We start from the raw sequence: 57,671 nt of genomic DNA on the forward strand, positions 1-57,671 counted from the left end.
CAAGCCTTTTTGGTTACTTTTTCGGCGTCTGGAAAAAGTGACTCGCTGTAAGAGCGAAACCAATATCCCAGTTAGACACGAATGCCGGATATGTACTCAACACACCAGTCAAACAAGATCAAACAGCCGTAAACCCTGAGAACCTGGTGTAACTGACACAACCCATTGCCTGATTTTGCGACGACTTCGCCCCTCGTCAGCGGCTACGGACATCCCTTCCGGTAACAACCCGCCGCAAATACCTGCAACTGCGGATAAAACGCCCGAAAATCCTCGCTCAGAGGTTCATACAACGCCTTCAAGTCCTGCATCGCCCCGGCCAGTTCCTCGGGGCGCGACAAGCGCCGGGCTATACCATTGAACACCTGCTCCAGCACGGCAAAATCCCGATACGAACCCAACCAGTCATGGGCCGCCATGTGCGGCGCAATCGTGGCAAGCCGCCGTGGCAGCTGTTGTTCGGCCACCAGCACCCGGTAAAAATCCGAGGTAAAACGCTCCAGCGGCCCTTCAGCATACTGCCCCCAGTCCCGCGCCAGGCAATGGTCAAAAAACACGTCCAGCACAATGCCCGCATACCGCCGGCGAGTATGGGCAAATCGCGACAACGACTGATCAACCAGGGGGTGGTTGTCAGTAAAGACATCAATGCTGCGGTGCAGCGCTATACCGTGTTCAATGTCCGCGCTGTATTGGCCATGCAGCCGCCCTTTGACAAAATCGCCATAAAGACTGCCCAGCATTTCTTCCGGGCGCTGACCGCCAAGGTGCAGATGTGCGAGATAATTCATGGGCGCAGTTTAGCACTGCCACACCAATATCGTTATAACCCGATATATCGATTTGAGCTGATCTAAGATCGAAATCATATTTGTATATCGCGATATAACGATTTAAAGTTCGCCTCATCGCGATATAACGTTGTACCCAATGAGCACTGCAACCATGACGATCGACCTCGACGAAATAATAAAAGCCCTGGCACACCCAGTACGCCGAGAAATTCTCAACGCTCTGAAAAACCCTGATGCCTCGTTCCCTGACCAGGTTCACTCCACCGAACATGGTGTGTGTGCCGGGCAGTTTGATCAGCTCTGCGGCCTGTCGCAGTCCACGGTTTCTGCCCATCTCGCAACGCTGCAGCGAGCGGGCCTGATTACCAGCCAAAAACACGGTCAGTGGCACTTTTTCAAACGTAATGAGGAAACCATCAAGGTCTTCCTCGAAAAAATCAGCCAAGAGCTTTAAAAGGACTTCCATGCCCCTCTCGCTACTCATTCTGGCGCTCAGCGCTTTCGCCATCGGGACCACCGAGTTTGTGATCATGGGCTTGCTGCCTGATGTCGCAACCGACCTTGGTGTATCCATTCCCGGTGCCGGCTGGCTGGTAACCGGCTACGCGCTGGGTGTGGCCATCGGTGCGCCGTTTATGGCGCTGGCCACGGCCAGGTTGCCGCGCAAGGCCGCCCTGGTAGCGTTGATGGTGATATTCATCATCGGCAACCTGCTCTGTGCCCTGGCCAGTGATTACAACGTGCTGATGTTTGCCCGTGTTGTCACTGCCCTGTGCCACGGCGCGTTCTTCGGTATTGGTTCGGTCGTGGCCGCAGGCCTGGTACCTGCCAACAAGCGCGCGTCTGCCGTGGCCCTGATGTTTACCGGCCTGACCCTGGCCAACGTGCTCGGCGTTCCCCTGGGCACTGCTCTGGGCCAGGCAGCAGGATGGCGCTCGACGTTTTTTGCCGTCACCGTGATCGGTGTCGTGGCATTGATCGGCCTGATCCGCTTTCTGCCAGCCAAGCGTGACGAGGAAAAACTCGACATGCGTGCCGAACTGGCCGCGCTCAAAGGCGCAGGCATCTGGCTGTCGCTGAGCATGACTGCGCTGTTTTCCGCGTCGATGTTCACCCTGTTCACTTATGTCGCGCCCCTGCTCGGTGATGTCACCGGCGTTTCGCCAAGCGGCGTGACCTGGACTCTGCTGCTGATCGGCCTTGGCCTGACGGTGGGCAATATCATCGGTGGCAAGCTGGCGGACAAACGCCTGGCCGCAACGCTGATCGGTGTGTTTATCGCGATGGCGGTGATGTCCACCGTACTGACCTGGACCAGCGTCGCGGTGATCCCGACTGAAATCACCCTGTTTTTGTGGGCTGCGGCTTCATTCGCTGCCGTACCGGCGCTGCAAATCAATGTCGTGACCTTCGGCAAGGCTGCCCCGAACCTGGTTTCAACCCTGAATATCGGCGCATTCAACGTCGGCAATGCACTCGGTGCCTGGGTTGGCGGCAGTGTCATCGCCCACGGCTTCGGACTCACCAGCGTTCCACTGGCCGCTGCCGCACTGGCAATACTGGCACTGCTGGTGACGCTGATCACTTTCCGCCAGGGCGGCAATTCCGAACTGGCTACTGCTACGAACTGATCCTTGAGAGGGCTGCATAAATGACGACGATTTTCGATCCGATCAAGTTGGGCGACCTCGAACTGCCCAACCGCATCATCATGGCTCCGCTGACCCGCTGCCGCGCCAGCGAAGGTCGGGTACCTAATGCCCTGATGGCTGAATACTACGTTCAACGCGCCTCTGCCGGCCTGATCCTGAGCGAGGCCACATCGGTCACGCCTATGGGCGTCGGCTACCCTGACACTCCGGGCATCTGGGCCGACGACCAGGTACGCGGCTGGACCAACATCACCCGGGCCGTACACGCCGCCGGTGGCCGGATTGCGCTGCAGTTGTGGCATGTAGGCCGCATCTCGCATCCGATGTACCTGAACGGTGAAACGCCGGTTGCACCCAGCGCCATTGCGGCCAAGGGCCATGTTAGCCTGGTGCGCCCGAAGGTTGATTTCCCGACGCCTCGCGCGCTGGAAACTGCCGAGATCGCCGATATTGTCGAGGCCTACCGCACAGGCGCAGAAAACGCCAAGGCTGCCGGTTTTGATGGCGTCGAGATCCATAGTGCAAATGGCTACCTGCTCGACCAGTTCCTGCAAAGCAGCACCAACAAACGTACCGACCAGTACGGCGGCAGCATAGAGAACCGTGCGCGCCTGTTGCTGGAAGTTACCGACGCCGCCATTGAAGTCTGGGGTGCCGGCCGGGTTGGCGTGCATTTGTCGCCACGGGCCGACCTGCACGACATGGGCGATGAAAACCTGGCCGAAACCTTTGGTTATGTCGCCCGCGAACTGGGCAAGCGCGGTATTGCCTACATCTGTGCGCGCGAGCATGAAGCTGCCGACAGCCTGGGCCCGCAACTCAAGCAAGCCTTCGGTGGCCCGTACATCGTCAATGAGAGCTTCACCAAAGACAGTGCCAATGCCTGGCTGGCAGCAGGCAAGGCCGATGCCGTCGCATTCGGCGTGCCGTTTATCGCCAACCCTGATCTGCCCGCACGCTTGAAGGCCGATGCGCCGCTGAATGAGGCGCACCCGGAAACCTTCTACGTCAATGGCGCAGTGGGCTATATCGACTATCCAGTACTCTAAGTACTGAGCCTGGCACGGCCAGGTGACTGCACCACGCAAAACGCCCGAGACCAATGGCCTTGGGCGTTTTGCTATAACCGTTTAAACATCACCGCCCGGACCTTTTTTGCGGGCAAAAAAAAGGGGCGGTTTGACCCGCCCACATTTTTTCCCTAGTCCCTTTTGTTCCTTCTCATCATCCTGATGAATCGCTTCCCGCGATGTCCGTCTGCGTTCTTCCTTGAGCGCCGTATCGATCCGTCGATACAGTTCAAATACTAGAGTTTTATAGGATTGCTGCAAGCGCGGATGTTATGAGTATTTATTACACAAACTGCCCAACTAAAAATATAAATACATTATATTTCAATGACTTATGAGTTAAGCACTGTTACACAAAGGCGTTTGCCCTTTATTGCCAAGCCCTTGGCTTACGTAAAAAGTAAGTAAAGGCTTACAGCAAGCCACAGGCAATAACCTATCTCGTCCGTGACATTCCATTTCAAAGCCGATTAAATAAACAATTAGTTCAAGTTTGTATAACAACAAGGTCCATATTGTTGTCAAATTCGCACTACCGGGCATCACTCAAAACAAACACCCACAAAAAACCCCGATTAGTTCGGGGTTTTTTGTCAGCCGTTCGCGGATTACTGGAACAGCGACTCGCTCGACAGGCCGTTGCGTTCAAGAATTTCTCGCAAGCGCTTGAGCCCTTCAACCTGGATCTGGCGCACACGCTCACGGGTCAGGCCAATTTCCAGCCCTACATCCTCAAGAGTGCTGCTCTCATGGCCACGCAGCCCGAAACGGCGAATCACCACTTCACGCTGCTTGTCTGTGAGCTCGGACAACCACTGATCGATACTTTGCGACAAGTCATCGTCCTGAAGCAGCTCACAAGGGTCTGTGGGCCTGTCATCCGTCAGGGTATCAAGCAGGGTTTTGTCAGAGTCCGGCCCCAAAGACACGTCTACCGAAGACACGCGTTCATTAAGCCCAAGCATGCGCTTGACCTCGGCGACCGGTTTTTCGAGCAGATTGGCGATTTCTTCAGGAGAGGGTTCGTGATCGAGCTTTTGCGTGAGTTCGCGCGCGGCTCGCAGGTAGACGTTCAGCTCTTTTACAACGTGGATCGGCAAACGGATGGTGCGGGTCTGGTTCATGATCGCCCGTTCAATCGTTTGGCGGATCCACCAGGTGGCGTAGGTCGAGAAGCGAAACCCTCGTTCGGGATCGAATTTCTCGACAGCCCGGATCAGGCCCAGGTTGCCTTCTTCGATCAGGTCAAGCAATGACAAACCACGGTTGACGTAACGTCGGGCAATTTTCACCACCAGCCGCAGGTTGCTTTCTATCATTCGCTTGCGCCCGGCCGGGTCGCCGCTTTGCGACAAACGCGCAAAATGGACTTCTTCTGCCGGAGAGAGTAACGGGGAAAAGCCGATTTCATTGAGGTACAACTGGGTCGCATCAAGGGCCCGCGTGTAGTCAATGTACTTGTGCTGTTTTGTAGCAGCTGCTTTTTTGGACTTGGTTCTAGCTGTAGGGGGCGAATCGTCTTCTTCTGACATCAAGTCGCTATCGATGCTGGAGTCCATAAGGAGCACCTCATCGTCGATGTCAAACCCCGGCGCTTCTTTGTTGAGAGCCATTGCAATAGTCCTTTGTTGAGTTCGACCTCAAGCTCAAGCCTCGCCTTAATCCCTGGCAACGCTGGAGCCTGTTCCTTATCCACATCAGGAACAGGCTGGTAACCGATCAACGGCGAGGAAGGAATTGCAATGGATCTACAGGTTTACCTTGGCGGCGAATCTCAAAGTGAAGTTTCACCCGGTCTGTACCAGTTGACCCCATTTCGGCAATTGTCTGTCCGACCTTGACCTGCTGTCCCTCCCGAACCAAAAGCCTGCGGTTGTGACCGTAGGCACTGACGTAGGTATCACTGTGTTTGATGATGATCAGTTCGCCGTAGCCCCTCAATCCACTGCCAGCGTATACAACCGAACCATCAGACGCAGCTAAAACAGGCTGTCCCAAATCGCCGGCGATATCAATACCTTTATTCAAACTACCGTTTGAAGAGAATTTTCCGATCAAAATGCCATTTGAGGGCCATCCCCACCCCTTGGGAGCAGGGCCTGCCGGCATCGGGGCAACCGCTGCGGGGGCACTTGCAGCCGTGGCGGAACGCTTGATAACCGTGGTTTTGCTGCCCGAAGAGGATGACACAACGGTGGTGGTCGAGCCGCCTGCAGGCTGGGTGCCTGAGCGACCGTCAAAGCGGATGACCTGGCCCGGGACGATGGTGAACGGGGCGGCAATATTGTTGCGTGCAGCCAGGGCCTTCCAGTCCCACCCATAACGAAAGGCAATCGAGAACAAAGTGTCGCCGCGACGCACCGCGTATTGCCCGGTGGTCACGGCCGGGCGCTGGGCCACGCCGTTACGGTCAACGACATTCACGCCATTTTTGGGGGTGCTGGAGCACGCTGCCAACAAAGCCAGTGTGGTACTCAGAAATAGACCGACCACCAGTCTCTGAAAGCTTTTGCTGCTCTTACGCTGCGCAATGACTGTGAGACTCACCCGCCGCTCCCTTTGAAGATGGCTAAATAGTAAAACGCCAGTACTGGCCATGGTTTGCAGCAAGTATAACTGGCTATAGGGCTTTTACAGACTGTAAAGCCGATTGATAAACACAGCGTATAAAACATACACACATACCGGGCAGAGCCCGGGTGATGGGCTTTATGACCCGTACCCTGCCCCAAAATTCACCCGATACGTACAAAGACTCAGGCCAGCGGCCCGTTGAGCAGCGGCACAAAGCGTACATTACCGATCACCCGCCGGGCGAAACCGTGCTCTTCGCGCACGATCAACATCAACTGCTGCATCTCGCCGGCACCCACCGGGATCACCAGGCGCCCGCCAGGGGCCAGTTGGTCGAGCAGTGCCTGCGGCACATCAGTGGCTACAGCGGTGACGATAATGCCGTTGTAAGGCGCCAGCGCAGGCCAGCCCTCCCACCCATCGCCCCAGCGGAACACCACATTGCGCAGGTTGAGCTCAAGCAATCGCTCCTTGGCCCGGTCCTGCAGCACCTTGATGCGCTCGACCGAAAAAATCCGCTCGACCAGCTGCGACAGCACGGCGGTCTGGTACCCCGAACCGGTGCCGATCTCCATGACCTTGTCCAGCGGCCCGTCCTCAAGCAACAGCTCGCTCATGCGCGCCACCATGTAAGGCTGGGAGATGGTCTGGTTATTGCCGATCGGCAGCGCCGTATCTTCGTACGCCCTGTGCGCCAGGGCTTCATCCACAAACAGATGACGTGGCGTGCGGCGAATGACCTCGAGCACGTTCTGGTTAACGATGCCCTCTTCACGCAGGCGCTGAATCAGCCGCTCACGGGTGCGCTCAGAGGTCATGCCAATGCCGCGGTGCATCATGCCATCCTGCTCGCGCGCCATCAGCCCATGCCCTCCAGCCAGTCATTGAGGCTGTTGAAACCATCACCAAAGGTGCGATCCAGTTGCAGCGGCGTGATCGATACATAACCCTGCATCACGGCATGGAAGTCCGTGCCCGGGCCACCGTCTTCGACATCGCCTGCCGCAGCAATCCAGTAACCTGCCTTGCCGCGCGGATCAACCACCCGTACCGGTGCAGCAGCACGGGCACGATGGCCGAGACGGGTGAGTTGAATGCCACGAATCTTCGCCAACGGCAGGTTGGGAATGTTCACATTGAGGACCGTACGCGGCGGCAAGTTCAGCGATGCGTGGGCTTCAAGCAGCTTGCGGGCAAAAAACGCCGCCGTCGGCAGGTTGTCCACCTGGCGGGAGACCAACGAAAAGGCAAAAGAAGGACGATCCAGGAAGCGGCCCTCGAGTGCCGCCGCCACAGTGCCCGAGTACAACACGTCATCACCCAGGTTGGCACCCAGGTTGATGCCCGACACCACCATGTCCGGCTGCTGCTCGAGCAAGCCGTGAATAGCCAGATGCACGCAATCGGTAGGTGTACCGTTGATGCTGATAAAGCCATTGGCCAGGGTATGAGGATGCAGGGGACGGTCCAGCGTCAGCGAACTGCTGGCGCCACTTTTGTCCTGCTCGGGGGCAACTACCACGCACTCGGCGTAGTCGGCCAGCGCACCATAAAGCGCGGCCAGGCCCGGAGCTGTTACCCCGTCATCGTTTGAAATCAGAATACGCATAAGGTGTCCGCTTGATCCAACGTCACCAGATCAACAAGCTCGCGCACCAGAACAGTGGCGAAGCATCCTGGCGGCAGAACAAATTCCAGTTGCAGAATGTCAGGCTGAGGATAATGCCACGTCAACCGGCCAATGGGCAGTCGCAGGATGCGTCGCTCATGGCTCATGCCGGCGCGTACCAGCCAGTCACGCAAGTCGGCTTCACGCTCTGCAATTGACTGCTCCAGCGCGTGGGTGGCGCCAGTGGTCGGTGATTCGCCCTCGCCCCACTGCGGGCCGGTGGGGTGCAGATCGAGAATGGCCAGGCGCGGGTCGCTGCATTCAGCCTCGCCCGCCGGGAAAAAGCTGCGGCTGTCGGTAAAAGCCAGTAAATCGCCAACCTGCGCCCGTTGCCAGCTGCCATCGGCCACCCGTGCGGCCAGCACCTGATTGAACAGATAGCTGCGCGCGGTGGACAGCAGCCGCGAACGAACGTTGCGCTGCTCAGGCAAGGCCTTGCGCGCCGCATAATCACGGGCTTCGCCCAGATTGCCGCCCTGCCAGCCAAAGCGCTGGCTACCGAAATAGTTCGGTACACCCTGCTTGGCGATCAGTTGCAGGCGTTGCTCCAGCGCGTCCTTGTCAGCGTTCAGTTGCGTCAGGCGCAAGGTGAAACCATTGGCCGCATGGGCTCCACGCTGCAATTTGCGCTTGTGTCGCGAGGTCTTGAGAATCTTCAGCGTGTCGTTTTCGGCGCCCGACAGATCAGGGTCTGCCTTGCCCGGCAGTTGCACGCTGAACCACTGGCGGGTCAATGCCTGGCGGTCCTTGAGGCCTGCATAGCTGACGGTGCGCAGTGGCACGCCTGCAGCCTTGGCAAGGCGCCGGGCCGCCTCCTCGGTATTCAGGCCGCGCTTCTCGACCCACAACCACAGGTGCTCACCATCTCCGGACAGCGGTATATCAAGCACTTCGTCGACTTGAAAATCTTCAGCCGTGGCCTTGAGCACAGCCGTGCCCAATGCCTCGCCATAAGCGAGCGGGCCCAGCAGATCGAACTCGTTCATGAGCGAACCAACAAGGCAATGGAATGCACTGCGATGCCTTCTTCACGCCCAACGAAGCCGAGCTTCTCGGTGGTCGTGGCCTTTACGTTTACCTGGTCCAAATCAACCTCTAGATCCGCGGCAATCAGCGCACGCATCGTTTCAATATGCGGCGCCATTTTTGGCGCCTGGGCAATGATGGTGTTGTCGACATTGCCGACTTTCCAGCCCTTGGCATGGATCAGACCGACGACATGACGCAACAGAACGCGACTGTCAGCGCCCTTGAAGGTCGGATCGGTGTCCGGGAAATGCTTGCCGATATCGCCAAGCGCTGCAGCGCCCAGCAAGGCGTCGCTCAGGGCGTGCAAAAGCACATCGCCATCAGAGTGGGCCAACAGCCCGAATTTATGGGAGATCCGCACGCCGCCCAACGTAATGAAATCGCCTTCAGCGAAACAGTGCACATCATAGCCGTGGCCAATACGCATAAAAAAACGCCCCGATTAAGTCAGGGCGTGATTCTACCTACTATTAAGCACTTAGTGCGCTTGCGTGGTGACGCAAGTGGTCGTCAATAAAGCTGGCGATGAAGAAATAGCTATGGTCGTAGCCCGGTTGCAAACGCAAGGTCAGCGGGTAATCGGCTAGCCTGGCGGCCTGTTGCAGCACTTCAGGCTTGAGCTGAACAGCCAGGAAGTCATCGCGATCTCCCTGATCGACCAGCAACGGCAGCCTTTCACTGGCCTCGCCAATCAGCACACTGGCATCCCACTCACGCCAGCGCGCCCGCTCTTCTCCCAGGTAATGGGAGAATGCCTTTTGCCCCCACGGGCAATCCATCGGATTGCTGATGGGCGCAAACGCCGACACCGACTGGTAACGCCCCGGATTTCGCAACGCGCAAACCAACGCCCCGTGCCCACCCATCGAGTGTCCGCTGATGCCACGCTTTTGCGAAGCCGGGAAATGCGCTTCGACCAGAGCCGGCAATTCCTGCACCACATAATCGTGCATCTGATAGTGCTGGGCCCACGGCTGCTGAGTGGCATTCAGATAGAACCCTGCACCCAGGCCGAAATCCCACGCCCCCTGCGGGTCATCGGGCACGCCTTCGCCACGGGGGCTGGTGTCCGGTGCGACGATGATAAGGCCCAATTCGGCAGCCATCTTCATGGCCCCGGCCTTGTGCATGAAGTTTTCGTCGGTACAGGTCAAACCCGACAACCAATACACTACAGGCAGCTTTGCGCCCTGCTCCGCCTGCGGCGGCAAGTACACGGCAAACACCATGTCGCAGCCCAGCACTTCGGACCGGTGCTTGTAACGCTTGTGCCAACCGCCAAAGCTCTTCTGGCAGGAAATGTTCTCAAGAGACATGGGCAACTCCAGACCACAAGACAAACACCCCCCTGTGGGAGCAAGCCCGCTCCCACAGGTATTTTATGGCATTCGACTTGCCGCAGTTATTTAGAAATGGATGACAGTGCGGATGCTTTTGCCTTCATGCATCAGGTCAAAAGCCTTATTGATATCTTCCAGGCCCATGGTGTGGGTGATGAAAGTATCCAGCGGGATCTCGCCGCTTTGTGCCATATCTACATAGCTTGGCAATTCGCTGCGGCCGCGCACGCCACCAAATGCCGAACCGCGCCAGACGCGACCGGTCACCAGCTGGAACGGACGGGTGGAAATTTCCTGCCCCGCACCTGCCACGCCAATAATCACCGACTCGCCCCACCCCTTGTGGCAGCACTCCAGTGCCGCACGCATCAACTGCACATTGCCGATGCACTCAAAGGAAAAATCGACACCGCCATCGGTCATGTCGACTATCACTTCCTGAATCGGGCGATCGAAGTCTTTCGGGTTCACGCAATCAGTAGCACCCAGCTGTCGGGCGATTTCAAACTTGGCCGGGTTGATATCAATGGCTATGATCCGCGCCGCCTTCGCTTTCACCGCACCGATTACCGCAGACAGGCCAATACCGCCCAGACCGAAGATGGCCACGGTGTCGCCCGGCTTGACCTTGGCCGTGTTCAGCACCGCGCCGATCCCGGTCGTCACGCCGCAACCCAGCAGACACACCTTCTCCAGAGGAGCGTCCTTCTGAATTTTTGCGACCGAAATCTCAGGGAGCACGGTGTATTCGGAAAAGGTCGAAGTGCCCATGTAGTGGAAAATCGGCTGACCTTTGTAGGAGAAGCGCGTAGTGCCATCAGGCATCAAGCCCTTGCCCTGGGTGGCACGAATGGCCTGACACAGGTTGGTCTTGCCCGACAGGCAGAATTTGCACTTGCCACATTCAGGGGTGTACAGAGGGATGACATGATCGCCGACCGCAACCGAGGTCACGCCTTCGCCGATGGCTTCAACGATGGCACCGCCTTCATGGCCCAGGATCGACGGGAAGATGCCTTCCGGGTCGGCGCCCGACAAGGTGTAGGCATCGGTATGGCAAACACCCGAGGCCACAACCCGCAGCAGCACTTCGCCAGCCTTGGGCATGGCAACGTCTACTTCCACGATTTCCAGCGGCTTTTTGGCTTCGAACGCAACGGCGGCACGTGACTTGATCATCGATCGTCTCCAGCAAAGTAAAAACAAGACGCAGAGTGTAAATCAGCGCCAGGTGATTAATAATCCAGGCAAAAGCAAAACATTATTGCTATGCAGGGATAATCAACCATGAATGAGAACCGCTGGGAAGGTATAGACGAATTTGTCGCTGTGGCCGAATGCGGCCAATTCACGGCGGCGGCCGAACGTCTTGGCGTCTCTTCATCCCATATCAGCCGCCAGGTAGCGCGACTTGAAGAGCGATTGCAGACCCGCCTGTTTTATCGCAGTACCCGCAAGGTGACGCTGACCGAAGCCGGGCAGACTTTTTTGCAGCATTGCCAGCGCCTGCAAGACGGACGTGAAGAAGCACTGCGTGCCATCGGTGATCTGGCCAGCGAGCCCAAGGGCATGTTGCGCATGACCTGTGCCGTGGCCTATGGCGAACGCTTTATCGTGCCGCTGGTTACGCGCTTTATGGGGCTGTACCCGCAATTGCGGGTGGACATCGAACTGAGCAACCGGCCATTGGACCTGGTGCATGAAAGCCTGGATCTGGCGATCCGCCTGGGGCGCTTGCAGGATTCAAGACTGGTAGCCACGCGCCTGGCTCCCAGGCGCATGTATATGTGCGCCTCGCCCTCCTACCTGGAACGTTACGGGCGCCCCCATAGCCTGTCGGAATTGAGCCGGCACAATTGTCTGATTGGCAGTTCAGATCTATGGCAATTGCAGCAGGACGGCCGCGAATTTTCGCAACGGGTGCAAGGGAACTGGCGATGCAACAGTGGGCAGGCTGTACTGGATGCTGCGTTACAGGGTGTAGGGATTTGTCAGTTGCCGGACTATTACGTGCTGGAGCACTTGAAGACCGGGACGCTGGTGTCGTTGCTCGACACCCACCAGCCCCCCAACACCGCAGTATGGGCGCTGTACCCGCAACAGCGGCACTTGTCGCCCAAGGTCAGAAAGCTGGTTGATTACTTGAAGGAGGGGTTGGCCAAGCGGGAGGAATACCAGGAGAGGGAGCAGTAGTTGTTAACAGTGGGAGCGGGCTTGCTCGTGATGCAGACGACTCGGTCTGTCAGGCAAACTCAGCTGATACCATCGCGAGCAAGCCCGCTCCCACAAGAACCTCCGCAGGTTCTGATCAGCGCTTGGCCCAACGCAAACGCAACCACTCAAGGTCTTCGGGGCGGGTGACCTTGATATTGTCCGAACGCCCTTCGATCAAACGCGGCGCCAGGCCTGCCCACTCCATCGCTGAAGATTCATCGGTGATGGTTGCATCGGCCACCAGGCTGTCAGCCAAAGCACGATGCAACGCCCCCAAGCGGAACATCTGCGGCGTATAGGCCTGCCAGATCAAGCTGCGATCCACGGTTTCAACCGCACGCCCCTGCTTGTCCACCCGCTTGAGCGTGTCCCGCGCTGGAACGGCTAACAAACCACCTACAGGGTCGTCAGCCAATTCACTCAGCAGCTTGTTAAGGTCTTCCCGAGACAGGTTGGGCCTCGCGGCATCATGCACCAACACCCAATCGTCATCTGCCGCGCCCTGCGCATGCAGGTGCAACAACGCGTTGAGTACCGAGTCGGCGCGCTCACGCCCGCCGTCTACCCGTACAACCCGAGGGTCGGCAGCACAAGGCAAGGACGGCCAGAATGGATCATCAAAAGCGACACTGACCACCAGCCCCTTCAGGCCCGGGTGGTCGAGGAAACAGCTGATGCTGTGTTCCAGAATACTGCGTCCGCCCAACTGCAAATATTGTTTGGGACGGTCCGCGGCCATACGGGCACCTACACCCGCGGCAGGAATCACGGCCCAGAAGGCCGGTGACAAATGACTCATTGGGCCAACTGATAGAGGGTTTCACCCTCTTTGATCATGCCCAACTCATGGCGAGCACGTTCTTCAACGGTCTCCATGCCTTTTTTCAGCTCCAGCACTTCCGCATCCAGCACGCGGTTGCGCTCAAGCAGGATTTCGTTTTCAGCACGTTGATCGGCTATTTGCTGGGTCAGGTCAGTAACCTGCGCCAAACTGCCATTACCCACCCACAGGCGATACTGCAGGCCTGCCAGCAGCAAGAGCAAGATTAGAAACAACCAATTGGGACTGCGCATCGAATATCAGGTATCCAGTGAAAAGACAGCCATGCCGACAAACGTAAACAACGAATAATACAAAGCCTGGACGAACCAGGCTTGTATACAGAAGCATCAGATTAGTGTCAAAAGACCCGACTTGGCGAGCTTTCCGACACTACCTGCTGACTTTTTACCATTAAGTACTCAGCCGCGAAACTCGCCACGGCCGTTGTACTTGGCTTTTGCACCCAGTTGCTCTTCGATACGCAGCAATTGGTTGTACTTGGAAACGCGATCGGAACGGCACAGCGAGCCGGTCTTGATCTGGCCAGCGGCGGTACCCACGGCCAGGTCGGCAATGGTGGAATCTTCGGTTTCGCCGGAGCGGTGCGAGATCACAGCCGTGTAACCTGCAGCCTTGGCCATCTGGATGGCTTCCAGGGTTTCGGTCAGGGTGCCGATCTGGTTGAACTTGATCAGGATCGAGTTGGCGATGCTCTTGTCGATGCCTTCTTTCAGGATCTTGGTGTTGGTCACGAACAGGTCGTCGCCTACCAGCTGTACTTTCTCACCGATTTTGTCGGTCAGAATTTTCCAGCCATCCCAGTCAGACTCGTCCAGGCCGTCTTCGATGGAGATGATCGGGTAACGCTGGGTCAGACCCTTGAGGTATTCAGCAAAACCTTCGGAGCTGAACACCTGGCCTTCGCCCGACAGGTTGTACTTGCCGTCTTCGTAGAATTCACTCGCCGCGCAGTCCAGCGCCAGGGTCACGTCGGTGCCCAGGGTGTAACCGGCATTGGCGATGGCTTCGGAAATGACTTTCAGAGCATCTTCGTTGGACGCCAGGTTCGGTGCGAAACCACCTTCGTCGCCCACTGCGGTGTTCAGGCCACGGGCCTTGAGCACTGCTTTGAGGTGATGGAAGATTTCGGTGCCCATGCGCAGCGCGTCAGAAAAGGTCTTGGCGCCAACCGGCTGAACCATGAACTCTTGAATGTCGACGTTGTTATCGGCGTGCTCGCCACCGTTGATGATGTTCATCATCGGAACCGGCATCGAGTAAACACCCGGAGTGCCGTTCAGGTTGGCGATGTGTGCGTACAGCGGCAGGTCCTGGTCCTGGGCAGCAGCTTTGGCAGCAGCCAAAGACACGGCCAGGATGGCGTTGGCGCCCAGGGAGCCTTTGTTCTCAGTACCGTCCAGCGCGATCATCGCGTGGTCCAGCGCCTTTTGGTCAACCGGGTCTTTACCCAGCAGCAAATCACGAATCGGGCCGTTGATGTTGGCAACGGCTTTCAGCACGCCTTTGCCCAGGTAACGGCTTTTGTCGCCATCACGCAGTTCCAGCGCTTCACGGGAACCGGTGGAAGCACCGGACGGCGCGCAAGCGCTGCCGATGATGCCGTTGTCGAGAAGCACGTCCGCTTCCACAGTGGGATTGCCACGGGAGTCGAGAACTTCACGACCTTTGATGTCGACGATCTTTGCCATTGTTGTAAATACTCCAAAGTTGACGAAAACGACGCAGCTGAGGGAAATATTGTTATCGGCGGCAAGGGTCAAATAGCGGGCAGCCTTGCGGGCGATAAGGCTCGGGCCCTGAGGCCCGAGAAATCGTGCGGTACTTTACCGGAGAAACGAGGGTTACGCGGTTTCTATTGTCGGAAAACTTTTAACCAACTCATCCAGCGACTTCAGCTGAGCCAGGAATGGCTCCAGCTTGTCCAGGCGCAAGGCACAAGGGCCGTCGCACTTGGCGTTGTCAGGATCCGGGTGTGCTTCCAGGAACAGACCGGCCAGGCTCTGGCTGATACCAGCCTTGGCCAGGTCGGTTACCTGGGCACGACGACCACCGGCAGAGTCCGAGCGACCGCCAGGCATTTGCAGCGCATGGGTCACGTCGAAAAACACCGGGTATTCGAACTGCTTCATGATGCCGAAGCCCAGCATGTCGACAACAAGGTTGTTGTAGCCAAAGCTGGAGCCACGTTCGCAGAGGATCAACTGATCATTGCCCGCTTCTTCGCATTTGCTCAGGATGTGTTTCATTTCCTGAGGCGCAAGGAACTGGGCTTTTTTGATGTTGATCACGGCGCCGGTCTTGGCCATGGCCACGACCAGGTCAGTTTGACGCGACAGGAAAGCCGGCAACTGGATGATGTCGCAGACCTCGGCGACCACGGCCGCTTGCGCAGGCTCGTGGACGTCGGTAATCAGCGGCACACCGAAGGCGGCCTTGATGTCCTGAAAAATCCGCATGCCTTCTTCGAGGCCTGGGCCACGGTAAGAGCTGACAGATGAACGATTGGCCTTGTCGAAACTGGCCTTGAACACGTAAGGAATACCGAGCTTTTCGGTGACCCGTACGTACTCTTCGCACACCTGCATGGCCATATCACGGCTTTCCAGCACGTTCATGCCACCGAACAAGACCATTGGCTTGTCGTTGGCAATTTCGATATTGCCTACACGGATAATCTTTTGCGCCATTCTGATTACGCCTTCTTCTCGTGTTGCGCCAGTGCAGCTTTGACGAAACCGGTGAACAATGGATGGCCATCACGTGGCGTGGAGGTGAACTCCGGGTGGAACTGGCAAGCGACAAACCAAGGATGATCCGGAGCTTCAACCACTTCTACCAACGCGCCGTCACCGGAACGACCGGTCACTTTCAGGCCTGCTTCGGTCAGTTGCGGCAGCAGGTTATTGTTCACTTCATAGCGATGACGATGACGTTCAACAATCACGTCCTTGGCATAGCAATCGTGAACCAGGGAACCGGCTTGCAGCTGGCAATCCTGCGCGCCCAGACGCATGGTGCCGCCCAGGTCGGAAGTTTCGGTACGGGTTTCGACTGCACCGGTGGCGTCTTCCCACTCGGTGATCAGACCGACAACCGGATGGCCGCTGCTGCGATCGAATTCGGTGGAGTTGGCGTCTTTCCAGCCCAGCACATTACGTGCGAACTCGATAACCGCTACTTGCATGCCCAGGCAGATACCCAGGTATGGCACCTTGTTCTCGCGTGCATATTGAACGGCAGTGATCTTGCCTTCGACGCCGCGCAGACCGAAGCCGCCAGGAACCAGAATGGCATCACAACCTTCAAGCAGCTCGGTGCCTTTGTTTTCGATGTCTTCGGAGTCGATATAGCGCAGGTTGACCTTGGTACGGTTGGAAATACCGGCGTGGCTCATCGCTTCGATCAGCGACTTGTACGCGTCCAGCAGTTCCATGTACTTGCCGACCATCGCGATGGTGACTTCGTGCTCCGGGTTCAGCTTGGCGTCGACGACCTTGTCCCACTCGGACAGGTCGGCGCTGTTGCATTCCAGGCCAAAGCGCTCAACGACGAAATCATCCAGGCCCTGAGCGTGCAGCATGCCCGGGATCTTGTAGATGGTGTCGGCGTCTTCCAGCGAAATGACAGCACGTTCCTCAACGTTGGTGAACAGCGCGATCTTGCGACGCGAAGACACATCAACGTGGTGATCGGAGCGGCAGATCAGTACGTCTGGCTGCAGGCCGATGGAACGCAGCTCTTTAACCGAGTGCTGTGTAGGTTTGGTTTTCGTTTCGCCAGCGGTGGCAATGTACGGAACCAGAGTCAGGTGCATCAGCATGGCGCGCTTGGCGCCCACTTCGATGCGCAGCTGACGGATAGCTTCGAGGAACGGTTGCGACTCAATGTCACCCACAGTGCCGCCAATCTCAACCATCGCTACGTCGGCATCGCCGGCGCCCTTGATGATCCGACGTTTGATTTCGTCGGTGATGTGCGGAATTACCTGAATGGTTGCACCCAGGTAATCACCACGGCGCTCCTTGCGCAGGACGTGTTCGTAAACGCGGCCCGTGGTGAAGTTGTTGTTCTGGGTCATGGTCGTGCGGATAAACCGCTCGTAATGGCCCAAGTCCAGGTCGGTTTCGGCGCCGTCGTGCGTGACGAACACTTCACCGTGCTGGAACGGGCTCATGGTGCCCGGATCAACGTTGATGTAGGGGTCCAGCTTCAGCATGGTGACCTTAAGTCCCCGCGCCTCCAGGATGGCTGCCAATGAAGCCGAGGCAATGCCTTTCCCCAATGAAGAAACAACACCGCCCGTGACGAAGATGTAGCGCGTCATGAAAAACCCTAGAAGTCTGCGTTAAAGCGGTCAGAGCCGCCGGGGAAAGCGAAGGAAGGCCGAAGCCCCCAATCACCAGCATTAGTCACAGTGCACCTTTCGAAAAACTGCTGCGTTGAAACAGACCGATGGAAACCACCGGTTCGATGCAAGCCACACATTTTTTTAAAATCGCCCAGCAAAGACTGCTTGGTAATCGGCAACATCTGCAATTCTGGTGAATCCACAGAAGTTGTATCAAGAAGGGAGCGTAGTCTACCGGAAACCCCCTTTCAGCTCAAACCTTGATCGCTCGAAGTTGGCAGCCACTGCAATTTCCAGCGCCCACAGGGGCTGGAGTCCAGTCCAGGGAGGTTTGCCACGGCCAATAACTGCTCATTGCGGTACAGAAGCGGCAATCTGCCACGGGCAAACAACGGAACACCTCGCTCGTTGAGCAGCCGCTTGAGATCACGATGACCGCGCTGTGCCTGCGCCATCACTTCGCCCCCTAGACGATAGCTCACTTGCAAAGGGCCATCCGGGATATCCCCGACAAAATGCACACGACCATTACCCGGCAGCGCCAGGGCCTGATCAGGACAGGGCCACAACACCGGGGCGATCGGTTGGTGCAACCATTCGCCGGCCAGCCACCAAATACGTCCACCGGCACGATGCAACTCGCCGTCTGCGAGCTTCCACACCGGCTGCGCATCGATGCGGGCATCCCGCAGGGCATCCCACCCCGCCCAATGGTCGGTGTCCGGCAATGACGTGAAGGCTGACAGCCAGTGACGCAAGGCATTGCGCTGACGGGCAGGTGACAGGCCGGCGATGGCGGTCAGTTCCAGGGAGGGCAAGCCAAGCCAGGCAAACTCGCTGGTAGAGCCCGCAGCGTGCAAATCCTGCTGGGCCAGTTCATCCAGCAAACCCTGCGCCTCGGCACAGTGCGCTGCGCTGCGGGCCATGGTGGCAGCCGCCTGGGGCCAGCGCCGAGCGAGGACCGGAAGGACTTCATGGCGCAGGAAGTTGCGGGAAAAGTCTGTCTGGCTATTGGACGGATCTTCAATCCAGCTCAGCCCTTGTGCTCGGGCATATGACTCAAGCTGGGCGCGGGACACGTCCAGCAAAGGCCGGCACAGGTGTCCTGCGCCCAGGCGACGCTGGCGCGGCATGCCCGCCAGGCCGCTGACCCCCGCCCCGCGCAACAGGCGAAACAACAGGGTTTCAGCCTGGTCATCGCGATGCTGCCCGAGCAGCAGCACCTCCCCGGCACCGCTGATCGCCGCAAACGCTTGATAGCGCGCATCCCGCGCTGCACGCTCGACACTTGCGCCCGCCTGCACCTGCACGGCAATCACCTGCAAGGGCACTCCAAGCCCCTTACACAGCGCCTGACAATGGGCTGGCCACGCATCGGCCGCCGCCTGTAGGCCATGATGCACATGGACAGCGGTGATAGGCGGTAATGAGTGGGTTTTACGTAATTGAACGAGAAGGTGCAGCAGAACAGTGGAATCGAGTCCGCCGGAGAGCGCGACGTGCCAGGCCTTGGCGTTGCGCCAGGGGCCGAGAGCTTGCAGAAGTAGAGTTGACATGTCAGCCATTAGAAGCCCCTCACCCTAGCCCTCTCCCGGAGGGAGAGGGGACTGACCGCACGCGGTAGCGAGAACACCACCAATCAGCTCCCTCTCCCTCCGGGAGAGGGTTGGGGTGAGGGCCGGTTTTAATCAGGTATCAGAGACCGTAGCTCATCAAACGATCATAACGACGTTTGAGCAGAGCTTCGTGATCCAGCTTCTTGAGCATGTCGAGCTGGGAAATCAGATCGGCACGAATGCTCGCAGAAGCCGCAGCCGGGTCACGGTGCGCGCCGCCCAATGGCTCGCCAATCACCTTGTCGACGATGCCCAGGCCTTTCAGGCGTTCTGCAGTGATACCCATGGCTTCAGCTGCGTCCGGCGCTTTTTCGGCGGTTTTCCACAGAATCGAGGCGCAACCTTCCGGCGAGATCACCGCGTAGGTCGAGTACTGCAGCATGTTCAACTGGTCGCACACGCCAATGGCCAATGCACCGCCCGAACCGCCTTCGCCGATAACGGTGGCGATGATAGGGGTTTTCAGGCGCGACATGACGCGCAGGTTCCAGGCAATGGCTTCGCTCTGGTTGCGCTCTTCGGCGTCGATACCCGGGTAAGCACCCGGCGTGTCGATAAAGGTCAGGATCGGCATCTTGAAGCGCTCGGCCATTTCCATCAGACGGCAGGCCTTGCGGTAGCCTTCAGGGCGCGGCATACCGAAGTTGCGTCGTACCTTTTCACGCACTTCACGGCCTTTCTGATGACCAATCACCATCACTGGCTGATCGTCCAGACGGGCAATACCGCCAACAATGGCAGCGTCATCGGCAAAGTGGCGGTCGCCATGCAGCTCATCAAACTCGGTGAAGATGTGATCGATGTAGTCCAGCGTGTAGGGACGACGCGGGTGACGGGCCAAACGGGCAATCTGCCAGCTGGTCAGCTTGCCGAAAATATCTTCAGTCAGCGTTTTGCTTTTGTCTTGCAGACGAGAGATTTCATCACTGATATTCAGCGAATTGTCATTACCAACCAAGCGCAACTCTTCGATTTTGGCTTGCAGGTCAGCAATCGGCTGTTCGAAATCAAGAAAATTCGGGTTCATAAGCATCCGTCTTGGGTCGGCGGCAAAGCATGCCAGAGGGTCTGAAACCCAGCAATTGCTGGCGTTTCTAACCGAGCTGGGGCAGCCGGTTGATCTGTATCGCGCCTACCTTAAGGGACAGGCGCTCTCAGGTCGAGATTAAAAATTCAGGTCGAGGTCAGGGCGCAGCTATGGCCCCTGACCGTCAACGGTATTGGAGGAAGACGTTGTCTCGCCCGAACTGGTCACGCAGGGCTTGAATCAAGCTGTCTGCCGGATCGATCCGCCAGGTCTCGCCAAACTGCAACATGGCCTTGGCCTCTTCGCCCGTGTACTCCATGGTGACAGGGCAGGCTCCGCGATGTTTTTTCAGCAACTCGCCCAGATTACGCAACTGATCACCCTTGAGCGCGTCCCGGTTCACTTTCAGGCGCAAGCTCTCGGCCAGACTGGTGCGTGCATCTTCCATGCTCATCACCCGTTTGACCCGCAGGCGCAGGCCACCGGAGAAGTCGTCATTGCTGACTTCACCTTCGACCACCACCATCGCATCAGTCTGCAACAGCGACTGCGCCGAATGAAACGCCTCGGCAAACAACGACGCTTCAATGCGCGCCGAACGGTCATCGAGAGTGATAAAGCCCATCTTGTCGCCTTTTTTGTTCTTCATCACCCGCAACGCGATAATCATCCCGGCAACGGTCTGGGTATCACGGGCTGGCTTGAGATCAATAATGCGCTGGCGGGCAAAGCGGCGGATCTCGCCCTCGTACTCGTCAATCGGATGGCCGGTCAGGTACAGGCCCAGAGTGTCCTTCTCGCCTTTGAGTCGCTCCTTGAGCGTCAGTTCCCTGGCCTTGCGGTGGTGGGCATAGACGTCCGCATCAGCCTCGACAAACAACCCGCCAAACAGGTCGGCGTGCCCGCTGTCATGGGTGCGCGCAGTTTGTTCGGCTGCCTTGATCGCTTCTTCCAGCGCCGACAGCAACACCGCACGGTTCTGGTCGATGTTGGCTTGCCAGGCCTTGGGCTCGTCATGGAAAAACGGCCCCAGGCGGTCAAGGGCACCGCTGCGGATCAGGCCATCAAGAGTACGCTTGTTGATACGTTTGAGGTCAACCCGGGCGCAGAAATCGAACAAATCCTTGAACGGGCCGTCCTGACGCGCCTCGGTAATGGCCTCGACAGGCCCCTCGCCCACCCCCTTGATCGCCCCCAGGCCATAAATGATCCGGCCTTCATCGTTCACCGTGAACTTGAACTCCGAGGCATTCACATCCGGCGCATCGAGACGCAGCTTCATGCTGCGAATCTCTTCGATCAGGATCACCACCTTGTCGGTGTTGTGCATATCCGCCGACAGTACCGCGGCCATAAATGGCGCCGGGTAGTGGGTTTTCAGCCAGGCGGTCTGGTACGACACCAGGCCGTAGGCAGCGGAGTGGGACTTGTTGAAACCGTAACCGGCAAATTTTTCCACCAGGTCGAAAATGTTACCGGCCAGGTCAGCGTCAATATTGTTATTGGCGCAACCTTCAATAAAGCCACCGCGCTGCTTGGCCATTTCTTCGGGTTTTTTCTTGCCCATGGCCCGACGCAGCATGTCAGCGCCGCCGAGGGTATAACCGGCCATGACCTGGGCAATCTGCATCACCTGTTCCTGATACAGAATGATGCCGTAAGTGGGTGCCAATACAGGCTTGAGGCCTTCGTACTGGTAATCGGAGTGCGGGTACGCCAGTTCGGCGCGACCGTGCTTACGGTTGATAAAGTCATCAACCATGCCTGACTGCAGCGGCCCTGGACGGAACAGGGCCACCAGTGCGATCAAGTCTTCCAGGCAGTCGGGCTTGAGCTTTTTGATCAGCTCTTTCATACCGCGCGACTCGAGCTGGAACACCGCGGTGGTTTCGGCCTTTTGCAGCAACTGGTAGGTCGGCTTGTCGTCCAGCGGGATAAAGGCGATATCCAGCGGCGGCTCGTCGACCTTGGCGCGATCGCGGTTGATGGTTTTCAACGCCCAGTCGATCACTGTCAGGGTCCGCAGACCGAGGAAGTCGAACTTCACCAGGCCAGCAGACTCAACGTCATCCTTGTCGAACTGGGTAACCAGACCACCACCCTCTTCGTCGCAGTAAATCGGCGAGAAGTCAGTCAGTTTGGTCGGTGCGATCACCACACCACCGGCGTGCTTGCCGACGTTACGTACAACGCCTTCAAGCTTGCGGGCCATTTCCCAGATTTCGGCCGCTTCTTCATCAACCTTGATAAAGTCGCGCAGGATTTCTTCCTGCTCGAAGGCTTTTTCCAGGGTCATACCGACTTCAAACGGAATCATCTTCGACAGACGATCCGCCAGGCCGTAGGACTTGCCCTGCACCCGCGCCACGTCACGGATTACCGCCTTGGCGGCCATCGAACCGAAAGTGATGATCTGGCTTACCGCGTTGCGTCCGTATTTTTCGGCCACATACTCGATTACCCGGTCGCGACCATCCATGCAGAAGTCGACGTCGAAGTCGGGCATCGATACCCGTTCCGGGTTAAGGAATCGTTCGAACAGGAGGTCGTATTCCAGCGGATCAAGGTCGGTGATCTTCTGTACATAGGCCACCAGCGAGCCGGCACCCGACCCCCGGCCCGGTCCTACCGGTACGCCATTGCTCTTGGCCCACTGAATAAAGTCCATCACGATCAGGAAGTAACCCGGGAACCCCATCTGGATGATGATATCCAGTTCGAAATTCAGCCGGTCGACATACACCTGACGCTTGGTGTCGTAATCCTCGGTGGTGTCTTTGGGCAGCAGAACGCTCAGGCGCTCTTCCAGGCCGTCAAATGACACCTTGCGGAAATATTCATCGATGGTCATGCCATCAGGGATCGGGAAGTTGGGCAAAAAGTGAGTGCCCAGCTTTACTTCGATATTGCAGCGTTTGGCAATTTCAACCGTGTTTGCCAAAGCATCAGGCAAGTCACTGAACAGCTCGGCCATTTCCTCGGCGCTTTTCAGATACTGCTGATCGCTGTAATTCTTGGAGCGACGCGGGTCGTCCAGTGCCCGGCCCTCACCAATGCAGACGCGGGTTTCGTGAGCCTCAAAGTCCTGTTGCCTGATAAAGCGTACATCGTTGGTTGCCACCAGCGGCGCGCCGATCTTGTCTGCCAGAGCCACAGCCGCATGCAGATGCTCTTCGTCATTGGGACGCTTGGTGCGCTGCACTTCGATATAGAAGCGGTCAGGGAACACCGTCATCCATTCTCGGGCCAGGGTCTCGGCTTCTTCAGTGTTGCCACTGATCAGCGCGACACCGATCTCGCCCTCTTTCGCAGCCGACAGCATGATCAGGCCGTCGGCGGCCTCGGCTACCCACTCGCGCTCGATGATGACCTGGCCATTGCGCTGGCCATCGATGTAACCACGGGAGATCAGCTCGGTCAGGTTGCGATAGCCCAACGGGTTCATCGCCAACAGGCTGATACGGCTGAGGGGGTTTTCAGGGTCCTTGTTCGACAGCCACAGGTCTGCACCACTGATCGGCTTGATGCCGCCGCCCATGGCCGCCTTGTAGAACTTGACCAGGGAGCACATGTTGTTCTGATCGGTCACCGCGACAGCGGGCATATTCATGCCGGCCAGAGTTTTGATCAGCGGTTTGATCCGCACCAGGCCATCGACCAGGGAGTATTCAGTGTGCAGGCGCAGGTGAACGAATGAAGCCGGCATGGTGATCCTGTCTATAAGCTTTGAGAAACAACAAGGCCCGGATTGTACCGGGCCTTGGCAAAAACATCAGCCTTATGGCTAAAGGCCTTCAAGGGCCTCGTAAGCACGACGCACCGGACCAAACGAACGGCGATGTATCGGTGTAGGCCCCAGGCGCTCAAGGGCTGCAAGATGAACGGCCGTTGGGTAACCCTTGTGCCCGCCAATGCCATAGCCAGGGTACTGCAGCTCGAATGCAGCCATTTCGCGGTCACGGCTGACCTTGGCCAGAATCGATGCCGCGGCAATTGCCGGTACCTTGCTATCGCCCTTGACCACGGCCTCGGCTGGCATGGCCAGCTTGGGGCAACGATTACCGTCGATCATGGCCAGTTTCGGGGTAATGCTCAGTCCTTCAACAGCGCGCTGCATGGCCAGCATGGTGGCGTGCAGAATGTTCAGCTCGTCGATTTCTTCGACTTCGGCCCGGGCAATGCACCAGCTCAGTGCTTTTTCACGAATTTCGTCGAAGAGCTTTTCGCGACGGGCTTCAGTGAGCTTTTTCGAATCATTGAGCCCGGCGATAGGCCGATTGGGGTCGAGAATCACGGCGGCCGTTACCACAGCACCGCACAAGGGGCCACGACCCACTTCATCGACACCCGCCACGAGGTCTTCGACCAGATTGAAGTCCAAGCCGATTTGCATGGTTACTTTACTCATTTGGATTGTGCAATCAGGTCCAATACCGCTTTGGCGGCCTGATTGGAAGCGTCGAGACGCAAGGTGCGATGAATTTCGTCAAAGCCGCGGGTCTGCTCTTCACCACCCTCAAGCAAAGGCAGCAAGGTGCGGGCCAGTGCCTCAGGCGTGGCTGCATCCTGCAACAGCTCGGGCACCAGCATGCGCTGGGCCAGCAAGTTGGGCAGCGACACATACGGGCTTTTGACCAGACGCTTGAGAATCCAGAACGTGAGACGCGCAAGGCGATAAGCCACCACCATCGGCCGCTTGTACAGCAAGGCTTCAAGGGTGGCCGTGCCGGATGCGATCAGCACCGCATCACAGGCCGCTAGCGCGAGGTGCGACTGGCCGTCGAGCAAGGTCAGCGGCAAGTCGCGCCCCACCAGCAACTGTTCGATCTGCTCACGACGCGCTGCGCTCGCGCAAGGCAACACAAAGCGCACATCAGGGCGAGCTTGGCGGATTATTTGCGCGGCATCGAGAAACAACCCGCCAAGCTTGCCAACTTCGCCACCACGACTACCCGGCATCAAGGCGACCAACGGCCCGTCAGGCAGGCCCAACTCGGCGCGCGCACCGGCCTTGTCGGCCTCAAGAGGAATGGTGTCTGCCAGCGAATGCCCGACAAAACGCACGGGCACACCGTGCTCTTCGTAAAAGCGCGCCTCGAATGGCAGCAACGTCAGCATCAAATCGCAACCTTCGCGGATTTTCAGCACGCGCTTCTGCCGCCACGCCCACACGGACGGGCTCACATAATGCACGGTCTTGATCCCGGCACGACGCAATTGAAGTTCGATATTGAGGGTGAAGTCGGGGGCGTCGATGCCGATAAACACGTCGGGCTTTTCGGCGATCAGGGTCTGAACCAACAGCTTGCGGCGCTTGAGCAATTCACGCAGACGACCCAGCACTTCAACCAGGCCCATCACCGACAGACGTTCCATCGGGAAGTAGGAGCTCATGCCCTCTGCTTCCATCAATGGACCACCCACGCCGATAAATTCGATATCAGAATGCTGGGCCTTGAGTGCCCGCATCAACCCCGAACCCAATATGTCGCCCGAGGCCTCACCCGCTACCAGCGCGATACGCAATCTGGCCATGACTAGCGCGTGATGCCGCGAGTGGAAGAGCGAATGGACTCTACAAACATGGCAACTTCCGGGAACTGCGCAGCAGGCTCTGCCAATTCCGCAAGCGCCTGATCAACAGTCAACCCCTGGCGGTAAACCACCTTGTAGGCACGACGCAAGGCATGGATGGCATCGTCACTGAAGCCGCGACGACGCATGCCTTCGAAGTTCATGCTGCGTGCTTCGGCAGGGCTGCCAAACACGGTTACAAATGCAGGAACGTCCTTGCCAATGGCAGTGCCCATGCCCGAAAAGCTGTGCGCACCGATGTGGCAGAACTGATGGACCAGGGTAAAACCGGACAGGATGGCCCAGTCACCCATGTGCACATGGCCTGCCAACGCAGAGTTATTGACCAGGATGCAATGATTGCCAATAACGCTGTCATGGCCGATATGGGCATAGGCCATTACCAGGTTGTGATCACCCAGCGTGGTTTCAGAGCGGTCCTGAATGGTGCCGCGATGAATGGTGACACCTTCACGAATCACGTTGTGGTCACCGATCACCAGGCGAGTTTCCTCACCCTTGTACTTCAGATCAGGGGTGTCCTCGCCTACCGAAGAAAACTGGTAGATGCGATTGTGCTTACCGATCCTGGTTGGGCCCTTGAGAATCACATGCGGCCCAATCACAGTCCCCTCGCCGATTTCCACACCAGCGCCGATGATCGACCAAGGGCCGACCTCGACGTCGTCGGCCAAAATGGCCGTCGGATCGATGATTGCGCGAGGGTCAATCAAACTCATAGTTTGCGTTCCGCACAAATGATTTCAGCCGAGCATACCGGCTTGCCGTCAACCGTTGCCTGGCACTCGAACTTCCAGATGGAACGCTTGCAGCTCAAGAACTTGGCCTCAAGGATCAGTTGATCACCTGGCAGCACAGGCTGACGAAAGCGTAGCTTGTCGGAACCTACGAAGTAATAAAGTGTACCGTCAGCCGGCTTAAGGTCCATCATCTTGAAACCAAGGATGCCGGCTGCCTGAGCCATGGCCTCGATGATCAACACGCCCGGCATGATCGGGTGGGCCGGAAAGTGACCGTTGAAAAAAGGCTCATTGATGCTGACATTCTTGTAGGCACGAATGCGCTTGTTCTCGACATCCAGATCCACCACTCGGTCCACCAGCAGGAACGGGTAACGGTGGGGCAGATATTCGCGAATCTCGTTGATGTCCATCATTTCGTGGGGAAGCCTGTAATAAAGATTGGGCGCGCGCGACTAAGGCGCGCTCCTCTAGCAAATCAAGGAAGCAAACCAATGGCTCTGCACGCTTGATATGGAAATTGTATTAACCTTTTGAAGAAGCTTTACCGCCGGGGGTCACTTACCGACGTGCTTTTCCAGTTGTTTCAATCGCCGGGCGATATCGTCCAGCTGACGAATACGTGCCGCACTTTTGCGCCACTCGGCGGCCGGCTGCATCGCGGTACCGGAAGAGTAGGCGCCAGGCTCGGTAATCGAGTGGGTCACCATTGTCATGCCAGTCAAGAATACATTGTCACAAATTTCAATGTGCCCCACCAAACCGACACCACCTGCCAGCATGCAGTGCTTGCCGATCTTGGTGCTGCCCGAGATCCCGACACATGCGGCCATGGCCGTATGGTCACCGACCTGAACGTTGTGCGCGATCTGGATCTGGTTATCCAGCTTGACCCCATTACCGATTACGGTATCGGCCAGGGCGCCGCGGTCGATGGCCGTGTTGACACCGATTTCGACATCATCACCAATGGTCACACCACCGATTTGCGCGATTTTTTGCCACACGCCTTTTTCGTTGGCAAAACCAAAGCCTTCACCGCCCAGCACTGCGCCCGACTGAATAACCACGCGCTTGCCGATGCGAACATCGTGATAAAGCGTCACGCGTGGAGCCAGCCAGCCGCCTTCACCGATTTCGCAACGCGCCCCGATAAAGCAATGAGGGCCCACCGTGACACCGGCAGCGATGCGCGCACCGCTTTCGATGACGGCAAACGCACCAATGCTCGCCGCAGGGTCAACCACCGCGTCAGCAGCAATCACTGCCGATGGATGAACGCCGGCAGTGGCTTTGGGCTTGGGATCAAACAGATGGGAAATCCGCGCATAAGCCAGGTAAGGATCCGGCACAACCAGGGCATCACCGGGATACTCTTCGGCGTCAGCAGCCTTGAGCAATACAGCTCCGGCCTGGCAGTCGACAAGGAATTTTCGGTACTGGGGGTTGGCCAGAAAGCTCAACTGAGCTGGGCCAGCCTCTTGTAAAGTGGCTAGCCCAGTGATTTCTTTCTCCGCAGAGCCACGCAAGGTGGCCCCGAGGAACTCGGCCAATTGGCCGAGTTTTATAGTCGCAGTCATAATTACTTCAGCTGATTCATGCGCTCGATAACTTGGCGAGTGATGTCGTACTGAGGTTTAACATCAATCACAGCACCACGCTCGAACACCAGGTCAAAGGCGCCTTTTTTGATGACTTCTTCAACAGCGCTGTCCAGTTTCGGCTTCAGCTGTTTCAGCATTTCACGGTCAGCAACGGCTTTGGCTTCGTTCAGTTCCTTGGACTGGAACTGGAAGTCACGGGCCTTTTGCTTGAATTCAAGCTCCAGACGCTCACGCTCGCCCTGCTGCATCTTGTCGCCGCCTTTTACCAGACGGTCCTGAATACCCTTGGCGCTGCTTTCCAGGCTTTTGAGCTTGGTCAGTTGCGGGCCAAATTTCTTCTCGGCATCTACGGCGTAACGCTTGGCGGCGTCCGATTCAAGCAATGCCATCTGATAGTTCAGCACGGCAATTTTCATGTCGGCGAAAGCCGGGCCAGCCACTAGAACCGAAGCCAGGAGAACCAATTGAGTCAACTTACGCACGATGCACTCCTAAAAAATCCGTTGTCTGTATCTGAAGTCAGGCTTTAGAAAGTCTGGCCGAGGGAGAATTGGAACACTTGAGTGTCGGCATCATCCGGTTTCTTGATCGGCATGGCCAAGCTGAAACTCAGCGGGCCAAGCGCAGTCACCCAGGTCACACCAACACCCACAGAGCTGGCCAGGTTGCTGAAGCCGATATCGCAATCCTTGGTATCGCCCTTGCAGTTGGTGTCGAACACGTTACCCACATCCCAGAACACGGAGGTGCGCAGGGAACGCTGGTCTTTGACGAACGGCATAGGGAACAACACTTCCACACCACCCTGGATCAGCACGTTACCACCGAATGGCAGCGGATCCTGGTCCGGGTCGGCAATGGTGCCTACGTTACCGGTTACACCAGCACCACGGCTTGGGGTGCTGCGTGGGCCCAGAGCGCTGTCCTTGAAGCCACGTACCGAGTTGAAGCCACCCGCGTAGTAGTTTTCATAGAACGGCAGGCCTTCGGTGGAACCATAGCCATCACCATAGCCCAACTCGGTGTGCAGGCGCATGGTGTAGGTGTCGGTCAACGGCTGGAACAGCTGGGCACGGTAGTCCAGCTTGTAGAACTGCAGGTCGCTGCCTGGAATGGTGGTTTCAAACACCAGGCTCTGCGAGCTGCCGCGAGTCGGCAATACGCCTTTGTTCAGGGTCGATTCAGACCAGCCGACCGATGCCTTGAAGTTGAGGTACTTGTCGCCTTCACGGTTTACGAAGTCGAAAATCTCGTCAACGGTGTACTGGCCGGTGCTGATTTCATCCTGCTGCACAGTCAGGCCATAGGTCAGGCGCGATGTGTCGCTGATCGGGTAGCCCATGGTGATACCAGCACCCAGGCTGTCCACCGAGTAGTTTGCTACGTCAACGTCCAGGTCTTTGTAGTCGGTAGTGCGGTAGAAAGCGTTGTAACCCAGGCTCACACCATCAGCTGTCCAGTACGGATCGACATAGCTGAAGTTGTAGCGGCTCTGGTATTCGCTGCGGGTCAGGCCAATGCTGACCTTGTTGCCCGTACCCAGGAAGTTGTTCTGGGTAATCGAACCGCCCAGGATCAAACCTGCGCTCTGGGCAAAACCGACGCTGGCGGTAATGGAACCCGACGCCTGCTCTTCTACTGCATAGTTCACGTCAACCTGATCGTCAGTGCCTGGCACTGCCGGAGTCTCGACGTTGACTTCCTTGAAAAAGCCCAGACGCTCAAGGCGGACCTTGGACTGGTCAATCAGGTAAGTCGATGCCCAGCCACCTTCCATCTGGCGCATTTCGCGACGCAGCACTTCGTCAGCCGACTTGGTGTTGCCGCGGTAGTTGATGCGGTTGACGTAAGCACGCTTGCCCGGATCGACCACAAAGGTGATGGCCACGGTGTGATCTTCAGGGTTTGGCTGAGGTACGCCGTTGACGTTGGCGAAGGTATAGCCCTCGTTACCCAGACGACGGGTGATCAGCTCCGAGGTGGTGGTCATCAGCTTGCGCGAGAACACCTGGCCCGGCTGAACCAGCAGCAGCGACTTGATCTGATCTTCCGGAACCTTGAGGTCACCGCTCAGTTTCACTTCGCCAACATTGTATTTTTCGCCTTCATTCACGTTTACGGTGATGTAGACGCTTTTCTTGTCAGGCGTGATCGATACCTGGGTCGAAGCAATATCCATATTGATATAGCCGCGATCGAGGTAGTAGGAGCGCAGACGCTCAAGGTCACCCGACAGTTTTTCACGTGCGTACTTGTCGTCGTTCTTGAAGAACGACAGCCAGTTCGTGGTCTTGAGTTCAAACAGGTCAACCAGGTCGGACTCAGGGAAAACCGTGTTGCCCACCACGTTGATGTGCTGGATCGCGGCAACCGTGCCCTCGTTGATATTGACCTTCAAGGCAACCCGGTTACGCGGCTCGGGCACCACTTCGGTGTCTACCGTCGCCGAGTAGCGGCCCTGGGCAACATACTGGCGTTGCAGTTCGTTGCGCACGCCTTCAAGGGTGGCGCGCTGGAAGATTTCACCTTCGGCCAGGCCCGACTGTTTAAGACCTTTCATAAGGTCATCAGTGGAGATCGCCTTGTTGCCGTCAATGGTGATGCTGGAGACGGAAGGACGTTCGACAACCGTGATAACAAGCACATTGCCATCACGACCCAGTTGGATGTCCTGAAAGAACCCGGTTTTGAACAACGCACGAGTGGATTCCACCAGACGGCGGTCATCCGCTACTTCACCCACGTTCAGAGGCAACGCGCCAAACACGCTACCGGCGGAAACCCGCTGGAGGCCGTTGACACGGATATCAGAGATAGTGAAGGACTCGGCGTGAACTTCGGCGATCATCAGTACGGCGAGAACCGCAGTTAGCAGCAGACGTTTCATGAAGTCCTTTCTTATTCCAACTGGCAATAAACAAACTGCCGCAAAATGCGGCAGATTCGCAATTCAGCGAAGCGTTTACAGACGGCCCAGATCGTTGATCAAGGCAAGTAACATCACCCCGACCACCAAGCTGATACCGATCTGCATTCCCCAACCCTGCACCCGATCCGACAAGGGGCGACCACGCACCCACTCGATCAGATAAAACAACAAATGTCCCCCATCCAGTACAGGTATGGGCAACAAATTCAGAACCCCGAGGCTGATACTCAGATAAGCCAGGAAATTCAGGAAATCAGCAACACCCGACTGGGCAGAAGCGCCCGCCACTTTAGCAATGGTTATCGGTCCACTCAAGTTTTTTACCGAGAGCTCGCCGAACAACATTTTCTTGAGTGAGTCGAGCGTCAATATGCTCATGGTCCAGGTGCGTTTGGCCCCCTCCCCGATTGCCGCGAGCGGGCCATAGCTGACTTCACGGATCATCGATGGTGGCCAGTCGACACCTTTGACGCCGGCCCCCAGATAACCGGTTGCTGCCTTGCCTTCGCCACGCGCAGCCAGCGTGACCGGAATCTCTACCGGCACACCGTCGCGCTCGACATGCAAAACAATACGGGCTTGCGGATGTACCCGCACCCAGTCCACGACCTGCTGCCAGTCCTTGACCGGCTGATCGTCGATGGCCAGCAGCTTGTCACCGGTTTTAAGCCCGGCAGCCTGGGCAGGGCCTTTAGGGTCGAGTTCTGCCAGAACGGCTGGCAACTCGGGACGCCATGGGCGAATCCCCAACGACTTGATCGGATCCGGCTCATCAGCGCCCTTGAGCCAGTCTTTCAATACCAACTGACGGGACGTTTCAGCCGTCGTACCCGGCTCACGCACCACCACCTGCAACGAACCGCTTTCGCCCAGACGGCGAACCAGCTGCAGGTTGACGTTTGACCAGCCCGTGGTTGGCTCGCCATCAATGGAGACAATTTCCTGACCGGCAGTCAGCCCGGCCTGAGCCGCCAGGCTGCCACCCTCCACAGCACCGATGACCGGCCGCACCTGCTGGCTGCCCATCATTGCCAGCACCCAGAAGAACCCCATGGCCAACATGAAGTTGGCAATTGGCCCGGCCGCAACGATGGCAATGCGCTGGCCTACGGTCTTGCGGTTGAACGATTGATCGCGCTGCTCGGCGGGCACTTCGCCTTCGCGCTCATCGAGCATCTTGACGTAGCCACCCAACGGAATGGCAGCAACTACAAACTCGGTGCCCTGGCGGTCATGCCAGCGAAGCAGAGGCGTACCGAAGCCCACGGAGAAGCGCAGAACCTTGACGCCACAACGGCGCGCCACCCAAAAGTGACCGAATTCATGAAAAGTGACCAGCACACCCAATGCCACCAGGGTGCCAACAATCATATAGAGCGCACTCATCTACTTTCTCCGCGATTCTGTCCGGTTCCGGCTCACATCACTTTCAGCCGTTACGACTCAACCACTGTTCAGCCAGCATCCGGGCTTTGCTATCTGCGGCAAATACCGCTTCCAATTCGTCGACGGCCACAACGGGCTCGCTGTTCAATACGTCTTCGATAATACGCGCGATCTGCGGATAACGGATTCGCCCGTCCAAAAAGGCGGCCACGGCAACTTCGTTTGCCGCATTGAGCATCGCTGGCGCGCTATTGCCCGCCATGGCAGCCTCGCGAGCCAGACGCAAACAAGGGAAGCGTTGCTCGTCAGGGCGCTGGAAGTCCAGCCGCGCCACTGCAAACAGGTCCAACGGCGCAACACCCGAGTCAATCCGCTCAGGCCAGGCCAGGGCATTGGCAATCGGCGTACGCATATCGGGGTTGCCCAACTGGGCCAGCACCGAGCCATCCACATAATCGACCAGCGAGTGAATCACGCTTTGCGGATGGATCACCACCTCGACCTGTTCCGGGCGTGCATCAAACAGCCAGCAGGCCTCGATCAGCTCCAGGCCTTTGTTCATCATGCTGGCCGAATCTACCGAAATCTTGCGCCCCATCGACCAATTGGGATGAGCACAGGCTTGATCCGGCGTGACGTGCTCAAGCTCTGCCAGCGGCGTCTCACGAAATGGACCACCAGAGGCTGTCAGCAAAATCCGACGAACACCGACATTACCCAGGCCACGGGAAAAGTCCCGGGGCAAGCACTGGAAAATCGCGTTGTGTTCGCTGTCGATGGGCAGCAATACCGAACCGCTGCGACGCACGGCCTGCATAAACAGGTCGCCGGTCATCACCAACGCTTCTTTGTTGGCCAGCAGGATCTTCTTGCCGGCATTGACCGCCGCCAGTGTCGGGCGCAGGCCTGCGGCACCGACAATTGCCGCCATCACCGAATCCACTTCGGGAGCCGACGAAACCTGACACAAGCCCTCCTCACCTACCAATACCTCGGTATTGAGCCCGGCTGCGCGCAAATCCGCCTGTAACTGGCTGGCAGCACGCTCATCCGGCACCACGGCAACCTGCGGCCGGTGCTTGATGCACAAGGCCAGCAGTTCGGCGAGACGGCTGTAGCCTGTCAGGGCAAAGGCCTGATAGCGGTCAGGGTGACGCGCAATAACATCCAGGGTGCTCAGGCCAATGGAACCCGTAGCCCCCAGAACAGTAATCTGTTGTGGACGGCTCATGAAGCCGCCATCCACAGCAATACAGCAAATACCGGGATCGCCGCCGTCAGGCTGTCGATACGATCCAGTACACCACCATGGCCCGGCAGCAGGTTACTGCTGTCTTTGACCCCGGCCTGGCGTTTGAACATGCTTTCCGTGAGGTCGCCCACCACCGAAATCAGGACGATCACAGCAGCGCCCAGCAGCGCAACAAACATCTGCGAAGCGCTCCAGTCACGCACTATACCCACGACCGCGGTGATCAGCAGGCTGAGCAACAGACCGCCAAATACACCTTCCCAGCTTTTGCCCGGGCTGACCTTGGGGGCAAGCTTGCGCTTGCCGAATTTGCGCCCGGAAAAATAGGCACCAATATCTGCGCCCCATACCAGAACCATCACCGCCATGATCAGCCAGTTGCCCAGCGGCATCGCCTTGATCAGGACCAGACCTTGCCAGGCCGGCAGCAGGATCAACAGACCGATCACCAGCCTGGCCGCCATACTCGACCAGTGCGCAGCCGATTGCGGAAAGGTCAGCACCAGAAAGGTCGCTGTCGCCCACCACAACACCGCCGCGCCCAGCACCCAGGGCGCCAGATCGGGGAATATATGCAGCCCCAACAGCAGCGCGGCCACTACTACAGCAAACAGCACCCGTGCACCTTGCGCCTCAAAGCCGGCAAGACGCGCCCACTCCCAGGCACCCAGGGTCACGACCAGGCCAATAAACAGCGCAAAGCCGCTGCCCTCGAGCAGGAAAAAGCCACACAAGGCAATTGGCAGCAAGATAAGTGCAGTGATGATTCTTTGTTTAAGCATTAAATCCGGGCTCCAGCCTCAACCTGCTCGCTCGTTTTACCGAAGCGGCGCTGGCGAGAAGCGAAATCAGCCAATGCGTGCTGCATGGCCTCGTGTTTGAAGTCCGGCCAGAACAGGTCGGAGAAGTACAACTCGGAATAGGCCAGCTGCCACAGCAAGAAATTGCTGATGCGGTGCTCGCCACCGGTGCGGATACACAGATCGGGCAATGGTAGATCACCCGTTACCAGACAGGTTTGCAGCAAACCCGGAGTGATATCCTCCGGCTGCAAGTGCCCTGTCTGGACTTGACGCGCCAACTGCTGCGCGGCCTGCGCGATATCCCACTGGCCACCGTAATTGGCGGCAATCTGCAAGACAAAGCGGCCTTCGCCCACTGTCATTGCTTCCGCTTCACGCATCGCCTTTTGCAAGTCGGGATGAAAGCGCGAGCGGTCGCCAATGATCCGCAGGCTGATCTCGTTTTCGTTGAGGCGCTTGGCCTCACGACGCAGCGCCCTGAAAAACAGGTCCATCAAGGCACTGACTTCAGCGGCGGGCCGCTGCCAGTTTTCACTGGAAAACGCGAACAGGGTCAGTACCTCGACCCCGGCCCCGGCACACACTTCAATGACCGCGCGAACTGCATCCACACCCGCTTTATGCCCGGCAACACCTGGCAGAAAGCGTTTTTTTGCCCAGCGATTATTACCGTCCATGATGATCGCGACATGTCGCGGAACAGATGACGGGTCAGCCTGCTTCGTCTTTTCCATAAAACGCCCTGACCCTTATACGGCCATCAGGTCCGCTTCTTTCTGCTTGGTGGCAACTTCGATATCCGCCACGGCCTTGTCGGTCAGCTTCTGGATATCATCAGCAGCACGACGCTCTTCGTCTTCGCTGATTTCCTTTTCCTTGACCAGGTCTTTCAATTGGCTCAAGGCGTCGCGACGGATATTGCGCACGGCAATACGGGCATCTTCAGCTGCATCACGGGCCTGCTTGGCGAAAACCTTGCGGGTTTCTTCAGTCAGGGCCGGCATGGAGATCAGCAGCAGCTCACCCAGGTTGGTCGGGTTCAGGTTCAGACCGGCGCTCTGGATGGCCTTGTCGACTGCGCCCAGCATGTTGCGCTCGAACGCCACAACTTGAAGGGTGCGGGAGTCTTTGACGGTGATGTTGGCGACCTGGCTGATCGGAGTATCCGAGCCATAGTAAGGCACCATCACGCTGCCCAGAATGCTCGGGTGAGCCTTGCCGGTACGGATCTGGCCAAATGCATGGGCCAGGGATTCCAGCGACTTCTGCATACGCGTTTGAGCGTCTTTCTTGATTTCGTTGATCATTGTTGACCTTCCTCGATCAGAGTACCTTCAGCGCCGCCATGGACAATATTAAGCAGGGCGCCGGGCTTGTTCATATTAAATACACGCAATGGCATTTTGTGGTCGCGGCACAGACAGATGGCCGTCAGGTCCATAACACCCAGTTTGCGATCCAGTACTTCATCGTAAGTCAGATGATCGAACTTCTCGGCATGCGGGTCTTTGAATGGATCTGCGGTGTACACGCCGTCAACCTTGGTTGCCTTGAGCACGACATCAGCGTCGATTTCAATGGCACGCAAGCATGCTGCCGAATCCGTCGTGAAGAAAGGATTACCGGTGCCTGCAGCGAAAATCACCACATCCTTGGCATTCAGGTGGCGCATGGCCTTGCGACGATCGTAATGATCGGTCACACCAACCATGGAAATGGCCGACATAACGATGGCGGAGATATTCGCACGTTCCAGCGCATCGCGCATGGCCAGGGCGTTCATCACGGTAGCCAGCATGCCCATATGGTCGCCAGTCACACGATCCATACCGGCGGCGCTCAATGCAGCACCACGGAACAGGTTGCCACCACCAATCACCAGTCCTACCTGAACGCCGATGCCGACCAGTTGGCCCACTTCCAGCGCCATGCGGTCGAGCACCTTGGGATCGATCCCGAACTCTTCAGAGCCCATCAGGGCTTCGCCGCTTAGCTTGAGTAGAATGCGTTTATAGCGAGCTTGATAACCACTGCCCTGCTGAGCCATTGCGAATCTCTCCTGCCGCGTTTTATAGATAATCTGTGCGAGGTCATTTTTCAACCCGCGCTTGTTCTAGCTGTGGCACTGCACAGCAGCACCATCGGAACACGATTTTGCAAACCGGTTCCGCCGAGAAGGAAAAATCCCCTCCCATTTGAAAAGAGGCTGCGCGCGTGAGCGGGCAGCCTCTTCGGGTCGACAGTTTAGAACCGTCTTATTGCTTGCTTGCAGCCACTTGAGCAGCAACTTCAGCAGCGAAGTCGTCAACTGGCTTCTCGATGCCATCACCTACTTTGAAGTAAGTGAAGGAAACGATTTCAGCGCCGGCTTTCTTGGCCAGATCGCCGACCTTGATTTCCGGGTTCTTGACGAACGCTTGCTCAACCAGGCTGGCTTCAGCCAGGAACTTGCTGATACGACCGGCAACCATTTTTTCAACGATTTCGGCTGGCTTGCCTTTGATCTTGTCTTCGTTGAGGCTCATGAACACGGTTTTTTCGCGTTCGATGGCATCAGCGGAAACTTGCGAAGGCAGCAGGAACTCAGGGTTGCTTGCAGCTACGTGCATGGCGATGTCACGAGCCAGCTCAGCGTTGCCGCCTTTCAGAGCTACAACAACACCGATCTTGTTGCCGTGCAGGTAAGCATCAACAACGTCACCTTCGATGCGGGCCAGACGACGGATGTTGACGTTCTCGCCTACTTTACCAACCAGAACCAGACGATCAGCTTCTTGAGCAGCGATCAGCGGAGCTGCGTCGGTCAGTTTGTCAGCGAACGCTTTTTCAACGCTGTCAGCAACGAATTTTTTGAAGTCGTCTTGCAGAGCCAGGAAGTCGGTTTGCGAGTTGACTTCAAGAATTACAGCCGACTTGTTGTCGTCTGCAACTTTAACTGCGATAGCGCCTTCAGCAGCAACGTTACCTGCTTTTTTGGCTGCCTTGATGGCGCCCGAAGCACGCATGTCATCAATGGCTTTTTCGATGTCGCCGCCAGCCTTGGTCAAGGCTTTCTTGCAGTCCATCATGCCTTCGCCAGTACGCTCACGCAGTTCTTTAACCAACGCTGCAGTAATCTCTGCCATTTCAAAATTCCTCTTGGATAGGTTTTCAACCATTCCACCCGACCGAACGGGCGTTCAATTCGTTTGAAGCGCACCCCGAATCAACCGTGCAGGTCGCCATCTGATACAGATACAACAAACAGGGTTACAACAAATGGATTTCGAGGTGGCAAAAAGGGGGCCAAGCCCCCTTTTTGCGTACTGAGTAAACGCTAGGCGTTAATTACTCAGCCTTCAACTACCGCTGCAGCTGGAGCTTCTTCGACGAAAACGTCGGTGCCGCCAGCAACGTGGTTACGGCCTTTGATCACAGCATCAGCCATCGCACCCATGTACAGCTGGATAGCGCGGATTGCGTCATCGTTACCCGGGATGATGTAGTCAACACCTTCTGGGCTGCTGTTGGTATCGACAACGCCGATTACCGGGATACCCAACTTGTTAGCTTCGGTGATCGCGATACGCTCGTGGTCAACGTCGATAACGAACAGAGCGTCTGGCAGACCGCCCATGTCCTTGATACCACCCAGGCTACGATCCAGCTTCTGCAGATCGCGAGTGCGCATCAGCGCCTCTTTCTTGGTCAGCTTGGCGAAAGTACCGTCTTCTGCCTGGATTTCAAGGTCACGCAGACGCTTGATCGAAGCACGAATGGTTTTGAAGTTGGTGAGCATGCCGCCCAACCAGCGGTGATCCACGTACGGCGAACCGCAACGTGCTGCTTCTTCAGCAACGATCTTGCCAGCGGAACGCTTGGTGCCGACGAACAGAATCTTGTTTTTGCCCTGGGCCAGGCGCTCAACGAAAGTCAGAGCTTCGTTGAACATTGGCAGGGTTTTTTCAAGGTTGATGATGTGGATCTTGTTACGCGCGCCAAAGATGTATTTACCCATCTTCGGGTTCCAGTAACGGGTTTGGTGACCGAAGTGCACACCGGCCTTCAGCATATCGCGCATGTTGACTTGGGACATGATAGTTCCTTAATAAGTCGGGTTAGGCCTCCACGTATCCCAACGACCAACCAGCAGCTTCAAAGCTGAAGGCACCCAGGTCATCGTGTCGACACGTGTGTGGGTTTGTGCTCTGCGGGCTATACCCGCAAAGCGGCGCATTTTATACCACAAGATGCATTAAAAACGAAGTGTGAATTCAGACTTTATTGCTAAAGCGTTGCCCTGCAAGGGCTTACGCCTGGCTTGCTCTTGCTTCTTGTCCAACAATACCACTTCCACCAGCAAAATATTCCAAACACCGAGCAAGCCCATAACAGCGTCGGAGCCAGACGGCCGCACAACACAACAAGTCTGACACCTGGGCCAGGGCCGCTTCTGAATTGACCGAACAGGCCGGCCGGTCGGCCGCCTCGGGGCGCAGTGCTTTTGATCTGCCTGCCCTCCCGGGAGGCCGAGAGGAGGTTCTGCGGAGTGGGTCGACCGGCATGGATGCCGGGAGAGCCGCGATGGGCCATGGATGGCCCGTGGCGGCGGGCCCACGGAGCAGAGCCGGAGCGAGGGAACCTGAGCGCAGCGAAGGCCGTACGATGGGGCGAGGACCTTTTGGTTCCTTTTGGGTCCTTCCAAAAGGGACTCGACGTAAGGTCGAAACCATAGTCTCAGTTAGACACAAATGCTGGATATGTACGCGCAATGCCATTTAAAACTACCGAGTACATACCTATTCGGCCTCACGAAGGGCGAAAAAATCAAAAGCGCGGGCTTCGGCCGCTTACCTTATTCGCGCGGGGCCTTGGAATAGAACCAGGATGCTCCTATCTATTAAGAGAAGCGATGGCTACAGGCCCACGACTAACGCCGACCGTCTGTTAGAATCGTACTTTTATGACGGCGTGCCGCGATTCACAGCACGCCCGCAATCCTGATGATGAGCGCCAACGCGCGAAGAGAGCCCGAATGACCGTCACCCTCAAAACCCCAGAGGACATCGCAAAAATGCGTATCGCCGGCAAACTGGCCGCCGAAGTCCTGGAAATGATCGCCGAGTACGTAAAACCCGGCGTCACCACTGAAGAGCTGGATCGCATCTGCCATGACTATATCGTCAATGTGCAAAAGGCCATCCCTGCCCCGCTCAACTATAAAGGCTTTCCCAAGTCGATCTGCACCTCGATCAATCACGTGGTATGCCACGGCATCCCGGGCGACAAGGTATTGAAGGACGGCGACACCCTGAACATCGACGTCACCGTGATCAAGGACGGCTACCACGGCGACACCAGCCGCATGTTCCACGTCGGCAAGGTTCCGGTATGGGCCGAGCGCCTGTCGCAAGTGACCCAGGAATGCATGTACAAGGCTATCGAAATCGTTAAACCGGGCTGCCGCCTGGGCGATATCGGCGAAGTGATCCAGAAGCACGCTGAAAAGAACGGTTTTTCTGTAGTACGCGAGTTCTGCGGCCACGGTATCGGCAAGGTATTCCACGAAGAGCCGCAGATCCTGCACTACGGCCGCGCTGGCACCGGTATGGAGCTCAAGGCCGGCATGACCTTCACCATCGAGCCGATGATCAATCAGGGCAAGGCCGACACCAAGGTGCTGGGCGACGGCTGGACCGCCATCACCAAGGACCGCAAGCTGTCTGCCCAGTGGGAACACACCCTGCTGGTCACCGACACCGGTTACGAAATTTTCACCCTGCGCAGCGATGACACCATCCCCCGCGTTTCGGCCTGAAACTTGCGTGTTTTCACCGTTTAGCCCGTAAAACCCAGCACAGGAATGCCAATCGATGCCGCAGGTGGATCCAGAACTTTTTGACCGCGGCCAGTTCCAGGCCGAGCTGGCATTAAAGGCGAGCCCCATTGCCGCTTTCAAAAAGGCGATCCGCCAGGCTCGGGAGGTACTCGACGAACGCTTCAAAAAGGGGCGTGATATTCGCCGCCTGATCGAAGACCGTGCATGGTTCGTCGACAACATCCTGCAACAGGCGTGGGACCAGTTCAGCTGGAGCGCTGAGGCCGACATCGCGCTGGTCGCCGTCGGCGGCTATGGCCGCGGCGAGTTGCACCCTTATTCCGATATCGATTTGCTGATACTGCTGGACAACGCAGATCACGAAGTTTTCCGTGATTCCATTGAGCGTTTTCTGACACTTCTATGGGACATAGGCCTAGAAGTAGGTCAGAGCGTGCGCTCGGTGGATGAGTGCGCAGAGCAGGCCCGCGCCGACCTGACCATCATCACCAACTTGATGGAAAGCCGCACCGTGGCGGGCCCCGAGCATTTGCGTCAGCGCATGCTGGACGTCACCAGCACCGCCCACATGTGGCCCAGCAAGGAGTTTTTCCTGGCCAAGCGCGCCGAGCAAAAGGCCCGCCACCACAAGTACAACGACACCGAGTACAACCTGGAGCCTAACGTCAAGGGTTCGCCCGGCGGCCTGCGCGATATCCAGACCATTTTGTGGGTAGCCCGCCGCCAGTACGGCACCCTGAATTTGCGCGCCCTTGCCGGCGAAGGCTTTCTGGTAGAAAGCGAGCACGCCCTGCTGGCCTCGTCCCAGGAATTTTTGTGGAAGGTGCGCTACGCCCTGCACATGCTTGCCGGGCGTGCCGAAGACCGTCTGCTGTTCGACCACCAGCGCAGCATCGGCGAACTGCTCGGCTTTGCCGGCGAAGACGCCAAGCAGACCATCGAAAATTTCATGCAGCAGTACTACCGGGTGGTCATGAGCATTGCCCAGCTCAGCGACCTGATCATCCAGCACTTCGAAGAGGTGATCCTCGCCCCCGAGGACGAAGCGCCGCCAACCCCGTTGAACTCGCGCTTCCAGTTGCACGATGGCTATATCGAAGCCACCAGCGACCACGTGTTCAAGCGCACTCCCTTCGCCATGCTGGAAATCTTCCTGCTGATGGCACAGCACCCAGAGATCAAGGGCGTGCGGGCCGACACCATCCGCCTGCTACGCGAACATCGTTACCTGATCGACGAAGATTTCCGCAAAGACATCCGCAACACCAGCCTGTTTATCGAACTGTTCAAGTGCAAGATCGGCATCCACCGCAACCTGCGCCGGATGAACCGTTACGGCATCCTGGGCCGTTACCTGCCCGAGTTTGGTTTTATCGTCGGGCAAATGCAGCATGACCTGTTCCACATTTATACGGTCGATGCCCACACCCTGAACCTGATCAAACACCTGCGTAAGCTGCAATACACCCAGGTATCGGAGAAATTCCCGCTCGCCAGCAAGTTGATGGCCAAGCTGCCCAAGCCCGAGCTGATCTACCTGGCCGGGCTGTACCACGATATCGGCAAGGGCCGCCACGGCGACCATTCCGAAATCGGTGCCGTGGATGCAGAAGCGTTCTGCATCCGTCATCAGTTGCCGCAGTGGGACACGCGCCTGATCGTGTGGCTGGTACAAAACCACCTGGTGATGTCCACCACCGCCCAGCGCAAGGACCTGTCCGACCCGCAGGTCATCCATGATTTTGCCCAGATTGTGGTGGACGAAACCCACCTCGACTATCTCTATGTGCTGACTGTCGCCGATATCAACGCCACCAACCCGACGCTGTGGAACTCCTGGCGCGCCAGCCTGTTGCGCCAGCTCTACACCGAGACCAAGCGTGCCTTGCGTAGAGGCCTGGAAAACCCGGTGGACCGCGAAGAACAGATCCGCCAGACACAAAGTGCGGCGCTGGATATTCTGGTGCGCGGGGGTACCGACCAGGATGACGTGGAACAGCTCTGGTCACAGCTGGGCGACGACTATTTCCTGCGACACTCCTCTGCCGACGTGGCCCTGCATACCGAAGCCATCCTGCAGCAGCCTGCCGATGGCGGCCCGCTGGTGCTGATCAAGGAAACCACCCAGCGCGAGTTCGAGGGCGGCACGCAGATCTTCATCTATGCACCCGACCAGCACGACTTCTTCGCCGTGACAGTGGCCGCCATGGACCAGCTCAACCTGAACATCCATGACGCACGCATTATCACCTCCAGCAGCCAGTTCACCCTCGACACCTATATCGTGCTCGACAACGATGGCGGCTCGATTGGTAACAACCCGGCGCGTATCGAAAAAATCCGCAAGGGGCTGACCGAAGCCCTGCGCAACCCGGACGACTACCCAACCATCATCCAGCGCCGCGTGCCGCGCCAGCTCAAGCACTTTGCCTTTGCGCCCCAGGTCACGATCCATAACGACGCCCAGCGCCCGGTGACCGTGCTGGAGCTCAGCGCCCCCGACCGCCCGGGCCTGCTGGCTCGCATCGGAATGATCTTTCTGGAGTTTGATCTGTCGCTGCAGAACGCCAAGATTGCCACCCTGGGTGAACGCGTCGAAGACGTCTTTTTCATTACCGATGCAAACAACCAGCCGCTGTCCGACCCGCAGCTGTGCATGCGTTTGCAGGAAGCGATCGTCGAGCAACTGACGGTCAATCAGGATTCAACCCCAGAACCGTGGCGCCTGAGCATTTAACCGCCGCCGAGTGAGACCCGCACCCCATGAACAACGCTCTAAACCAGCTGCAGCCTTACCCGTTCGAAAAATTGCGCGCCCTGCTTGGCAGCGTGCAGCCCAACGCCGACAAGCGCCCGATCGCGCTGTCGATTGGCGAACCCAAGCACCGCTCGCCGGACTTCGTGGCCAAGGCACTGGCTGACAACCTCGACCAGATGGCGGTCTACCCGACCACCCTGGGCATCCCGGCGCTGCGCGAAGCTATCGCCGACTGGGCCGAGCGTCGTTTCAACGTGCCAAAAGGCTGGCTTGACCCGGCGCGCAATATCCTGCCGGTCAACGGCACCCGTGAAGCCCTGTTTGCCTTCACCCAGACCGTGGTCAACCGTGGTGACGACGCTCTGGTGGTGAGCCCGAACCCGTTCTACCAGATCTATGAAGGGGCCGCCTTCCTGGCAGGCGCTCAGCCGCACTACCTGCCGTGCCTGGCCGAGCATGGGTTCAACCCGGATTTCGACGCCGTATCCGTCGACACCTGGAAACGCTGCCAGATCCTGTTCCTGTGCTCGCCGGGTAACCCGACCGGTGCGCTGATCCCGCTTGAAACCCTGAAAAAACTGATCGCACTGGCCGACGAACACGACTTCGTGATCGCCGCAGACGAGTGCTACAGCGAGCTGTACTTCGACGAGAAGACACCACCGGTCGGCCTGCTCAGCGCCTGTGTGGCCCTGGGCCGTGAAGACTTCAAGCGTTGCGTGGTGTTCCACAGCCTGTCCAAGCGCTCCAACCTGCCGGGTTTGCGTTCCGGTTTTGTGGCCGGCGATGCCGACATCCTCAAGGCGTTCCTGCTGTACCGCACGTACCATGGCTGCGCCATGCCGGTACAAACCCAGCTGGCAAGCATTGCCGCCTGGAACGACGAAGACCACGTACGTACCAACCGTGACCTGTATCGCGAGAAGTTTGATGCGGTGTTGGAGATTTTAACTCCGGTACTGGATGTGCAGCGCCCGGATGGCGGCTTCTACCTGTGGCCCAGGGTTGAAGGCGACGACGCCGAATTCTGCCGCGACCTGTTTGCCCAAGAGCACGTCACCGTAGTGCCGGGCTCTTATCTGTCCCGCGAAGTAGACGGTTTCAACCCCGGCGCTGGTCGCGTACGCATGGCCCTGGTTGCGCCACTGGCTGAGTGCGTGGAAGCCGCCGGGCGGATCCGCGACTTTATCCAGCGCCGCGGCTAAACCGCCCCTGTGGGAGCGGGCTTGCTCGCGATGCAAGCGATGCGGTCTGCCAGACGAACCGCTGCGATGCCATCGCGAGCAAGCCCGCTCCCACATAAAGCTGGGTTATTTCACCGTTCCCAGGTTGGCCTCGCTCAAGTCCAGGTCCTTGAGGATTTCGCTCAGGGCGTCGTCGCCGATTTCGTGATGGCGGCGCAAGCTGTACAGTTCCAGCCGCTGCGCCCGCAGCGCCTTGAGCCGCAAGCGGCTTTCCAGCTGGTCCATTTGCGAAGCCAGTGCCTGGGCCTCCGCCGAGTCGTTGTACACCTCAAGCTGATGACGGTACTCAGACATGATCCGCGCCTTTAGCTCAGCCGCCAGAGCCGCCTGGGCCGCATCCTGCTGACCATCGGCCTCCACCACCTCTTCTGCTTCCAGCGCGTGAATCGCCGCTTCTGCGGTGCGCCGCCAGGCTTCGCGCACTTCTTTGCGCATGGCATCGTCCGGGCTTTTTGGAATACCGCGCAACAACACCGGCAAGGCAATGCAGGCCGCCACCAGCGATAGCAAGATCACCCCGGCAGCAATAAAGATCAGCAAATCACGCTCAGGAAAATTCAAACCCTCGCTGACCAGCAGCGGTACCGACATCACGCCCGCCAGGGTCACCGCACCGCGTACCCCGCCCACGGTCAGCAGCCAGCAGGAGCGGGCTGTCGGCACCATCGTCAGCTCGCCCTTGCCACGCCAGCGGCGCAACAGGCCGGACAGCCGCCAGATGCTCTGCACCCAGATGAAGCGCAGCGCCAGCAGCACCAGGAAAATCGCCACCACATCCAGGCAGCGATACATCAAGGTCGGCCACAGAGTCGTTTCGTGGCTGACCACCGCCTTGATGATGTCCGGCAATTGCAGGCCCAACAGCAAAAAGATCAACCCGTTGAAGGCAAACTCCAGCAGCGACCACACACTGCGATTAAGCAGGCGGGTGCTGGTCTGACGCGGCAACAGGTCCAGCCAGCTCTGCATCATCCCCGCCGCCACCGCCGACAGGATGCCCGAAGCACCCAAGCGTTCGGCCAGTACATAGGCGGCAAAAGGCAGCAGCAACATAAACACCACATGGGTGGCCGGGTCATCCCAGCCACGGGCGATCATCCACGCGCGCAAACGCCCCACCAGCCAGCTCAGGGCGACGCCAATGGCCAGCCCGCCACAGGCCACCAAGATGAAGGTCAGGCTGGCATTGGCCAGGGAAAACACCCCGGTAATGGCAGCCACCAGGGCGAACTTGAAGGTCACCAGGCCCGTGGCGTCATTCATCAGCGCCTCGCCTTGCAGCATGTGCATCAAGGGTGCGGGCAAGCGATTCTGTGCAATGGCCGATACCGCCACCGCATCAGTGGGTGACAGTACTGCTGCCAGGGCAAATGCCACCGGCAAGGGGATGGTCGGCAACAGCCAATGGATGAAATAACCCGCACCCACCACCGTAAACAAAACCAGCCCTACTGCCAGGGTCAGAATCGGCCCGCGCAGGCGCCAGAACTCACGCTTGGGCATGCGCCAGCCATCCGAGAACAGCAGCGGCGGCAAGAACAGAAACAGGAACAGCTCAGGTTCCAGCGCCACATGCAGGCCCAGTGTCGGCCAGGCCAGTACGGCACCGGCGGCAATCTGCACCAGCGGCAAAGGCAGAGGTATGACACGCCCCAACAGACGCGAAATCCCCACCAGCATCAGCAGGATAAGGACGGTATAGGCGGTTTGCATATCAGCAGAGTTCCCGAACGATCAGTTTTAAACTAAATAAATAGCAACAATTTCCCATTGCGCTCCATAGTAGCGTCTAACCGTAAAAGCCGAGCCTGAACAAAAGTAGCAGTGCGACGACATGTCACAAGTCTGTGCCAAGCTCGCAGCCAATCACGCCCAAGGGCGCTGCGCATGGCATAATCCGCGACTGCTCATTTACCGCATCTCCAAAGGGGGGGCAATTTCCGTGACCGATTCAAGCAAGACGTTGCACCTTTTCGGCATCAAAGCCTGCGACACCATGAAAAAGGCTCGCACCTGGCTCGATGAACATGCAGTGCACTACGATTTCCATGACTACAAAAGCAGCGGCATTGACCGTGAACACCTGACCCGCTGGTGCAATGAGCACGGCTGGGAAGTGGTGCTCAACCGCGCCGGTACAACCTTTCGCAAGCTCGACGACGAACGCAAAGCCGATCTCGACCAAGCCAAAGCCATTGAACTGATGCTCGCCCAACCCTCGATGATCAAGCGCCCGGTGCTCGATCTCGGTGACAAAACCCTGATTGGCTTCAAGCCAGATCTTTATGCGGCGGCCCTTCTGTAAGCGCCCGCCCATTTATTTTTGTAAGAGGTAATTGCATGTCTACTACCCTGTTCAGCGCAGCCTTCGGCGTCGGCACCCAAAACCGCCAAGGCGCATGGCTGGAAGTGTTCTACGCACAACCCCTGGTCAATCCATCGGCCGAGCTGATTGCAGCCATCGCACCGATTCTGGGCTACACCGGTGGCAATCAGGCAATCACCTTTACTACCGCCCAAGCCGCACAGATGGCTGAAGCCGCCAAACCGGTCGACGCCGCCCAGGCTGCCCTGCTGACCCGCCTGGCCGAAAGCCACAAGCCGCTGGTTGCCACCCTGCTGGCCGAAGACGCCACTCTGACCTCGACGCCAGAGGCCTACCTCAAGCTGCACCTGCTGTCCCATCGCCTGGTCAAGCCCCACGGCCTGAGCCTGGCGGGCGTGTTCCCGCTGCTGCCAAACGTGGCATGGACCAGCCAGGGCGCCATCGATCTGGGCGAACTGGCCGAGCGTCAACTCGAAGCGCGCCTGCGTGGCGATCTGCTGGAAGTGTTCTCGGTCGACAAGTTCCCGAAAATGACCGACTACGTGGTTCCGGCCGGTGTGCGCATCGCTGATGCGGCGCGTATTCGCCTGGGCGCCTACGTCGGCGAAGGCACCACCGTGATGCACGAAGGTTTCGTCAACTTCAACGCTGGTACCGAAGGCCCGGGCATGATCGAAGGCCGTGTATCGGCAGGCGTGTTTGTCGGCAAAGGTTCGGACCTGGGCGGCGGTTGCTCGACCATGGGCACGCTGTCGGGTGGTGGCAACATCGTGATCAAGGTCGGCGAAGGCTGCCTGATCGGCGCCAACGCCGGTATCGGCATCCCGCTGGGTGACCGCAACACCGTCGAGTCCGGCCTGTACGTGACCGCAGGTACCAAAGTGGCCCTGCTGGACGAAAACAACCAGTTGGTCAAAGTGGTCAAGGCCCGTGACCTAGCTGGCCAGCCTGACCTGTTGTTCCGCCGCAACTCGGAAACCGGCGCTGTGGAATGCAAAACCCACAAGTCGGCCATCGAGCTGAACGAAGCACTGCACGCTCACAACTAAGCGTCTGTCTGCAACTGACGGGGCCGGCTTCCGGCCTCGTCAACAGAGCCCGAACACCATGCTTTTGCCTTCTCCCTGGCGCGCTGACTTTCCCGCCATCGCCGCCTTGCAACGTCAGGACCAGACGTATCTGGACAGCGCTGCTACCACGCAAAAACCCCAAGCCCTGCTCGACGCACTGACGCATTACTACGCCAACGGCGCAGCCAATGTACACAGGGCCCAACATCTGCCGGGCGCCCACGCGACCCAGGCATTCGAAAACACCCGCCACAAAGTGACGCAATGGCTCAATGCCGGCGAGTGCGGGCAAATCGTGTTCACCCACGGCGCCACGTCAGCGCTGAACCTTCTGGCCTACGGCCTGGAGCACCAATTCAATACGGGCGATGAAATCGTTATCAGCGCCCTGGAACATCACGCCAATCTGCTGCCATGGCAGCAGCTCGCACAGCGTAAAAAGCTGAATCTGGTGATCTTGCCTCTGGATGCCGACGGCGTGATCGACCTCGTGGCCGCCGCACGCCTGATCACCCCGCGCACCCGCCTGTTGGCCGTGAGCCAGCTATCCAACGTCCTTGGTGTGTGGCAGCCCCTGCCCGAACTGTTGGCGCTGGCCAGGGCACAGAATGCACTAACCGTGGTTGACGGCGCCCAGGGTGTTGTCCACGGTCGCCAGGACGTTCAGGCGCTGGGTTGTGACTTCTATGTGTTTTCCGCCCACAAGCTCTATGGCCCCGACGGGCTGGGCGTGCTGTTTGGCCGTCATGAAGCCCTGGCCCGCTTGCAACACTGGCAGTTTGGTGGCGAGATGGTGCAGGACGCCGACTATCAGCACGCCACCTTTCGCCCGGCACCGCTGGGATTTGAGGCTGGTACCCCGCCGATTGCCAGCGTGATCGGACTGGGGGCAACCCTCAACTATCTGGCCAACCTCAACCAGGGCGCAGTCCAGGCCCACGAAACAGCACTGCACCGATTGCTCGTCGAGGGTTTGCAGCAGCGCCAGGGCATTCGTCTGCTGGGCGCCCCGCAACTGGCCCTGGTCAGTTTTGTAGTCGAGGGCGTCCACAACGCCGATCTGGCCCATCTGCTGACCGAACAGGGGATTGCCGTTCGCGCCGGGCATCATTGCGCCATGCCACTGCTTAAAAGCCTTGGTCTGGCTGGTGCCATCCGTGTTTCGCTGGCGCTGTACAATGACTCAGAAGATCTGGAGCGTTTTTTCCTCGCCCTCGATCAGGCGCTGGAGTTGCTGCAATGACCCTGCCCGCCGACGCCCAGGCGGCGCTCGACAGCTTTGAGCATTGCACCGGCTGGGAACAGCGTGCACGCCTGCTGATGCAATGGGGCCAGCGATTGCCGGAACTCAGCGAGGCCGACAAAACCGACGCCAACCGGGTGCATGGCTGTGAAAGCCAGATGTGGCTGGTGGGCAAACAGGTCGATGGCCAATGGCAGTTTGCGGCCAGCAGTGAAGCGCGACTGATTCGCGGGCTGGTGGCGTTGCTGCTGGTGCGGGTGAACGGCTTGACCACGCAAGAGCTGCTGCAGGTCGATTTGCCGGGATGGTTCGAACAATTGGGGCTTAGCCGGCAGTTGTCGCCATCGCGCAGCAATGGGCTCAATGCGGTGCTGGTGCGGATGCGGGAATTGGCAGCCTGACCATTGCCGCCCCCTGGGGGAGCGGGCTTGCTCGCGATGCGGGCGATTCGGTTCATCTGAAACACCGCGCCGGTGCTATCGCGAGCAAGGCCGCTCCCACAGGCCAGGTCCGAGGCGAGCCTTATTCCTGTGGTGCAGGCTTTACCTTCTCCGAGGGCCGGCGCACGCCCGCCACGATCTTGTCCACCGCCTTGGTCGCCGCCACCATGCCGAAGGTGGCCGTCACCATCATCACTGCGCCAAACCCGCCAGCACAGTCCAGCTTCACCCCGTCACCGACAAAACTCTTCTGCAGGCAAATGCTGCCGTCCGGCTTTGGGTAGCGCAGCTGCTCGGTGGAGAACACACACGGCACGCTGTAGTGACGGGTCATGGTGCGCGAAAATCCATAATCGCGGCGCAAGGTCGAGCGCACCTTGGAGGCCAGAGGGTCATTGAAGGTACGGTTCAAGTCACAGACCTGAATCAGCGTCGGGTCAATTTGCCCGCCCGCGCCACCGGTGGTGATGATCTGTATCTTGCGCCGCTTGCACCAGGCAATCAGCGCCGCCTTGGCATTCACACTGTCGATGCAGTCGATCACGCAATCAATATCGGGGGTGATGTAGTCGGCCATGGTTTCGCGCGTCACGAAATCGGCCACCTCATGAACCTTGCAGTCAGGATTGATCTGACGCAGGCGTTCGGCCATCACCTCAACCTTGTCCCGACCAATGGTCGTACTCAAGGCGTGTAACTGGCGGTTGCTGTTGCTGACGCACACGTCATCCAGATCAAACAGCGAAATTTCGCCGACGCCGCAGCGCGCAATCGCTTCCGCTGCCCACGACCCGACGCCGCCTACACCGACGATCGCCACATGCGCCGCCTTCAGTCGTTCAAGGCCTTCCAGCCCATATAACCGGGCTACACCGGCAAAACGTGGATCTTCTGTACTCATGACCAACACCCCAAAAACCGGCGCGCATTATAGGGTTCTTACATTGCATTGAGTATCTTTCCTACAAGCTATGCGACCAAGCCTGCTTTAATAGCCTGCTACGGAAGAAGATAAGAGCTACAACTAATAAAGAAAGAACTTAAGTCGGCTGTAAGTGCCAAACGCCCGACTCAATTCCGTCCGCTATACGATTGGTCAAAGCACAGTGTAGGATGCGCGCCGTTTGGCACCCGCCGACCGATCTTCGTTCCACTCCCTTTGGAACCCGAAATAGTTATGTCATCGCGTAAATTTGGACTCAATCTGGTGGTGGTCCTGGCCATCGCCGCGCTCTTCACAGGCTTCTGGGCGCTGATCAATCGCCCGGTCTCTGCGCCCAACTGGCCCGAGCAAATCTCCGGTTTTTCGTACTCGCCGTTCCAGCAAGGCCAGTACCCACAGAAAGACCAGTACCCGACCGACGACGAAATGCGTCGCGACCTGGAAATCATCAGCAAGCTGACCGACAACATCCGGACTTACTCGGTTGACGGCACCCTGGGCGACATTCCCAAGCTGGCCGAAGAATTCGGCCTGCGCGTGACCATCGGGATCTGGATCAGCCCTGATCTGGAGCGCAACGAGCGGGAAATCCAGAAAGCCATCGAGCTGGCCAACAACTCACGCAGCGTGGTGCGGGTTGTGGTGGGCAACGAAGCCCTGTTCCGCGAAGAAATCACGCCCGAAGACCTGATCGTGCTGCTGGATCGGGTGCGCGCCGCGGTCAAGGTGCCGGTCACCACGTCCGAGCAATGGCATATTTGGGAAAAGTACCCGCAACTGGCCAAGCACGTTGACCTGATCGCCGCGCACATCCTGCCCTACTGGGAATTTATCCCGGTGGACAAGGCCGGCGAATTCGTCCTGGACCGTGCCCGCGACCTGAAAAAAATGTTCCCGAAAAAACCGCTGCTGCTGTCGGAAGTTGGCTGGCCGAGCAATGGCCGCATGCGCGGTGGCGCTGACGCTACCCCGGCCGACCAGGCGATTTATCTGCGTACGTTGGTCAATACCCTCAACCGCCGGGGCTACAACTATTTTGTGATCGAAGCCTTCGACCAGCCGTGGAAGGCCAGCGACGAAGGTTCAGTGGGCGCGTACTGGGGCGTGTACAACGCTGCCCGCCAGCAAAAATTCAATTTTGAGGGGCCGGTGGTGGCGATTCCACAGTGGCGCGTACTGGCCATCGGCTCGGTGGTCATGGGCCTGCTGTCGCTGGCACTGCTGCTGATCGACGGTTCCGCCCTGCGCCAGCGTGGCCGCACCTTCCTGACCTTTACCGCTTTCCTCTGCGGCTCGGTGCTGGTGTGGATCGCCTATGACTACAGCCAGCAATACAGCACCTGGTTCAGCCTGACTGTGGGCTTTCTGCTTGGCTTAGGTGCGCTCGGGGTGTTTATCGTGCTGCTCACCGAGGCCCATGAACTGGCCGAAGCAGTATGGATTCGCAAGCGGCGAAGGGAGTTTTTACCGGTAGAAGCCGACGATGCCTACCGTCCGAAAGTCTCGATCCATGTGCCGTGCTACAACGAGCCGCCGGAGATGGTCAAACAGACCCTCGACGCCCTGGCCAACCTCGACTACCCCGATTTCGAAGTGTTGATCATCGACAACAACACCAAGGACCCGGCAGTCTGGGAGCCGGTGCGCGATTACTGCGCCACCCTCGGCCCGCGCTTCAAGTTCTTCCACGTCGCGCCCCTGGCCGGTTTCAAGGGCGGCGCGCTGAACTACCTGATCCCGCATACCGCGCCGGATGCCGAAGTGATTGCCGTGATCGACTCTGATTACTGCGTGGACCGCAACTGGCTCAAGCATATGGTGCCGCACTTTGCCGACCCGAAAATCGCCATCGTGCAATCGCCACAGGACTACCGCGACCAGAACGAAAGCACCTTCAAAAAGCTCTGCTACTCCGAATACAAGGGCTTTTTCCATATCGGCATGGTCACCCGTAACGACCGCGATGCGATCATTCAGCACGGCACCATGACCATGACCCGCCGTTCAGTGCTCGAAGAACTGGGCTGGGCAGACTGGTGCATCTGTGAAGACGCCGAGCTGGGCCTGCGGGTATTTGAAAAAGGGTATTCCGCCGCGTATTCCCACAACAGCTATGGCAAGGGCCTGATGCCCGATACCTTTATCGACTTCAAGAAACAGCGATTCCGCTGGGCCTACGGTGCGATTCAGATTATCAAGCGTCACACCTCCAGCCTGTTGCTGGGCAAAGACACGGAGCTGACCCGTGGCCAGCGCTATCACTTCCTCGCAGGCTGGTTGCCATGGGTGGCCGACGGCATGAATATTTTCTTCACTGTCGGTGCCCTGTTGTGGTCGGCGGCGATGATCATCGTGCCAACGCGGGTCGACCCGCCACTGTTGATTTTCGCCATTCCGCCACTGGCGCTATTTGTGTTCAAGGTGGGCAAGATCATTTTCCTGTACCGCCGTGCAGTGGGGGTCAACCTCAAGGACGCCTTCGCCGCGGCACTGGCCGGGCTGGCGTTGTCCCACACCATCGCCAAAGCCGTGCTGTACGGGTTCTTCACCACCAGCATCCCGTTCTTCCGGACGCCTAAAAACGCCGATAACCACGGCTTTTGGGTAGCGATCTCGGAAGCCCGCGAAGAGGTGTTCATCATGCTGCTGCTCTGGGGCGCGGCTGTGGGGATTTTCTTCGTACAAGGCCTGCCGAGCAACGACATGCGTTTCTGGGTGGTGATGCTGCTGGTGCAATCGTTGCCGTATCTGGCAGCGCTGATCATGGCCTTTATGTCTTCGTTGCCTAAACCGGTCGAAGAAGCACAAGAGCAACCCGCTGCATAAATCGACTGCAACCACTAAACGGCGGCCTCTGGCCGCCGTTTTGCTTTAAGATAACCGCCCTTTTGTGCCTTGTGTCCCGCTTCGGAGTCCCTACCATGACGGCCCACGCCGACCTTTCGCCGACCCTGCAACTCGCCTGCGATCTGATCCGTCGCCCTTCCGTGACGCCGATCGACGCTGACTGCCAGAAGCTGATGATGCAGCGCCTGGGCGATGCCGGCTTCATGCTTGAGCCGATGCGCATCGAAGACGTCGACAACTTCTGGGCCACCCACGGCAAACACGAAGGCCCGGTGCTGTGCTTCGCCGGCCACACTGACGTGGTACCGACCGGCCCGGTACAGGCCTGGCAGAACGACCCGTTCGACGCGCTGATCGATGAGCACGGCATGCTCTGCGGCCGTGGCGCGGCCGACATGAAAGGCAGCCTGGCAGCCATGCTGGTGGCCGCTGAACGCTTTGTCTGCGACTACCCGGACCACAAGGGCAAGGTCGCATTTTTGATCACCAGTGACGAAGAAGGCCCGGCCCATCACGGCACCAAGGCCGTGATCGAACGTTTCGCCGCACGTAACGAGCGTCTGGACTGGTGCATCGTCGGCGAGCCGTCGAGCACTTCCCTGGTGGGTGATGTGGTCAAGAACGGCCGTCGCGGTTCTCTGGGGGCCAAGCTCACCGTTCGCGGCGTTCAAGGCCATGTGGCCTACCCGCATCTGGCCAAGAACCCGATTCATCTGGCCGTGCCTGCGCTGACCGAGCTGGCCGCCGAGCATTGGGACAACGGCAATGCCTTTTTCCCGCCAACCAGCTTCCAGATTTCCAACCTCAACTCAGGCACAGGCGCGACCAACGTCATCCCGGGTGATCTGGTTGCAGTGTTCAACTTCCGCTTCTCCACCGAGTCCACCGTTGAGGGCCTGCAAAAGCGCGTCGCGGACATCCTGGACAAGCACGGCCTGGACTGGCACATCGACTGGGCGCTGTCCGGCCTGCCGTTCCTGACCGAGCCGGGGGCGCTGCTGGATGCCGTGTCGTCGAGCATCAAGCAGGTGACCGGTCGCGAAACCAAGGCTTCCACCAGCGGTGGCACATCCGACGGTCGCTTTATCGCGACCCTGGGCACCCAGGTGGTAGAGCTGGGGCCGGTCAACGCGACCATTCACCAGGTCAACGAACGGGTGCTGGCCAGCGATCTCGACGTGTTGACCGAAATCTACTATCAGACCCTGATCAAGTTGCTCGCCTGATGCTCGCCTGCCCGATCTGCTCCGAGCCGCTCAACGCGGCAGACAATGGTGTGGTGTGCCCTGCCGGCCATCGCTTTGACCGTGCCCGCCAGGGCTACCTGAACCTGCTGCCGGTGCAACACAAGAACAGCCGTGACCCAGGCGACAACCAGGCTATGGTTGAAGCCCGCCGCGACTTTCTAAACGCCGGGCATTACGCCCCTGTGGCCAAACGCCTGGCCGAACTGGCCGCCGAACGCGCGCCGCAGCGCTGGCTCGACATCGGCTGTGGCGAGGGTTACTACACCGCGCAAATCGCCGACGCGCTGCCCAACGCCGATGGCTACGCGCTGGATATCTCCCGCGAAGCGGTCAAGCGTGCCTGTAAACGCAGCCCGCAACTGACCTGGTTGATCGCCAGCATGGCCCGCGTGCCACTGGCTGACGCCAGCTGCCAGTTCCTGGCCAGTGTGTTCAGCCCGCTGGACTGGCTCGAAGCCAAGCGCCTGCTCACCCCCGGTGGCGGCCTGATGCGTGTAGGCCCGACCCGCGGTCACTTGATGGAATTGCGCGAACGCCTGTACGACGAAGTCCGGGATTACGCCGACGACAAGCATCTGGCCCTGGTGCCCGAAGGCATGTCGCTACAGCACAGTGAAACACTGGAGTTCACCCTCAGCCTGAGCGAACCCCAGGATCGCGCCAACCTGCTGGCCATGACCCCTCACGGCTGGCGTGCCAGTGCCGAGCGGCGCGCCGAGGTCATCGAGCACCCCGAGCCTTTAGTGGTGACCGTGTCGATGCGCTACGATTACTTCGTACTTCAATAACCCATTTTACGGCCAGGTGCACATGCCCTTGGCCCGACTAATCCGCGAATGGATTTTTCAGACACGCAGTGAGGACATCCATGCGCCAACCCGATATCGAGATTTACCTGAAAGAAGCCGTCACTTACAAAGACGTCGAAGCCTGGCTGGCAAACGTGCTGGGACCGTGCACGGAATGGAAAAAGAAAGGCGAAACCTGGAAGTGCATGGCCGGCAACGTGCCCGTAACCTGGATGCCAAAAGCTGTAGGCAAATGGAATAGCCTGTACCTGGACAGTGACCAGACGCCGTGGGAAGACGACATCGCCTGCGCCAAGGCTGCTTTTGAGGCATTGCACATCGAAGTGCGCTGCGCGCCGGGCAGCTGGGTTGAAGAACAGGGCGAGGCAGACGCCGACCGCTGGATCCGCATCAGCGAAGACGGCCAGGAAGAAATCACCTGGAAAACCGGTTCCTGATTCGGACCGGCCATAGATCCCTTGTGGGAGCTGGCTTGCCTGCGATGCGACCGACGCGGTGTCTATGTGCACATGCGCTGATGCAATCGCGAGCAAGCCCGCTCCCACAGGGAGGGCAAGCAGTGCCTTACAACCCCACTACATCCTCGGCCTGCAGGCCCTTGGCGCCCGAGACCTGGGTGTATTCGACCTGCTGACCTTCGGCCAGGCTGCGATGGCCTTCACCGCGAATGGCACGGTAATGCACAAACACATCAGCCCCGTCTTCGCACTGGATAAAGCCGTAGCCCTTTGCGTCGTTAAACCACTTCACATTGCCCGTTACACGTGCAGTCATGGAACATCCCCCCTTTTTATTATTGATCGGGCTCGTTAACTGGCCCTTTGAGAACTATCGTTTGAACCTGACTCTGCAAAACTCTGTCTGACGCAGTATCGCGAAAGACCACCGAGTATAGGTCAGGCAAAAAAACACTCAATCAATATTAGTTCAGCGCTTTTTTGCCGATTTTGCGCTGATACTGCAAACTACCCGACCGAGTAAACGCTCGTTTAATTCACTAACGCAGAAGCCGTATGACCCCCTCCCCATTCCGCCGCCTTGTATTTGGCGCCCTGCGTCGCTTGCTGTACCTGTGGGTGCGCTCGGAGACCATCAACCAGTCTTCGCTGACCCTGAACCTGGATCGCAGCCGACCGGTGTTCTATGTACTGCAATCGCCCTCGCTGACCGAGCTGGCCGTTGTCGACGCCGAGTGCTCCAAAGCCGGCCTGCCGCGCCCGGTGCTGCCAGTTGCCGTAGGCGAGATGATAGAGCCAGCTGCCTTCTTCTACCTGACCCCCGAGCCGGACTGGCTGGGGCGTCAGGACAAGCGTGGCGCACCGCCGGTATTGACCCGACTGGTTGACGGCTTGAGCCAGCACCCGGGGGAAGACGCGCAAATCATCCCGGTCAGCGTATTCTGGGGCCAGTCCCCCGACAGCGAGTCCAGCCCCTGGAAACTGCTGTTCGCCGACAGCTGGGCCGTGACCGGGCGTTTGCGGCGCATGCTGCGCATCCTGATTCTGGGCCGTAAAACCCGCGTGCAGTTCTCGGCCCCTATCCATATGCGAGAGCTGGTCGACCTCAACAAGGGCCACGAACGCACCGTGCGCATGGCCCAGCGCATTTTACGGGTGCACTTTCGCAACCTGAAAATCTCGACCATCGGCCCCGACCTGTCGCACCGGCGTACGCTGGTAAAGGGCCTGGTCAACGAGCCTTCCGTGCGCCAGGCGATCCTCGATGAAGCCGAGCGCGAGAATATTTCGCCCGACAAGGCCCGTGCCCTTGCGCTGCGCTACGCCAATGAAATCGCCTCGGACTACACCTACACCGCGATCCGTTTTTTTGAAGTACTGCTGAGCTGGTTCTGGAACAAGATTTACGATGGGGTCAAGGTCAACCAGATCGAGAGCGTGCAAAAGGTCGCCCAGGGCCATGAGATCATTTATGTGCCGTGCCACCGCAGCCATATCGACTACCTGCTGCTGTCCTATCTGCTGTTTCGCAACGGCCTGACCCCGCCGCACATTGCCGCCGGGATCAACCTGAACATGCCGGTGCTGGGCCCGCTGCTACGCCGTGGCGGGGCATTTTTCATGCGCCGCACCTTCAAGGGCAACCCGTTGTACACCTCGGTGTTCAACGAATACATGCACACCCTGTTCACCAAGGGTTTCCCGGTTGAGTACTTCGTCGAAGGTGGCCGCTCGCGCACCGGACGCATGCTGCAACCGAAAACCGGGATGCTGGCCATCACCGTGCGCAGTTTCCTGCGTTCATCACGCACGCCGATCGTGTTCGTACCCGTATACATCGGTTACGAACGCGTTCTTGAAGGCCGTACCTACCTGGGTGAGCTGCGCGGCGCCAGCAAGAAAAAAGAGTCGATTTTTGACATTTTCAAAGTGATCGGTGCGCTGAAAAAACAGAAGTTCGGTCAGGTCGCAGTCAACTTCGG

General features: G+C 58.3%; 50 protein-coding genes and 1 pseudogene (1 of these 51 running past the window's edge). 16 read left to right on the forward strand and 35 right to left on the reverse strand.

Annotated features, from left to right (window positions below; genetic code table 11):
• Nucleotides 1-203 precede the first annotated feature (203 nt).
• On the reverse strand, nucleotides 204-791 hold the full coding sequence (locus tag FHL07_RS12485) for an acyl carrier protein phosphodiesterase (protein WP_095020574.1): 588 nt from the start codon (nucleotides 789-791) through the stop codon (nucleotides 204-206).
• Between the two features lie 154 nt (nucleotides 792-945).
• On the opposite strand from FHL07_RS12485, the gene FHL07_RS12490 reads away from it, so the two are divergent.
• Genes FHL07_RS12490 through FHL07_RS12500 form a run of 3 tightly spaced genes read left to right on the forward strand, consistent with a single transcriptional unit; the run spans nucleotide 946 to nucleotide 3,495 of the window.
• The gene (locus FHL07_RS12490) at nucleotides 946-1,248 is read left to right on the forward strand and encodes an ArsR/SmtB family transcription factor (RefSeq protein WP_095001333.1); all 303 of its coding nucleotides are present in this window, start codon (nucleotides 946-948) and stop codon (nucleotides 1,246-1,248) included.
• A 10-nt stretch (nucleotides 1,249-1,258) separates the two neighbouring features.
• Complete coding sequence (locus FHL07_RS12495) at nucleotides 1,259-2,425, forward strand: MFS transporter (RefSeq protein ID WP_095001332.1); 1,167 nt, start codon at nucleotides 1,259-1,261, stop codon at nucleotides 2,423-2,425.
• Nucleotides 2,426-2,445: 20 nt separating this feature from the next.
• Nucleotides 2,446-3,495 carry an alkene reductase gene (locus FHL07_RS12500; RefSeq protein WP_138738563.1) on the forward strand — a complete coding sequence of 350 codons (1,050 nt, stop codon included), beginning with the start codon at nucleotides 2,446-2,448 and terminating at the stop codon, nucleotides 3,493-3,495.
• A 629-nt stretch (nucleotides 3,496-4,124) separates the two neighbouring features.
• On the opposite strand, the gene rpoS is transcribed toward FHL07_RS12500, so the two are convergent.
• The 8 genes from rpoS to FHL07_RS12540 form a co-directional block, all read right to left on the reverse strand.
• Nucleotides 4,125-5,129, reverse strand: a complete 1,005-nt coding sequence (rpoS, locus tag FHL07_RS12505) for an RNA polymerase sigma factor RpoS (protein WP_095001330.1) — start codon at nucleotides 5,127-5,129, stop codon at nucleotides 4,125-4,127.
• Nucleotides 5,130-5,235: 106 nt separating this feature from the next.
• Nucleotides 5,236-6,063 (reverse strand): peptidoglycan DD-metalloendopeptidase family protein, encoded by an 828-nt coding sequence (locus FHL07_RS12510; RefSeq protein WP_095001329.1) that lies wholly within the window; start codon nucleotides 6,061-6,063, stop codon nucleotides 5,236-5,238.
• A gap of 209 nt (nucleotides 6,064-6,272) precedes the next feature.
• On the reverse strand, nucleotides 6,273-6,908 hold the full coding sequence (locus FHL07_RS12515; protein ID WP_169916772.1) for a protein-L-isoaspartate(D-aspartate) O-methyltransferase: 636 nt from the start codon (nucleotides 6,906-6,908) through the stop codon (nucleotides 6,273-6,275).
• 41 nt (nucleotides 6,909-6,949) lie between these two features.
• Entirely contained in the window at nucleotides 6,950-7,699 is a 750-nt protein-coding gene (gene surE, locus FHL07_RS12520; protein ID WP_095001327.1) for a 5'/3'-nucleotidase SurE, read from the reverse strand.
• Nucleotides 7,687-8,745 carry a tRNA pseudouridine(13) synthase TruD gene (gene truD / locus FHL07_RS12525; protein ID WP_095001326.1) on the reverse strand — a complete coding sequence of 353 codons (1,059 nt, stop codon included), beginning with the start codon at nucleotides 8,743-8,745 and terminating at the stop codon, nucleotides 7,687-7,689. The genes surE and truD overlap by 13 nt, the downstream gene beginning before the upstream one ends.
• A complete protein-coding gene (gene ispF, locus FHL07_RS12530; RefSeq protein WP_095001325.1) occupies nucleotides 8,742-9,215 on the reverse strand; it encodes a 2-C-methyl-D-erythritol 2,4-cyclodiphosphate synthase in 474 nt (157 codons plus the stop codon). The genes truD and ispF overlap by 4 nt, the downstream gene beginning before the upstream one ends.
• Before the next feature lie 43 nt (nucleotides 9,216-9,258).
• Nucleotides 9,259-10,110 (reverse strand): S-formylglutathione hydrolase, encoded by an 852-nt coding sequence (fghA, locus tag FHL07_RS12535; protein ID WP_170943723.1) that lies wholly within the window; start codon nucleotides 10,108-10,110, stop codon nucleotides 9,259-9,261.
• An 84-nt stretch (nucleotides 10,111-10,194) separates the two neighbouring features.
• On the reverse strand, nucleotides 10,195-11,307 hold the full coding sequence (locus FHL07_RS12540; protein WP_016782003.1) for an S-(hydroxymethyl)glutathione dehydrogenase/class III alcohol dehydrogenase: 1,113 nt from the start codon (nucleotides 11,305-11,307) through the stop codon (nucleotides 10,195-10,197).
• A gap of 108 nt (nucleotides 11,308-11,415) precedes the next feature.
• On the opposite strand from FHL07_RS12540, the gene FHL07_RS12545 reads away from it, so the two are divergent.
• Nucleotides 11,416-12,321, forward strand: a complete 906-nt coding sequence (locus FHL07_RS12545; protein ID WP_095038748.1) for a LysR substrate-binding domain-containing protein — start codon at nucleotides 11,416-11,418, stop codon at nucleotides 12,319-12,321.
• A 115-nt stretch (nucleotides 12,322-12,436) separates the two neighbouring features.
• On the opposite strand, the gene ispD is transcribed toward FHL07_RS12545, so the two are convergent.
• The 23 genes and pseudogenes from ispD to rpsB form a co-directional block, all read right to left on the reverse strand.
• Nucleotides 12,437-13,141 (reverse strand): 2-C-methyl-D-erythritol 4-phosphate cytidylyltransferase, encoded by a 705-nt coding sequence (ispD, locus tag FHL07_RS12550; RefSeq protein WP_095001322.1) that lies wholly within the window; start codon nucleotides 13,139-13,141, stop codon nucleotides 12,437-12,439.
• Nucleotides 13,138-13,416: a cell division protein FtsB gene (ftsB, locus tag FHL07_RS12555; protein ID WP_016782000.1), complete on the reverse strand. Its 279-nt coding sequence runs from the start codon at nucleotides 13,414-13,416 to the stop codon at nucleotides 13,138-13,140. The genes ispD and ftsB overlap by 4 nt, the downstream gene beginning before the upstream one ends.
• Before the next feature lie 168 nt (nucleotides 13,417-13,584).
• A complete protein-coding gene (gene eno, locus FHL07_RS12560; RefSeq protein ID WP_095001321.1) occupies nucleotides 13,585-14,874 on the reverse strand; it encodes a phosphopyruvate hydratase in 1,290 nt (429 codons plus the stop codon).
• Between the two features lie 153 nt (nucleotides 14,875-15,027).
• Nucleotides 15,028-15,873: a 3-deoxy-8-phosphooctulonate synthase gene (gene kdsA / locus FHL07_RS12565; protein WP_016781998.1), complete on the reverse strand. Its 846-nt coding sequence runs from the start codon at nucleotides 15,871-15,873 to the stop codon at nucleotides 15,028-15,030.
• Nucleotides 15,874-15,878: 5 nt separating this feature from the next.
• The gene (locus FHL07_RS12570; RefSeq protein ID WP_029611550.1) at nucleotides 15,879-17,510 is read right to left on the reverse strand and encodes a CTP synthase; all 1,632 of its coding nucleotides are present in this window, start codon (nucleotides 17,508-17,510) and stop codon (nucleotides 15,879-15,881) included.
• 272 nt (nucleotides 17,511-17,782) lie between these two features.
• On the reverse strand, nucleotides 17,783-19,099 hold the full coding sequence (tilS, locus tag FHL07_RS12575; RefSeq protein WP_138738564.1) for a tRNA lysidine(34) synthetase TilS: 1,317 nt from the start codon (nucleotides 19,097-19,099) through the stop codon (nucleotides 17,783-17,785).
• Between the two features lie 130 nt (nucleotides 19,100-19,229).
• Nucleotides 19,230-20,177, reverse strand: a complete 948-nt coding sequence (locus FHL07_RS12580; protein WP_016781995.1) for an acetyl-CoA carboxylase carboxyltransferase subunit alpha — start codon at nucleotides 20,175-20,177, stop codon at nucleotides 19,230-19,232.
• 184 nt (nucleotides 20,178-20,361) lie between these two features.
• Nucleotides 20,362-23,883 (reverse strand): DNA polymerase III subunit alpha, encoded by a 3,522-nt coding sequence (gene dnaE / locus FHL07_RS12585; protein ID WP_095001318.1) that lies wholly within the window; start codon nucleotides 23,881-23,883, stop codon nucleotides 20,362-20,364.
• Nucleotides 23,884-23,961: 78 nt separating this feature from the next.
• A complete protein-coding gene (gene rnhB / locus FHL07_RS12590) occupies nucleotides 23,962-24,570 on the reverse strand; it encodes a ribonuclease HII (RefSeq protein WP_095001317.1) in 609 nt (202 codons plus the stop codon).
• A gap of 11 nt (nucleotides 24,571-24,581) precedes the next feature.
• On the reverse strand, nucleotides 24,582-25,712 hold the full coding sequence (gene lpxB, locus FHL07_RS12595) for a lipid-A-disaccharide synthase (protein WP_095020568.1): 1,131 nt from the start codon (nucleotides 25,710-25,712) through the stop codon (nucleotides 24,582-24,584).
• Between the two features lie 2 nt (nucleotides 25,713-25,714).
• Nucleotides 25,715-26,491 carry an acyl-ACP--UDP-N-acetylglucosamine O-acyltransferase gene (lpxA, locus tag FHL07_RS12600; protein WP_095001315.1) on the reverse strand — a complete coding sequence of 259 codons (777 nt, stop codon included), beginning with the start codon at nucleotides 26,489-26,491 and terminating at the stop codon, nucleotides 25,715-25,717.
• Nucleotides 26,488-26,928 carry a 3-hydroxyacyl-ACP dehydratase FabZ gene (fabZ, locus tag FHL07_RS12605; protein WP_016781990.1) on the reverse strand — a complete coding sequence of 147 codons (441 nt, stop codon included), beginning with the start codon at nucleotides 26,926-26,928 and terminating at the stop codon, nucleotides 26,488-26,490. The genes lpxA and fabZ overlap by 4 nt, the downstream gene beginning before the upstream one ends.
• A gap of 109 nt (nucleotides 26,929-27,037) precedes the next feature.
• Nucleotides 27,038-28,092 (reverse strand): annotated as a pseudogene (gene lpxD / locus FHL07_RS12610) (UDP-3-O-(3-hydroxymyristoyl)glucosamine N-acyltransferase).
• Between the two features lie 2 nt (nucleotides 28,093-28,094).
• Complete coding sequence (locus FHL07_RS12615; protein ID WP_003440444.1) at nucleotides 28,095-28,598, reverse strand: OmpH family outer membrane protein; 504 nt, start codon at nucleotides 28,596-28,598, stop codon at nucleotides 28,095-28,097.
• Between the two features lie 44 nt (nucleotides 28,599-28,642).
• Nucleotides 28,643-31,003, reverse strand: coding sequence for an outer membrane protein assembly factor BamA (gene bamA / locus FHL07_RS12620; RefSeq protein ID WP_095001313.1), 2,361 nt, complete (start codon nucleotides 31,001-31,003; stop codon nucleotides 28,643-28,645).
• Nucleotides 31,004-31,078: 75 nt separating this feature from the next.
• The gene (gene rseP / locus FHL07_RS12625) at nucleotides 31,079-32,431 is read right to left on the reverse strand and encodes a sigma E protease regulator RseP (RefSeq protein ID WP_138738565.1); all 1,353 of its coding nucleotides are present in this window, start codon (nucleotides 32,429-32,431) and stop codon (nucleotides 31,079-31,081) included.
• A 43-nt stretch (nucleotides 32,432-32,474) separates the two neighbouring features.
• On the reverse strand, nucleotides 32,475-33,662 hold the full coding sequence (gene ispC / locus FHL07_RS12630; protein ID WP_095001311.1) for a 1-deoxy-D-xylulose-5-phosphate reductoisomerase: 1,188 nt from the start codon (nucleotides 33,660-33,662) through the stop codon (nucleotides 32,475-32,477).
• Complete coding sequence (locus FHL07_RS12635; protein WP_130872020.1) at nucleotides 33,659-34,465, reverse strand: phosphatidate cytidylyltransferase; 807 nt, start codon at nucleotides 34,463-34,465, stop codon at nucleotides 33,659-33,661. Before FHL07_RS12635 ends, ispC begins: the two co-directional genes overlap by 4 nt.
• Complete coding sequence (gene uppS / locus FHL07_RS12640; protein WP_095001309.1) at nucleotides 34,465-35,220, reverse strand: polyprenyl diphosphate synthase; 756 nt, start codon at nucleotides 35,218-35,220, stop codon at nucleotides 34,465-34,467. The genes FHL07_RS12635 and uppS overlap by 1 nt, the downstream gene beginning before the upstream one ends.
• A gap of 15 nt (nucleotides 35,221-35,235) precedes the next feature.
• Nucleotides 35,236-35,793 (reverse strand): ribosome recycling factor, encoded by a 558-nt coding sequence (gene frr, locus FHL07_RS12645; protein WP_016781983.1) that lies wholly within the window; start codon nucleotides 35,791-35,793, stop codon nucleotides 35,236-35,238.
• Entirely contained in the window at nucleotides 35,790-36,533 is a 744-nt protein-coding gene (gene pyrH / locus FHL07_RS12650; RefSeq protein ID WP_003440426.1) for a UMP kinase, read from the reverse strand. The genes frr and pyrH overlap by 4 nt, the downstream gene beginning before the upstream one ends.
• A 208-nt stretch (nucleotides 36,534-36,741) precedes the next feature.
• Nucleotides 36,742-37,611 (reverse strand): translation elongation factor Ts, encoded by an 870-nt coding sequence (gene tsf, locus FHL07_RS12655; RefSeq protein ID WP_095001308.1) that lies wholly within the window; start codon nucleotides 37,609-37,611, stop codon nucleotides 36,742-36,744.
• Nucleotides 37,612-37,817: 206 nt separating this feature from the next.
• A complete protein-coding gene (gene rpsB / locus FHL07_RS12660) occupies nucleotides 37,818-38,561 on the reverse strand; it encodes a 30S ribosomal protein S2 (protein ID WP_016781981.1) in 744 nt (247 codons plus the stop codon).
• An 867-nt stretch (nucleotides 38,562-39,428) separates the two neighbouring features.
• Here rpsB and map point away from each other — a divergent pair.
• Genes map through dapC form a run of 3 tightly spaced genes read left to right on the forward strand, consistent with a single transcriptional unit; the run spans nucleotide 39,429 to nucleotide 44,267 of the window.
• Entirely contained in the window at nucleotides 39,429-40,283 is an 855-nt protein-coding gene (map, locus tag FHL07_RS12670) for a type I methionyl aminopeptidase (RefSeq protein ID WP_095001307.1), read from the forward strand.
• 55 nt (nucleotides 40,284-40,338) lie between these two features.
• Nucleotides 40,339-43,041, forward strand: a complete 2,703-nt coding sequence (locus tag FHL07_RS12675; RefSeq protein WP_095001306.1) for a [protein-PII] uridylyltransferase — start codon at nucleotides 40,339-40,341, stop codon at nucleotides 43,039-43,041.
• Between the two features lie 26 nt (nucleotides 43,042-43,067).
• A complete protein-coding gene (dapC, locus tag FHL07_RS12680; RefSeq protein WP_138738567.1) occupies nucleotides 43,068-44,267 on the forward strand; it encodes a succinyldiaminopimelate transaminase in 1,200 nt (399 codons plus the stop codon).
• A 105-nt stretch (nucleotides 44,268-44,372) separates the two neighbouring features.
• Here dapC and FHL07_RS12685 read toward each other — a convergent pair whose 3' ends face one another.
• Nucleotides 44,373-46,019 (reverse strand): Na+/H+ antiporter, encoded by a 1,647-nt coding sequence (locus tag FHL07_RS12685; RefSeq protein ID WP_095001304.1) that lies wholly within the window; start codon nucleotides 46,017-46,019, stop codon nucleotides 44,373-44,375.
• A gap of 229 nt (nucleotides 46,020-46,248) precedes the next feature.
• Here FHL07_RS12685 and FHL07_RS12690 point away from each other — a divergent pair, with 229 nt between their 5' ends.
• Genes FHL07_RS12690 through FHL07_RS12705 form a run of 4 tightly spaced genes read left to right on the forward strand, consistent with a single transcriptional unit; the run spans nucleotide 46,249 to nucleotide 49,346 of the window.
• Nucleotides 46,249-46,611 (forward strand): ArsC family reductase, encoded by a 363-nt coding sequence (locus tag FHL07_RS12690; protein ID WP_095001396.1) that lies wholly within the window; start codon nucleotides 46,249-46,251, stop codon nucleotides 46,609-46,611.
• Nucleotides 46,612-46,646: 35 nt separating this feature from the next.
• Nucleotides 46,647-47,681 (forward strand): 2,3,4,5-tetrahydropyridine-2,6-dicarboxylate N-succinyltransferase, encoded by a 1,035-nt coding sequence (gene dapD / locus FHL07_RS12695; protein ID WP_095001303.1) that lies wholly within the window; start codon nucleotides 46,647-46,649, stop codon nucleotides 47,679-47,681.
• A gap of 58 nt (nucleotides 47,682-47,739) precedes the next feature.
• Nucleotides 47,740-48,945, forward strand: coding sequence for an aminotransferase class V-fold PLP-dependent enzyme (locus tag FHL07_RS12700; RefSeq protein ID WP_095031491.1), 1,206 nt, complete (start codon nucleotides 47,740-47,742; stop codon nucleotides 48,943-48,945).
• Nucleotides 48,942-49,346 carry a SufE family protein gene (locus FHL07_RS12705; RefSeq protein ID WP_095001301.1) on the forward strand — a complete coding sequence of 135 codons (405 nt, stop codon included), beginning with the start codon at nucleotides 48,942-48,944 and terminating at the stop codon, nucleotides 49,344-49,346. Before FHL07_RS12700 ends, FHL07_RS12705 begins: the two co-directional genes overlap by 4 nt.
• A gap of 121 nt (nucleotides 49,347-49,467) precedes the next feature.
• On the opposite strand, the gene tcdA is transcribed toward FHL07_RS12705, so the two are convergent.
• On the reverse strand, nucleotides 49,468-50,286 hold the full coding sequence (gene tcdA, locus FHL07_RS12710) for a tRNA cyclic N6-threonylcarbamoyladenosine(37) synthase TcdA (RefSeq protein ID WP_095001300.1): 819 nt from the start codon (nucleotides 50,284-50,286) through the stop codon (nucleotides 49,468-49,470).
• 276 nt (nucleotides 50,287-50,562) lie between these two features.
• On the opposite strand from tcdA, the gene FHL07_RS12715 reads away from it, so the two are divergent.
• The 4 genes from FHL07_RS12715 to FHL07_RS12730 all read left to right on the forward strand — a co-directional run bounded on the left by FHL07_RS12715 (nucleotide 50,563) and on the right by FHL07_RS12730 (nucleotide 55,668).
• A complete protein-coding gene (locus FHL07_RS12715) occupies nucleotides 50,563-53,154 on the forward strand; it encodes a glycosyltransferase (protein WP_095001299.1) in 2,592 nt (863 codons plus the stop codon).
• A 95-nt stretch (nucleotides 53,155-53,249) separates the two neighbouring features.
• Nucleotides 53,250-54,401 (forward strand): succinyl-diaminopimelate desuccinylase, encoded by a 1,152-nt coding sequence (gene dapE / locus FHL07_RS12720; protein ID WP_095001298.1) that lies wholly within the window; start codon nucleotides 53,250-53,252, stop codon nucleotides 54,399-54,401.
• Entirely contained in the window at nucleotides 54,401-55,210 is an 810-nt protein-coding gene (locus FHL07_RS12725) for a putative RNA methyltransferase (RefSeq protein WP_095018175.1), read from the forward strand. The genes dapE and FHL07_RS12725 overlap by 1 nt, the downstream gene beginning before the upstream one ends.
• Before the next feature lie 80 nt (nucleotides 55,211-55,290).
• A complete protein-coding gene (locus tag FHL07_RS12730) occupies nucleotides 55,291-55,668 on the forward strand; it encodes a hypothetical protein (protein ID WP_095001296.1) in 378 nt (125 codons plus the stop codon).
• A gap of 127 nt (nucleotides 55,669-55,795) precedes the next feature.
• On the opposite strand, the gene FHL07_RS12735 is transcribed toward FHL07_RS12730, so the two are convergent.
• Nucleotides 55,796-56,005, reverse strand: a complete 210-nt coding sequence (locus FHL07_RS12735) for a cold shock domain-containing protein (protein WP_095001295.1) — start codon at nucleotides 56,003-56,005, stop codon at nucleotides 55,796-55,798.
• A 239-nt stretch (nucleotides 56,006-56,244) separates the two neighbouring features.
• On the opposite strand from FHL07_RS12735, the gene plsB reads away from it, so the two are divergent.
• A protein-coding gene (gene plsB, locus FHL07_RS12740; protein ID WP_095018176.1) for a glycerol-3-phosphate 1-O-acyltransferase PlsB crosses the window boundary here: on the forward strand, nucleotides 56,245-57,671 show its 5' portion. Its footprint extends 1,072 nt past the window's final position; 1,427 of the gene's 2,499 nt are visible here — the first part of the coding sequence; its start codon is at nucleotides 56,245-56,247; its stop codon lies beyond the right edge, outside the window.

This window comes from Pseudomonas sp. FSL W7-0098 (genome assembly GCF_005930585.1).
In the GTDB taxonomy this organism is placed as follows: domain Bacteria; phylum Pseudomonadota; class Gammaproteobacteria; order Pseudomonadales; family Pseudomonadaceae; genus Aquipseudomonas; species Aquipseudomonas bubulae.

What these genes read in the sequence shown, in the direction of transcription:
- FHL07_RS12485 (WP_095020574.1), bottom strand. Translation starts at nt 791, where the DNA reads ATGAATTATCTCGCACATCTGCACCTTGGCGGTCAGCGCCCGGAAGAA.
- FHL07_RS12490 (WP_095001333.1), top strand. Translation starts at nt 946, where the DNA reads ATGACGATCGACCTCGACGAAATAATAAAAGCCCTGGCACACCCAGTA.
- FHL07_RS12495 (WP_095001332.1), top strand. Translation starts at nt 1,259, where the DNA reads ATGCCCCTCTCGCTACTCATTCTGGCGCTCAGCGCTTTCGCCATCGGG.
- FHL07_RS12500 (WP_138738563.1), top strand. Translation starts at nt 2,446, where the DNA reads ATGACGACGATTTTCGATCCGATCAAGTTGGGCGACCTCGAACTGCCC.
- rpoS (WP_095001330.1), bottom strand. Translation starts at nt 5,129, where the DNA reads ATGGCTCTCAACAAAGAAGCGCCGGGGTTTGACATCGACGATGAGGTG.
- FHL07_RS12515 (WP_169916772.1), bottom strand. Translation starts at nt 6,908, where the DNA reads ATGACCTCTGAGCGCACCCGTGAGCGGCTGATTCAGCGCCTGCGTGAA.
- surE (WP_095001327.1), bottom strand. Translation starts at nt 7,699, where the DNA reads ATGCGTATTCTGATTTCAAACGATGACGGGGTAACAGCTCCGGGCCTG.
- truD (WP_095001326.1), bottom strand. Translation starts at nt 8,745, where the DNA reads ATGAACGAGTTCGATCTGCTGGGCCCGCTCGCTTATGGCGAGGCATTG.
- ispF (WP_095001325.1), bottom strand. Translation starts at nt 9,215, where the DNA reads ATGCGTATTGGCCACGGCTATGATGTGCACTGTTTCGCTGAAGGCGAT.
- FHL07_RS12540 (WP_016782003.1), bottom strand. Translation starts at nt 11,307, where the DNA reads ATGATCAAGTCACGTGCCGCCGTTGCGTTCGAAGCCAAAAAGCCGCTG.
- FHL07_RS12545 (WP_095038748.1), top strand. Translation starts at nt 11,416, where the DNA reads ATGAATGAGAACCGCTGGGAAGGTATAGACGAATTTGTCGCTGTGGCC.
- ispD (WP_095001322.1), bottom strand. Translation starts at nt 13,141, where the DNA reads ATGAGTCATTTGTCACCGGCCTTCTGGGCCGTGATTCCTGCCGCGGGT.
- ftsB (WP_016782000.1), bottom strand. Translation starts at nt 13,416, where the DNA reads ATGCGCAGTCCCAATTGGTTGTTTCTAATCTTGCTCTTGCTGCTGGCA.
- eno (WP_095001321.1), bottom strand. Translation starts at nt 14,874, where the DNA reads ATGGCAAAGATCGTCGACATCAAAGGTCGTGAAGTTCTCGACTCCCGT.
- kdsA (WP_016781998.1), bottom strand. Translation starts at nt 15,873, where the DNA reads ATGGCGCAAAAGATTATCCGTGTAGGCAATATCGAAATTGCCAACGAC.
- FHL07_RS12570 (WP_029611550.1), bottom strand. Translation starts at nt 17,510, where the DNA reads ATGACGCGCTACATCTTCGTCACGGGCGGTGTTGTTTCTTCATTGGGG.
- tilS (WP_138738564.1), bottom strand. Translation starts at nt 19,099, where the DNA reads ATGGCTGACATGTCAACTCTACTTCTGCAAGCTCTCGGCCCCTGGCGC.
- FHL07_RS12580 (WP_016781995.1), bottom strand. Translation starts at nt 20,177, where the DNA reads ATGAACCCGAATTTTCTTGATTTCGAACAGCCGATTGCTGACCTGCAA.
- dnaE (WP_095001318.1), bottom strand. Translation starts at nt 23,883, where the DNA reads ATGCCGGCTTCATTCGTTCACCTGCGCCTGCACACTGAATACTCCCTG.
- rnhB (WP_095001317.1), bottom strand. Translation starts at nt 24,570, where the DNA reads ATGCAAATCGGCTTGGACTTCAATCTGGTCGAAGACCTCGTGGCGGGT.
- lpxB (WP_095020568.1), bottom strand. Translation starts at nt 25,712, where the DNA reads ATGGCCAGATTGCGTATCGCGCTGGTAGCGGGTGAGGCCTCGGGCGAC.
- lpxA (WP_095001315.1), bottom strand. Translation starts at nt 26,491, where the DNA reads ATGAGTTTGATTGACCCTCGCGCAATCATCGATCCGACGGCCATTTTG.
- fabZ (WP_016781990.1), bottom strand. Translation starts at nt 26,928, where the DNA reads ATGATGGACATCAACGAGATTCGCGAATATCTGCCCCACCGTTACCCG.
- bamA (WP_095001313.1), bottom strand. Translation starts at nt 31,003, where the DNA reads ATGAAACGTCTGCTGCTAACTGCGGTTCTCGCCGTACTGATGATCGCC.
- rseP (WP_138738565.1), bottom strand. Translation starts at nt 32,431, where the DNA reads ATGAGTGCGCTCTATATGATTGTTGGCACCCTGGTGGCATTGGGTGTG.
- ispC (WP_095001311.1), bottom strand. Translation starts at nt 33,662, where the DNA reads ATGAGCCGTCCACAACAGATTACTGTTCTGGGGGCTACGGGTTCCATT.
- FHL07_RS12635 (WP_130872020.1), bottom strand. Translation starts at nt 34,465, where the DNA reads ATGCTTAAACAAAGAATCATCACTGCACTTATCTTGCTGCCAATTGCC.
- uppS (WP_095001309.1), bottom strand. Translation starts at nt 35,220, where the DNA reads ATGGAAAAGACGAAGCAGGCTGACCCGTCATCTGTTCCGCGACATGTC.
- frr (WP_016781983.1), bottom strand. Translation starts at nt 35,793, where the DNA reads ATGATCAACGAAATCAAGAAAGACGCTCAAACGCGTATGCAGAAGTCG.
- pyrH (WP_003440426.1), bottom strand. Translation starts at nt 36,533, where the DNA reads ATGGCTCAGCAGGGCAGTGGTTATCAAGCTCGCTATAAACGCATTCTA.
- tsf (WP_095001308.1), bottom strand. Translation starts at nt 37,611, where the DNA reads ATGGCAGAGATTACTGCAGCGTTGGTTAAAGAACTGCGTGAGCGTACT.
- rpsB (WP_016781981.1), bottom strand. Translation starts at nt 38,561, where the DNA reads ATGTCCCAAGTCAACATGCGCGATATGCTGAAGGCCGGTGTGCACTTC.
- map (WP_095001307.1), top strand. Translation starts at nt 39,429, where the DNA reads ATGACGGCGTGCCGCGATTCACAGCACGCCCGCAATCCTGATGATGAG.
- FHL07_RS12675 (WP_095001306.1), top strand. Translation starts at nt 40,339, where the DNA reads ATGCCGCAGGTGGATCCAGAACTTTTTGACCGCGGCCAGTTCCAGGCC.
- dapC (WP_138738567.1), top strand. Translation starts at nt 43,068, where the DNA reads ATGAACAACGCTCTAAACCAGCTGCAGCCTTACCCGTTCGAAAAATTG.
- FHL07_RS12685 (WP_095001304.1), bottom strand. Translation starts at nt 46,019, where the DNA reads ATGCAAACCGCCTATACCGTCCTTATCCTGCTGATGCTGGTGGGGATT.
- dapD (WP_095001303.1), top strand. Translation starts at nt 46,647, where the DNA reads ATGTCTACTACCCTGTTCAGCGCAGCCTTCGGCGTCGGCACCCAAAAC.
- FHL07_RS12700 (WP_095031491.1), top strand. Translation starts at nt 47,740, where the DNA reads ATGCTTTTGCCTTCTCCCTGGCGCGCTGACTTTCCCGCCATCGCCGCC.
- FHL07_RS12705 (WP_095001301.1), top strand. Translation starts at nt 48,942, where the DNA reads ATGACCCTGCCCGCCGACGCCCAGGCGGCGCTCGACAGCTTTGAGCAT.
- tcdA (WP_095001300.1), bottom strand. Translation starts at nt 50,286, where the DNA reads ATGAGTACAGAAGATCCACGTTTTGCCGGTGTAGCCCGGTTATATGGG.
- FHL07_RS12715 (WP_095001299.1), top strand. Translation starts at nt 50,563, where the DNA reads ATGTCATCGCGTAAATTTGGACTCAATCTGGTGGTGGTCCTGGCCATC.
- dapE (WP_095001298.1), top strand. Translation starts at nt 53,250, where the DNA reads ATGACGGCCCACGCCGACCTTTCGCCGACCCTGCAACTCGCCTGCGAT.
- FHL07_RS12725 (WP_095018175.1), top strand. Translation starts at nt 54,401, where the DNA reads ATGCTCGCCTGCCCGATCTGCTCCGAGCCGCTCAACGCGGCAGACAAT.
- FHL07_RS12730 (WP_095001296.1), top strand. Translation starts at nt 55,291, where the DNA reads ATGCGCCAACCCGATATCGAGATTTACCTGAAAGAAGCCGTCACTTAC.
- FHL07_RS12735 (WP_095001295.1), bottom strand. Translation starts at nt 56,005, where the DNA reads ATGACTGCACGTGTAACGGGCAATGTGAAGTGGTTTAACGACGCAAAG.